Origin of the sequence: Nocardia barduliensis, from assembly GCF_013315795.1 — a bacterium.
Lineage (GTDB): Bacteria > Actinomycetota > Actinomycetes > Mycobacteriales > Mycobacteriaceae > Nocardia > Nocardia barduliensis.
On the sequence record NZ_JABLTE010000043.1, the window covers coordinates 1 to 56,977 of the forward strand.

Annotated in this window: 53 protein-coding genes and 1 tRNA gene (1 of these 54 cut by a window edge); 27 read left to right on the plus strand and 27 right to left on the minus strand. The window is 68.3% G+C overall.

Going from position 1 to position 56,977, the window contains the following annotated elements; all coding sequences use genetic code 11:
* Positions 1-295 precede the first annotated feature (295 nt).
* The 3 genes from HOV91_RS19635 to HOV91_RS19645 all read left to right on the plus strand — a co-directional run bounded on the left by HOV91_RS19635 (position 296) and on the right by HOV91_RS19645 (position 4,118).
* Positions 296-1,654, plus strand: a complete 1,359-nt coding sequence (locus HOV91_RS19635) for a S1 family peptidase (RefSeq protein WP_174186858.1) — start codon at positions 296-298, stop codon at positions 1,652-1,654.
* 175 nt (positions 1,655-1,829) lie between these two features.
* Positions 1,830-3,092 (plus strand): S1 family peptidase, encoded by a 1,263-nt coding sequence (locus tag HOV91_RS19640; protein WP_312884705.1) that lies wholly within the window; start codon positions 1,830-1,832, stop codon positions 3,090-3,092.
* A 138-nt stretch (positions 3,093-3,230) separates the two neighbouring features.
* Positions 3,231-4,118 (plus strand): NRDE family protein, encoded by an 888-nt coding sequence (locus tag HOV91_RS19645; RefSeq protein WP_174186860.1) that lies wholly within the window; start codon positions 3,231-3,233, stop codon positions 4,116-4,118.
* Positions 4,119-4,188: 70 nt separating this feature from the next.
* Here the strand turns inward: HOV91_RS19645 and HOV91_RS19650 are convergent, their stop codons facing one another.
* Positions 4,189-4,773 carry a DUF8020 domain-containing protein gene (locus tag HOV91_RS19650; protein WP_312884706.1) on the minus strand — a complete coding sequence of 195 codons (585 nt, stop codon included), beginning with the start codon at positions 4,771-4,773 and terminating at the stop codon, positions 4,189-4,191.
* Here HOV91_RS19650 and HOV91_RS39945 point away from each other — a divergent pair.
* Together HOV91_RS39945 and HOV91_RS19655 are read left to right on the plus strand one after the other, a co-directional pair.
* On the plus strand, positions 4,760-5,050 hold the full coding sequence (locus HOV91_RS39945; protein ID WP_246350447.1) for a hypothetical protein: 291 nt from the start codon (positions 4,760-4,762) through the stop codon (positions 5,048-5,050). The genes HOV91_RS19650 and HOV91_RS39945 overlap by 14 nt on opposite strands.
* A gap of 320 nt (positions 5,051-5,370) precedes the next feature.
* Entirely contained in the window at positions 5,371-8,505 is a 3,135-nt protein-coding gene (locus HOV91_RS19655) for a (Fe-S)-binding protein (RefSeq protein ID WP_174186862.1), read from the plus strand.
* A 38-nt stretch (positions 8,506-8,543) separates the two neighbouring features.
* Here the strand turns inward: HOV91_RS19655 and HOV91_RS19660 are convergent, their stop codons facing one another.
* Entirely contained in the window at positions 8,544-9,107 is a 564-nt protein-coding gene (locus HOV91_RS19660) for a YybH family protein (RefSeq protein WP_174186863.1), read from the minus strand.
* A gap of 227 nt (positions 9,108-9,334) precedes the next feature.
* Between HOV91_RS19660 and HOV91_RS39950 the strand changes: the two genes are divergently transcribed.
* Positions 9,335-9,499 carry a sigma factor gene (locus tag HOV91_RS39950; RefSeq protein WP_312884707.1) on the plus strand — a complete coding sequence of 55 codons (165 nt, stop codon included), beginning with the start codon at positions 9,335-9,337 and terminating at the stop codon, positions 9,497-9,499.
* A 111-nt stretch (positions 9,500-9,610) separates the two neighbouring features.
* Here the strand turns inward: HOV91_RS39950 and HOV91_RS19670 are convergent, their stop codons facing one another.
* The 3 genes from HOV91_RS19670 to HOV91_RS19680 form a co-directional block, all read right to left on the minus strand.
* Positions 9,611-10,759, minus strand: coding sequence for an acyl-CoA dehydrogenase family protein (locus HOV91_RS19670; RefSeq protein WP_174186864.1), 1,149 nt, complete (start codon positions 10,757-10,759; stop codon positions 9,611-9,613).
* Positions 10,759-11,988 carry an acyl-CoA dehydrogenase family protein gene (locus tag HOV91_RS19675; protein ID WP_174186865.1) on the minus strand — a complete coding sequence of 410 codons (1,230 nt, stop codon included), beginning with the start codon at positions 11,986-11,988 and terminating at the stop codon, positions 10,759-10,761. Before HOV91_RS19675 ends, HOV91_RS19670 begins: the two co-directional genes overlap by 1 nt.
* Before the next feature lie 186 nt (positions 11,989-12,174).
* Positions 12,175-12,711, minus strand: coding sequence for a YdcF family protein (locus HOV91_RS19680; RefSeq protein ID WP_312884708.1), 537 nt, complete (start codon positions 12,709-12,711; stop codon positions 12,175-12,177).
* A 144-nt stretch (positions 12,712-12,855) separates the two neighbouring features.
* Between HOV91_RS19680 and HOV91_RS19685 the strand changes: the two genes are divergently transcribed.
* The gene (locus HOV91_RS19685; RefSeq protein WP_174186867.1) at positions 12,856-14,178 is read left to right on the plus strand and encodes a UDP-glucose dehydrogenase family protein; all 1,323 of its coding nucleotides are present in this window, start codon (positions 12,856-12,858) and stop codon (positions 14,176-14,178) included.
* A 151-nt stretch (positions 14,179-14,329) separates the two neighbouring features.
* The gene (locus HOV91_RS19690; RefSeq protein WP_246350424.1) at positions 14,330-15,637 is read left to right on the plus strand and encodes a DUF7159 family protein; all 1,308 of its coding nucleotides are present in this window, start codon (positions 14,330-14,332) and stop codon (positions 15,635-15,637) included.
* A 78-nt stretch (positions 15,638-15,715) separates the two neighbouring features.
* Here the strand turns inward: HOV91_RS19690 and HOV91_RS19695 are convergent, their stop codons facing one another.
* From HOV91_RS19695 to HOV91_RS19705, 3 genes are all read right to left on the minus strand, one after another.
* Positions 15,716-16,993, minus strand: a complete 1,278-nt coding sequence (locus tag HOV91_RS19695) for a YibE/F family protein (protein ID WP_174186868.1) — start codon at positions 16,991-16,993, stop codon at positions 15,716-15,718.
* Positions 16,994-17,384: 391 nt separating this feature from the next.
* Entirely contained in the window at positions 17,385-18,638 is a 1,254-nt protein-coding gene (locus HOV91_RS19700) for a pyridoxal phosphate-dependent aminotransferase (protein ID WP_174186869.1), read from the minus strand.
* Positions 18,639-18,738: 100 nt separating this feature from the next.
* The gene (locus tag HOV91_RS19705) at positions 18,739-20,079 is read right to left on the minus strand and encodes an NsdA family TPR-like regulatory protein (protein ID WP_174186870.1); all 1,341 of its coding nucleotides are present in this window, start codon (positions 20,077-20,079) and stop codon (positions 18,739-18,741) included.
* 229 nt (positions 20,080-20,308) lie between these two features.
* On the opposite strand from HOV91_RS19705, the gene HOV91_RS19710 reads away from it, so the two are divergent.
* Positions 20,309-20,758, plus strand: a complete 450-nt coding sequence (locus HOV91_RS19710; RefSeq protein ID WP_043734071.1) for a hypothetical protein — start codon at positions 20,309-20,311, stop codon at positions 20,756-20,758.
* An 81-nt stretch (positions 20,759-20,839) separates the two neighbouring features.
* Here HOV91_RS19710 and dcd read toward each other — a convergent pair whose 3' ends face one another.
* Positions 20,840-21,439 carry a dCTP deaminase gene (gene dcd / locus HOV91_RS19715; protein ID WP_174186871.1) on the minus strand — a complete coding sequence of 200 codons (600 nt, stop codon included), beginning with the start codon at positions 21,437-21,439 and terminating at the stop codon, positions 20,840-20,842.
* 112 nt (positions 21,440-21,551) lie between these two features.
* On the opposite strand from dcd, the gene HOV91_RS19720 reads away from it, so the two are divergent.
* The 3 genes from HOV91_RS19720 to HOV91_RS19730 all read left to right on the plus strand — a co-directional run bounded on the left by HOV91_RS19720 (position 21,552) and on the right by HOV91_RS19730 (position 24,454).
* Entirely contained in the window at positions 21,552-22,325 is a 774-nt protein-coding gene (locus HOV91_RS19720) for an SDR family NAD(P)-dependent oxidoreductase (protein ID WP_174186872.1), read from the plus strand.
* Positions 22,326-22,546: 221 nt separating this feature from the next.
* Positions 22,547-23,296 carry a phosphatase PAP2 family protein gene (locus HOV91_RS19725; protein WP_174186873.1) on the plus strand — a complete coding sequence of 250 codons (750 nt, stop codon included), beginning with the start codon at positions 22,547-22,549 and terminating at the stop codon, positions 23,294-23,296.
* A gap of 162 nt (positions 23,297-23,458) precedes the next feature.
* Positions 23,459-24,454 carry an aldo/keto reductase gene (locus HOV91_RS19730; RefSeq protein WP_217440789.1) on the plus strand — a complete coding sequence of 332 codons (996 nt, stop codon included), beginning with the start codon at positions 23,459-23,461 and terminating at the stop codon, positions 24,452-24,454.
* 29 nt (positions 24,455-24,483) lie between these two features.
* On the opposite strand, the gene HOV91_RS19735 is transcribed toward HOV91_RS19730, so the two are convergent.
* Together HOV91_RS19735 and HOV91_RS19740 are read right to left on the minus strand one after the other, a co-directional pair.
* Positions 24,484-25,173 carry a hypothetical protein gene (locus tag HOV91_RS19735; protein WP_174186874.1) on the minus strand — a complete coding sequence of 230 codons (690 nt, stop codon included), beginning with the start codon at positions 25,171-25,173 and terminating at the stop codon, positions 24,484-24,486.
* Between the two features lie 107 nt (positions 25,174-25,280).
* Entirely contained in the window at positions 25,281-25,565 is a 285-nt protein-coding gene (locus HOV91_RS19740) for a hypothetical protein (RefSeq protein WP_174186875.1), read from the minus strand.
* Between the two features lie 980 nt (positions 25,566-26,545).
* Here HOV91_RS19740 and HOV91_RS19745 point away from each other — a divergent pair.
* The 3 genes from HOV91_RS19745 to HOV91_RS19755 all read left to right on the plus strand — a co-directional run bounded on the left by HOV91_RS19745 (position 26,546) and on the right by HOV91_RS19755 (position 27,807).
* Complete coding sequence (locus HOV91_RS19745) at positions 26,546-27,427, plus strand: helix-turn-helix domain-containing protein (protein ID WP_174186876.1); 882 nt, start codon at positions 26,546-26,548, stop codon at positions 27,425-27,427.
* Positions 27,424-27,630: a DUF397 domain-containing protein gene (locus HOV91_RS19750; protein ID WP_174186877.1), complete on the plus strand. Its 207-nt coding sequence runs from the start codon at positions 27,424-27,426 to the stop codon at positions 27,628-27,630. The genes HOV91_RS19745 and HOV91_RS19750 overlap by 4 nt, the downstream gene beginning before the upstream one ends.
* Before the next feature lie 103 nt (positions 27,631-27,733).
* Positions 27,734-27,807: transfer RNA gene (locus HOV91_RS19755), tRNA-Gly, on the plus strand.
* A gap of 532 nt (positions 27,808-28,339) precedes the next feature.
* Here HOV91_RS19755 and HOV91_RS19760 read toward each other — a convergent pair.
* The 5 genes from HOV91_RS19760 to HOV91_RS19780 form a co-directional block, all read right to left on the minus strand.
* The gene (locus HOV91_RS19760; RefSeq protein WP_174186878.1) at positions 28,340-28,855 is read right to left on the minus strand and encodes a flavin reductase family protein; all 516 of its coding nucleotides are present in this window, start codon (positions 28,853-28,855) and stop codon (positions 28,340-28,342) included.
* Complete coding sequence (locus HOV91_RS19765; protein WP_174186879.1) at positions 28,848-29,363, minus strand: NADPH-dependent FMN reductase; 516 nt, start codon at positions 29,361-29,363, stop codon at positions 28,848-28,850. Before HOV91_RS19765 ends, HOV91_RS19760 begins: the two co-directional genes overlap by 8 nt.
* An 11-nt stretch (positions 29,364-29,374) precedes the next feature.
* Positions 29,375-30,592 (minus strand): SfnB family sulfur acquisition oxidoreductase, encoded by a 1,218-nt coding sequence (locus tag HOV91_RS19770; RefSeq protein WP_174186880.1) that lies wholly within the window; start codon positions 30,590-30,592, stop codon positions 29,375-29,377.
* On the minus strand, positions 30,592-31,707 hold the full coding sequence (sfnG, locus tag HOV91_RS19775) for a dimethylsulfone monooxygenase SfnG (protein WP_174186881.1): 1,116 nt from the start codon (positions 31,705-31,707) through the stop codon (positions 30,592-30,594). Before sfnG ends, HOV91_RS19770 begins: the two co-directional genes overlap by 1 nt.
* A gap of 124 nt (positions 31,708-31,831) precedes the next feature.
* On the minus strand, positions 31,832-33,223 hold the full coding sequence (locus tag HOV91_RS19780; protein WP_174186882.1) for a styrene monooxygenase/indole monooxygenase family protein: 1,392 nt from the start codon (positions 33,221-33,223) through the stop codon (positions 31,832-31,834).
* 98 nt (positions 33,224-33,321) lie between these two features.
* Between HOV91_RS19780 and HOV91_RS19785 the strand changes: the two genes are divergently transcribed.
* The gene (locus HOV91_RS19785) at positions 33,322-33,804 is read left to right on the plus strand and encodes a free L-methionine (R)-S-oxide reductase MsrC (protein WP_174186883.1); all 483 of its coding nucleotides are present in this window, start codon (positions 33,322-33,324) and stop codon (positions 33,802-33,804) included.
* Positions 33,805-33,865: 61 nt separating this feature from the next.
* Here HOV91_RS19785 and HOV91_RS19790 read toward each other — a convergent pair whose 3' ends face one another.
* Positions 33,866-35,299, minus strand: a complete 1,434-nt coding sequence (locus HOV91_RS19790) for an LLM class flavin-dependent oxidoreductase (RefSeq protein ID WP_174186884.1) — start codon at positions 35,297-35,299, stop codon at positions 33,866-33,868.
* Positions 35,296-36,513: an acyl-CoA dehydrogenase family protein gene (locus HOV91_RS19795; RefSeq protein WP_174186885.1), complete on the minus strand. Its 1,218-nt coding sequence runs from the start codon at positions 36,511-36,513 to the stop codon at positions 35,296-35,298. The genes HOV91_RS19790 and HOV91_RS19795 overlap by 4 nt, the downstream gene beginning before the upstream one ends.
* Positions 36,514-36,776: 263 nt before the next feature.
* Between HOV91_RS19795 and HOV91_RS19800 the strand changes: the two genes are divergently transcribed.
* Both HOV91_RS19800 and HOV91_RS19805 read left to right on the plus strand, forming a co-directional pair.
* The gene (locus tag HOV91_RS19800; protein ID WP_174186886.1) at positions 36,777-37,985 is read left to right on the plus strand and encodes a DUF1444 domain-containing protein; all 1,209 of its coding nucleotides are present in this window, start codon (positions 36,777-36,779) and stop codon (positions 37,983-37,985) included.
* Between the two features lie 48 nt (positions 37,986-38,033).
* Positions 38,034-38,336: a DUF1905 domain-containing protein gene (locus HOV91_RS19805; RefSeq protein ID WP_174186887.1), complete on the plus strand. Its 303-nt coding sequence runs from the start codon at positions 38,034-38,036 to the stop codon at positions 38,334-38,336.
* Here HOV91_RS19805 and HOV91_RS19810 read toward each other — a convergent pair.
* From HOV91_RS19810 to HOV91_RS19825, 4 genes are all read right to left on the minus strand, one after another.
* The gene (locus HOV91_RS19810) at positions 38,320-38,844 is read right to left on the minus strand and encodes a hypothetical protein (protein ID WP_174186888.1); all 525 of its coding nucleotides are present in this window, start codon (positions 38,842-38,844) and stop codon (positions 38,320-38,322) included. The two genes, HOV91_RS19805 and HOV91_RS19810, sit on opposite strands and share 17 nt — an antisense overlap.
* Positions 38,845-39,055: 211 nt before the next feature.
* Positions 39,056-39,385, minus strand: coding sequence for a hypothetical protein (locus HOV91_RS19815; protein ID WP_217440791.1), 330 nt, complete (start codon positions 39,383-39,385; stop codon positions 39,056-39,058).
* A 143-nt stretch (positions 39,386-39,528) separates the two neighbouring features.
* Entirely contained in the window at positions 39,529-39,825 is a 297-nt protein-coding gene (locus tag HOV91_RS19820) for a hypothetical protein (RefSeq protein ID WP_174186889.1), read from the minus strand.
* A complete protein-coding gene (locus tag HOV91_RS19825) occupies positions 39,812-40,036 on the minus strand; it encodes a hypothetical protein (protein ID WP_043734104.1) in 225 nt (74 codons plus the stop codon). The genes HOV91_RS19820 and HOV91_RS19825 overlap by 14 nt, the downstream gene beginning before the upstream one ends.
* A gap of 110 nt (positions 40,037-40,146) precedes the next feature.
* On the opposite strand from HOV91_RS19825, the gene HOV91_RS19830 reads away from it, so the two are divergent.
* Positions 40,147-40,938: an alpha/beta fold hydrolase gene (locus tag HOV91_RS19830; RefSeq protein WP_174186890.1), complete on the plus strand. Its 792-nt coding sequence runs from the start codon at positions 40,147-40,149 to the stop codon at positions 40,936-40,938.
* Positions 40,939-40,951: 13 nt separating this feature from the next.
* Here the strand turns inward: HOV91_RS19830 and HOV91_RS19835 are convergent, their stop codons facing one another.
* From HOV91_RS19835 to HOV91_RS19845, 3 genes are read right to left on the minus strand one after another with little or no spacing between them, the layout of a single operon-like run.
* Positions 40,952-41,593: a TetR/AcrR family transcriptional regulator gene (locus HOV91_RS19835; RefSeq protein ID WP_312884709.1), complete on the minus strand. Its 642-nt coding sequence runs from the start codon at positions 41,591-41,593 to the stop codon at positions 40,952-40,954.
* 5 nt (positions 41,594-41,598) lie between these two features.
* A complete protein-coding gene (locus tag HOV91_RS19840; protein WP_174186891.1) occupies positions 41,599-42,363 on the minus strand; it encodes a crotonase/enoyl-CoA hydratase family protein in 765 nt (254 codons plus the stop codon).
* The gene (locus HOV91_RS19845; protein WP_174186892.1) at positions 42,360-43,889 is read right to left on the minus strand and encodes an acetyl-CoA acetyltransferase; all 1,530 of its coding nucleotides are present in this window, start codon (positions 43,887-43,889) and stop codon (positions 42,360-42,362) included. Before HOV91_RS19845 ends, HOV91_RS19840 begins: the two co-directional genes overlap by 4 nt.
* 117 nt (positions 43,890-44,006) lie before the next feature.
* Here HOV91_RS19845 and HOV91_RS19850 point away from each other — a divergent pair, with 117 nt between their 5' ends.
* The 4 genes from HOV91_RS19850 to HOV91_RS19865 all read left to right on the plus strand — a co-directional run bounded on the left by HOV91_RS19850 (position 44,007) and on the right by HOV91_RS19865 (position 48,072).
* On the plus strand, positions 44,007-44,756 hold the full coding sequence (locus tag HOV91_RS19850; protein ID WP_174186893.1) for a crotonase/enoyl-CoA hydratase family protein: 750 nt from the start codon (positions 44,007-44,009) through the stop codon (positions 44,754-44,756).
* Between the two features lie 180 nt (positions 44,757-44,936).
* Positions 44,937-46,043, plus strand: a complete 1,107-nt coding sequence (locus HOV91_RS19855; protein ID WP_174186894.1) for a glycoside hydrolase family 183 protein — start codon at positions 44,937-44,939, stop codon at positions 46,041-46,043.
* Positions 46,044-46,139: 96 nt separating this feature from the next.
* Positions 46,140-47,348: an erythromycin esterase family protein gene (locus tag HOV91_RS19860; RefSeq protein ID WP_174186895.1), complete on the plus strand. Its 1,209-nt coding sequence runs from the start codon at positions 46,140-46,142 to the stop codon at positions 47,346-47,348.
* Positions 47,349-47,397: 49 nt separating this feature from the next.
* Entirely contained in the window at positions 47,398-48,072 is a 675-nt protein-coding gene (locus tag HOV91_RS19865) for a class I SAM-dependent methyltransferase (RefSeq protein ID WP_174186896.1), read from the plus strand.
* A 9-nt stretch (positions 48,073-48,081) separates the two neighbouring features.
* On the opposite strand, the gene HOV91_RS19870 is transcribed toward HOV91_RS19865, so the two are convergent.
* The gene (locus HOV91_RS19870; RefSeq protein WP_174186897.1) at positions 48,082-48,672 is read right to left on the minus strand and encodes an alpha/beta hydrolase family protein; all 591 of its coding nucleotides are present in this window, start codon (positions 48,670-48,672) and stop codon (positions 48,082-48,084) included.
* Between the two features lie 1,075 nt (positions 48,673-49,747).
* Here HOV91_RS19870 and HOV91_RS19875 point away from each other — a divergent pair.
* From HOV91_RS19875 to HOV91_RS19885, 3 genes are all read left to right on the plus strand, one after another.
* A complete protein-coding gene (locus HOV91_RS19875; RefSeq protein ID WP_174186898.1) occupies positions 49,748-51,583 on the plus strand; it encodes an acyl-CoA dehydrogenase in 1,836 nt (611 codons plus the stop codon).
* A 189-nt stretch (positions 51,584-51,772) separates the two neighbouring features.
* A complete protein-coding gene (locus HOV91_RS19880; RefSeq protein ID WP_174186899.1) occupies positions 51,773-52,525 on the plus strand; it encodes a helix-turn-helix domain-containing protein in 753 nt (250 codons plus the stop codon).
* A 68-nt stretch (positions 52,526-52,593) separates the two neighbouring features.
* Positions 52,594-53,679 carry a glycoside hydrolase family 183 protein gene (locus HOV91_RS19885; RefSeq protein WP_174186900.1) on the plus strand — a complete coding sequence of 362 codons (1,086 nt, stop codon included), beginning with the start codon at positions 52,594-52,596 and terminating at the stop codon, positions 53,677-53,679.
* A gap of 57 nt (positions 53,680-53,736) precedes the next feature.
* Here the strand turns inward: HOV91_RS19885 and HOV91_RS39960 are convergent, their stop codons facing one another.
* A complete protein-coding gene (locus HOV91_RS39960; protein ID WP_312884710.1) occupies positions 53,737-55,470 on the minus strand; it encodes a VanW family protein in 1,734 nt (577 codons plus the stop codon).
* Between the two features lie 481 nt (positions 55,471-55,951).
* Between HOV91_RS39960 and gnd the strand changes: the two genes are divergently transcribed.
* Positions 55,952-56,977, plus strand: the 5' portion of a protein-coding gene (gene gnd / locus HOV91_RS19895; RefSeq protein WP_174186902.1) for a phosphogluconate dehydrogenase (NAD(+)-dependent, decarboxylating). 3 nt of this gene lie beyond the right edge of the window; 1,026 of the gene's 1,029 nt are visible here — the first part of the coding sequence; the start codon lies at positions 55,952-55,954; the stop codon falls past the right edge of the window.

The following is a 56,977-nucleotide window of genomic DNA, read 5'->3' on the forward strand; positions in this document are numbered from 1 at the left end:
GCCAACCACGACGACGCCGCCGACCACCACCCGTTCTTCGACGGTGCGCAGCACCACGACCACCGGGTACCCGTTCCCGCAACTACCGCAGATCCCCACCATCCCCGGAATGGGAATACCGGGTAGTCGGTGATTAGTAGCGTCCTTCCCGGGTTTGTGGCTTAGAGTGTTGGCGCTGACCGTGTTGTCGGATGAATTCCCGCACCGGTCTGTTGCTGGACGAAGACTGTGTGCCAACGGATTCTGCCCGTTGCCACGGATTTAGCTGGCACGTGCGTGCCGACGAAGGGACTTCATGCGCAAGTTGGTGGCGCGTCGCGCCGCGGTCAAGGCTGTCGCCATCGCTTCGACCGTTCTCCTGGCTCCCTTGTTCGGCACGACGACCGCCGCCGCGGTTCCCGACGCGCCCGCGCAACTCGCCGCGGACAACCTGCCACCGGAACTGGTGCAGGCCATCGCGCGGGATCTGAAGATGACCCCGACCGAATACCTCGACCGCGCCGCGCGGGCCCAGCAGCTGCGCGACTACGCGCGCGACTTCCGTTCGGAGCGGCCGGATTCCTACGCGGGCGCCTGGATCGGCGCCGACGGCAAGCCCGTCGTCGCGGTCACCTCGCTGGACGCGGCCAAGATCGCCGCGGCCGACGGTTACCAGACCAGGCTCGCCCCGGTGTCGGCCGACAGCCTGGAGGGCTCGCTGGTGCAGCTCAACCAGTGGGTCACCGGTCTGCCGCGGGAGATCTCGCAGGCGATCAACTCCGTGGCCATCGACTTCCTGAACAGCCAGCTGGTGCTCAGCGTCGCCAACACCCCCGCGGGCCACATGCTCAACCTGCCGACCCTGCTGGCGAACATCAAGGTCATCCTGTCGCCGAACGGCGGCGGCCCGGTCGAGCGCAGGCCGATGGGCGGTGACACCTACATCAGCGCTCCCGGTCCGCTCGCCGACTCGTCGCTGCGCGCGGTCGACGTGTGCTCGTTCGGGTTCAACAGCATCGACGCGTCCGGCAACGCGCTGAACATCAGTGCGGGCCACTGCGATCCGAATCTGGGCAAGGGCAACCAGGAGGCCGCCGTCTACCTGCCCAACGTCCGGGACATCCCGGCCAGCCCCGAGTTGGGCACCTTCGTGCGCGCCTCGCTGGGCGGGCAGTCCGCGCTGGACTACTCGGTGATCAAGCTGAACGAGCGCGCGGTGCGGGCGGGCATGGACCAGCCCTCGGTGCGCGGCGCCAACGGCACCACCCTGGCGATCACCGGCACCGCCGACCCGATCACCGGCGCCCCGGTGTGCAAGTCCGGCCAGTCGTCCACCTTCACCTGCGGCTTCGTCGTGGCCGATCGGGTGGAGACCCAGCTCTACACCGCCGCGGGCGAGAGCAAGACCGTGCGCGGGTTCGCCAGCTCGGCCTGCACGCTCGGCGGTGACAGCGGCGGCGCGATCGTGTCCGGCACGCTGGCGCTCGGCATCACCAGCGGTTCCAACGCCGCGGACGCGCCGAACTGCAACGAGGCCAACATCGCCCTCGCGCAGTACGGCGGCACCGCTTCGCTCGGCATCCCGATCCGGGCGATCCTGGCCGATGTCGACGCCTCCTCCGGCGGCGGGATCGGCAGCGGAATCGCCGTGCGCACCCGGTCCAACGTGGGCTGAGCGCGAACCCGAAACATGTGGCAATCCACATATCCTCGGTCGTGCGGCTATGCGGGAGTCGAGAACCACAAGTTGAGTAGGCATACCGCGCCAAACCCCATATAGTCTGCTCATGCTCCTGCCACGTATAGGTCCTCCCCGATCAGCTGCGCGACAGACCGGAATCCGAAAAACAGTGATCGCCGCCTCGGCGGCGATACTGCTGTTCGGGCCCACGGCGGCAGTGGCGACGGCGGAACCCGACCAGGCTCCCGGCCTCCCCGCCGAACTGGTCGCCGCGGTGACCCGCGATCTGAAGATCTCCCCGGCCGAGTACCTGCACCGCGCGGAGCTGGCGCAGCAGGTGGCCGCGTTCGCCACCACCGCTCAGCGGCAGTACCCGTCCGTGTTCGCCGGCTCCTGGCTGGACGACGCGGGCAAGGCGGTCGTAGCGCTGGCCCAGGGCCCCGGCGCCGACGAGGCGAAGAAGTCCGCCGAGTCGGCCGGTTTCGAGGTCCGCAACGTCGCCAAGAGCGAAGCGGCCCTGCGTGGCGAGAAGAGCGCGTTCGAGCGGTGGCTGGAGGGCCAGCCCGAGGCGGTGCGCTCGCTGGTGCGCGGCGCGGTGGTGGACACCGTGAACAACGCGATCGCGGTGCGCGTCGACCAGGCGGGCCTGCCGATGCCGAACTTCATCGACCCGGCGCGTGTCATCGTGATGGCCCCGCCGGTGGCGGGCGAGCAGGGCACCCTGCAGGCCGGTGAGATCGCCGGTGAGGCGCGCGGCCCCCTCGCGGGCGGCGACGGCTACGCCTCGGTCGCGGGACGCAGCTCGCTGCGCTGCTCGCTCGGCTTCAACGGCACCGACCGCAACGGCAACACGGTGAACATCACCGCGGGCCACTGCAACCCCGACATCCCGTCCGCGGGCAGCGGCAACGCCGCGGGCGTCTACGAGATGAACGGCGAGCGCCTCGGCGCGCAGCTCGGCGTCTTCCAGAAGTCGGTGCTCGGCGAGCAGGACTACTCGATCATCCGGGTCAACGACCAGGTCAAGGACCGCTTCGCCAACAACGGCGTGCGGGCGCCCGGCGCGGCTCCGATCGCGGTCGACGGCGTGGCGACTCCGGTCGTCGGCGCTCCGGTGTGCAAGTCCGGTGCGCGCACCGGCTTCAGTTGCGGCGTGGTCAACGCCGTCGACCAGACCGTGCAGGTCGGCGACCGGGAGCTCACTCAGAGCTTCTCGGCCAACATCTGCGCGCTGCCCGGCGACAGCGGCGGCCCGATCGTCACCGGCCGCCTGGCGCTCGGCATCTCCAGCGCGTCGTCGGTGGCGGACTACCCGATCTGCGAGATCCCGAATCTGATCGGCGCCCTGACCGGTAATGTGCCGCAGCTGTTCGCGCAGCCGGTGCACGTGGTGCTCTCCGACAACCCGGGGCTGCGCGTGCGCACCAACTGACGCAGGACCGCGAGAAGGCCGACAGCCATTGCGCTGTCGGCCTTTTCGCCGTCTCAGGGGCTTTCCACTGCCCTTACGCGGCCCCCTGCGCGGGAAACCCCGCATGCATGGCGGTACCGGTCCGGCATGCTGGTCGGCATGTGTTTGGTGTTGATCGGCTGGCGCGCGCATCCGGAGTACCGGTTGATCGTGGCGGCCAACCGGGAAGAGTTCTACACCCGGCCGACCGAGTCGATGCGCTGGTGGCCGGAGGCGCCCGGTCTGCTCGCCGGACGCGATACCGGGGCCGTCGGCCGTGCCGCGGGCGAGCCACCCGGCACCTGGCTGGGGCTGGGTACCCACCCGCACGGCGACAATCGCTTCGCCGCGGTCACGAATGTGCGCAATCCCGCCGATCAACGCGCTGACGCCCGCTCCCGTGGCGCGCTGCTGATGAACTTCCTGCGCGGGGCCTCCGATCGCGGTCCGGCAGGCGAGTTCCCCGGGCCGGAGAAGTACGTCCTCGACGTCGCCGCCGCGCCCGACGATTACAACGGCTACAACTTGGTGGTCTCCGACCTGCGCACGCTGTGGTGGCATTCCAATCGCAGCGCCGCCGAACCACGCGAGTTGACTCCGGGCTTCCACGGCCTCTCCAACGGCACGTTCGTCACGTCCGCGGGTCCGACCCTGGGCGAAGCGAATCTGACCGCGCCACAGCCCATCTGGCCCAAAGTGCGGGCCGGGGTGACGGAGCTGCGGGAGGTCGTGCGGACCGAGCCCGGCGCGGTGGACCGCTATTTCGACGTGCTGGCCGACCGCACCGAAGCCCCCGACGAGCTGTTGCCGCGGACCGGGGTTCCGCACGAGATGGAGCGGGCGCTCTCGGCGAGGTTCGTCGCGCACACCGTGCACGGCACCAGAGCCAGCACGGTGCTGGTCGTCCGCGAGGACGGGACGTTCGAGATGGTGGAGCGCTCGTTCGGCAGGCTGGGCGAGGAACTGGGCGAGGTCGTCGTGCGCGGCCTGCTGGATCTGGCCGGGTGAACGACCAGCGGCCCGCCCTCCGAGGAGAGCGGGCCGCCGATGATCTGACGAGAAGGGCCGGGCCGAAGGCTTACTTCGGCTTGTCAGCCCACTTCGTGGTGCCATCCGGCGCCTGCAGCGTGTTCAGCAGGTCCATTCCGGCGATCGCGAGAGCCGGACCGCCCACCGCGATGGTGCCGAGGATGCCACCGATACCGGCGAACGCGACGATCGTCGGGATCGCAGCGATGCACCCGACGATGGTGAGGCACTCGACGAGGCCCACCGCCGTCCCGATCAAGCCGCCGGCGATAACGCCGACAGCAGTGCCGAGGAAACCACCGACAGCGGTCGCGATGCCGAACTGGCTGGCGAACTCGTTCTGCGCGCGCTGGTTCTCGATCGGCGACGCGACCGACTTGAGAACCACCGTGTTGGCCTTCGCCTCGGTCTTCTTGTCGGCCGGGACGGCGTCCTGCTCAGGAGTCAGCTCCAAAACGGTGCTGTCTTCCTTCACGACCGGCTTCACCGGGACAACGGTGTCGGCGACCTTGAAGGCGATCGGCAACGTGAGCACCTCGTTGCCCTGCGAGTCCTTGATCTTGTAGACGTCGTCTTCCTTGACGTCCTCGGAGGACTTCGCCAGTTCGAACGTGCCCCCCTTGAGCGTCGTCACGACGGTCTTCTCCACCAGCTTGACCGAGTACCGGATGGGGTCGGCGGCCGGTTCGGCGTCGGCGTGGGCGGTCGCCGATCCGATGGTCATCGCACTGATGACCATCGCGGCCGCCGCGGTGGTTCTGCGGAATTTCATTCAGTTTCCAATCCATCATCAGGTCGTACGTAACCGCTGGTCTTCAGCACGCGAGAGCTCTATCCAGCAAATCCGGGTGGTCGGCACCGGATCCTCCCCGAGCAGTGTGAAGACGGTCGCAGTCATCAGAACGTCGTGAGCCTAATAGAACGCCGCGTTTTAAGCGAGATCCCTTATCAGCCATGGGGACTAAGCCGATCCTTACCGACTGGACGGAATGCTTGGACGTTTACGGTGGTGATCGGCCACCCACCAGCGGGATCAGTGCGAATTACTGTGAGATTGATCACAGGTAAATAGAGGGTCAAGCCCCAGCATATGGGGCTATAGCCCAAAAGCTGATCGTACGATGGACATGGTTGTTACTGGCGGGTAACTTACCTGCAGTTAGGATACGAGCGAACCGAGGCGGTAGCGGAAGCAGCCGCGCCCGGGGTGCCTCTAAAGAAAGGTCGCGACATGAATGCCCTGACAGTGACGCTGGGCACGATTGGGGCGGCGCTCAGCCTTCTGTGTTGGGCGTCGTTCATCGGCGGCGTCCGCAATATCGCGCGCGCCATCATGATCGGACAGCCCGCGCCGGACCGCTGGCGGCCCTTCTTCCCGCGCTTCAAGCAGATGCTCGTGGAGTTCCTCGCGCACACGCGCATGAACAAATTCCGCACCGTCGGCTGGGCGCACTGGCTGGTGATGATCGGCTTCCTCGGCGGCGCCATGCTGTGGTTCGAGGCATACGGGCAGACGTTCGATCCGGCGTTCCACTGGCCGCTGATCGGCGACACGGCGATCTACCACCTGTGGGACGAGATCCTGGGCATCGGCACCGTGGTCGGCATCCTCGCGCTGATCGTCCTGCGGCAGCTGAACCATCCGCGGTTGCCGGAGCGGCTGTCCCGGTTCAGCGGCTCCAAGTTCGCGCCCGCCTACGTCATCGAGGCGATCGTGCTGCTCGAGGGCCTCGGCATGATCTTCGTGAAGGCGGGCAAGATCGCCGCCTACGGCCACGCGAACCCGGCCACCGACTTCTTCACCATGCAGATCGCCAAGCTACTGCCCGCCAACACCACGATGGTCGCGCTGTTCGCCTTCGTGAAGCTCATGTCCGGCATGGCGTTCCTGTACTTCGTCGGCCGCAACGTCACCTGGGGCGTGGCCTGGCACCGCTTCTCGGCGTTCCCGAACATCTACTTCAAGCGTGAGGAAGACGGCGGCGTCGCGCTGGGCGCGGCCCGGCCGATGATGTCGAAGGGCAAGCCGGTCGACATGGAGACCGCCGACCCGGACACCGACACCTTCGGTGCGGGCCGGATCGAGGACTTCACCTGGAAGGGCTGGCTGGACTTCACCACCTGCACCGAGTGCGGTCGCTGCCAGTCGCAGTGCCCCGCCTGGAACACCGGTAAGCCGCTGTCACCGAAGCTGCTGATCATGTCGCTGCGCGACCACGGCTACGCCAAGGCCCCCTACCTGCTGGCCGGCGGCCGCAAGGACATGGGCGGCGACGAGGTCGGCTTGGTCGACGCCGAGGGCAACCCGAACGAGGCCGCGCTGGCCAAGATCGCCGAGTCCGCCAAAGCAGAGGCCGAGCGGCCGCTGGTCGGCGGCGCCGAGGTCAACGGCATCATCGATCCCGAGGTGCTGTGGAGCTGCACCACCTGTGGCGCGTGCGTCGAGCAGTGCCCGGTGGACATCGAGCACGTCGACCACATCATCGACATGCGCCGCTACCAGGTGCTGATCGAGTCGGAGTTCCCCTCCGAGCTCGCCGGCCTGTTCAAGAACCTGGAGAACAAGGGCAACCCCTGGGGCCAGAACGCCAAGGACCGGCTCAACTGGATCAACGAGCTCGATTTCCAGATCCCGGTCTTCGGTCGGGACGCCGACAGCTTCGACGGCTACGAGTACCTGTTCTGGGTCGGCTGCGCGGGCGCCTACGAGGACCGCGCCAAGAAGACCACCAAGGCGGTCGCCGAACTGCTCGCCACCGCGGGCGTGAAGTTCATGGTGCTCGGCGCGGAGGAGACCTGCACCGGTGACTCCGCTCGCCGCGCGGGCAACGAGTTCCTGTTCCAGCAGTTGGCGCAGCAGAACATCGAGCTGCTGAACTCGGTGTTCGAAGGCGTCGAGGACCGCAAGAAGAAGATCGTCGTCACCTGTGCGCACTGCTTCAACGCGTTGAACAACGAGTACCCGCAGGTCGGCGGCAGCTACGAGGTCGTGCACCACACCCAGTTGCTCAACCGGCTGGTGCGCCAGAAGCAGCTGATCCCGGTGGCCTCGGTGTCGCAGAACGTCACCTACCACGACCCCTGCTACCTGGGCAGGCACAACAAGATCTACAACGCGCCGCGTGAGCTGATGGCCGCGGCCGGCTCGAACCTGGTCGAGATGCCGCGGCACGGCGAGCGGTCCATGTGCTGTGGCGCCGGTGGCGCGCGGATGTGGATGGAAGAGCAGCTCGGCAAGCGCATCAACATCGACCGGGTGGACGAGGGATTGAGCACCCTCGCCGCGCCTTCCGGTCGCTCCGCAGGCTCCGCTCCTGGGAAGATCGCGACCGGCTGCCCGTTCTGCCGCGTGATGCTCAACGACGGCGTCACCGCGCGCCAAGAGAAGGGTGAGGGCGAAGGCGTCGAGGTCGTGGACGTCGCGCAGCTGATGCTGGACGCCATCGACCGCGTCGAGCCCGCGGTCCTGACCGAGAACCTGACCGTCATCCAGGAGCCGAAGGCGCCCGTGGCGGAACCCGAGCCGGAGCCCGAACCCGCCCCTGCCGCCGAGGCTCTCGCACCGGCCAAGGCCGCGCCGACCGGCGGCGGTCTGGCCATGAAGGGCCCGGCGAAAGCTCCCGGCGGCGGCGGTCTGGCCATGAAGGGCCCGGCCAAGGCGCCCGGTGGTCTAGGAATGAAGGGCGCGGCCAAGGCCCCCGGCGCGAAGGCTCCGGCAGCGGAACCGGCGGAAGCAGAGGCCACCTCGGCGCCCGCCGCTCCGGTCAAGGGTCTCGCCATGAAGGGTCCGGCGAAAGCTCCCGGTGGTCTGGGGATGAAGGGCGCGGCGAAGGCGCCCGGCGCCAAGGCTCCGGCCGCGGCGCCCGCCGCCGAATCCGCGGCGGAGGCTCCGGCAGCCGAAGCCCCCGCGGCCAAGCCGGTCAAGGGTCTCGGCATGAAGGGTGGCGCCAAAGCGCCCGGCGGTGGTCTCGCCATGAAGGGCGCGGCCAAGGCGCCCGGCGCCAAGGCCCCGGCCGCCGAAGAAGCACCTGCGGTCCAGGCGGCTGCGGAACCGGCTGACGCTCAGCCGACCGAGACGAAGCCGACCGAGACGAAGCCGACCGTGCCCGCCAAGGGACTGGCCATGAAGTCCGGCTTCAAGCGGCCCGGCCCGAAGGCCCCCGGCAAGGCCGCTCCGGCCGAACCGGCCGCGACGGACCCGGCTCCCGCCGCGGAGACCTCAGAGGCGCAGCCCGAAGCCGTGGCCGAGCCGGAGCAATCCAACGGCGCGAACGGCAATGGTCGGCACGATGTCGCGCCGCCCGCCGCCAAGCCGGGCGGTCTCGGCTTCAAGTCCGGTGCGAAGGCGCCGGGCCGGAAGAACTGAACACGACGATGAGAGCCCGGGTCCTCGGACCCGGGCTCTCATCGTTTTCCGAGTGCCCGGGCCGCACGCCACAGCGCACGCGGGCCGAAGCGGCTGAGCAAGTTGGTGATGACCAGCTGAAACACGACTTTGCCCCCGCCCCGTGCAGGAGCGTCCTTCTCGGACGCGAGCCAGACTTGGAAATTCGCCGGGTTGATCGGCAGAGAGATATGTTCGTGCGTGATCGACCACTCGCCGTTCGACCGTCGAAGGCACACAGTCTCGCGCACCCAGATCGACAGCTCGATCCCGCCCTTGTGCTTTCCCGAGTCCAGATGAAGCATGTTGGCGAACGCGACGTCTTCACTTGTGACGATGGTCAGATCGTGCGTTTCCAGACCGATGGGGCCGTCGTAGCCGTCGAACCACCGCAGGAAGTTGCGGCGTACTTCTTCGGTTCCCGTGAACCGGAGAGGAGCGACGGCATCGTAATAGACGATGTCGGAGGAATAGCACGCCATGAGTCGATCGATGTCCTTCGACCGCTGGGCGTCGGTGCGGCTCGCCAAGAACGCCCTGATCCGGGCTTCATTCGAAGTCGTCGTGTCTCCGTTCGAGGTCATCGTGTCTCCGTTCGAGAAGTCCGACCGCAACCGGCTCCCCGGCGGCGGTCCCTGTGTCACTAGCCCGACGACACAACCGGGACAAATGTGAGGCGGTTCGCCGCCTCACATTTCCAGGCGCTGCCTCGTCGGTCTGAGGAGCGGGATGCGACAAGGGAAGGACGCGACACCATGACCACCCGAACAAGGGGCCGCCGGACGGTCGTCTCGATCCGAGTCCGAACGCGGTGACGAGCGAGCGCCGCCAGCTGATCAATGTCGCGTACCGGCTCCTCGGTTCGGTGGCCGATGCCGAGGACGTCGTGCAGGAGACCTACGCCCGCGGCCCCGGCGACCCAGCACGCGGACATCGTCAGGGACTTCAAACAGGCATGGGAAGCGGCAACGACTGACAGGCGGCCTGCTCGCCGACCAGGCCGCCTCGGCGCGAAGCGCGATCCGCAGCGCGGTGAGCGCGGTCCCGGCACGCGGGCGCGAGCACCGGCGGTGCCGGACCGGCCGCTTCACGGCCTGGTGAGCGCCGCGTACCGGGCGAGATGCTCGTCGGTCGAGCCGAATTCGTGCTCGATCACGGTGAGCCGCTTGAAGTAGTGGCCGATGGCCAGCTCTTCGGTCATGCCCATCGCGCCGTGCAGCTGTACGGCGTTCTGCCCGATGAACCGCGCCGCCCTGGCGACGGTGACCTTCGCCGCCGACACGGCGCGCGCCCGCTCCTCGGCCGCGGAGCGCAGCGAATGGACGACCAGGTGAACGGCCGCGATGGCCTGTTCGAGTTCGATGTACATGTCGACCATGCGGTGCTGCAACACCTGGAAGCTGCCGATCGGCTGACCGAACTGCTGGCGCTGCTTGGCGTAGTCGATGGTGTCGGCGAGCACTTTCCGCATGCAGCCCACCGCCTCGGCGCAGATCGCCGCGGTCGCCTCGGCGATGGTCGGCTCGATGACGGTCCAGCCGTCGGACTCCGTGCCCACTAGCGCGTCGGCGGGCAGGCGCAGGCCGGTGAACGCGAGATCGGACGCCGTGCGGTCGTCGATGGTGCGGTAGGAATGCGCTTCGACGCCCGGCGGGGGCTCGCTCGGGTCGAATTCGACCAGGAACAGCGAGATGCCCGCCTTGTCCCGCCGTTCGCCGGAGGTTCGTGCGGTGATCAGCAGGTGGGTGGCCAGCGGAGCGCCGGTCACCACGGTTTTGGCGCCGTCGAGCACCCAGCCGTCGCCGTCGCGGCGGGCGGTGGTCGACACGTCGTACAGCGCGTGCCCGGAGGTCGGCTCGAGCGCGGCGAACGCGATGCGCGCGTCGCCGGACACGATCCGGCGCAGCACGGCGTCGGCCTGTTCGCCACCGGAACGCTCGAGCAGTCCGGCGCCGACCACGACCGTGTCGACGAACGGCTCGACCACCAGCGCCCGGCCGAGTTCCTCGGCGATCACCATGAGCTCGACCGGGCCGCCGCCGGTGCCGTCCACCCGCTCGGGCAGGGTCGCGCCGAGGATGCCGAGTTCGTCGGCGAAGCCGCGCCAGACGGCGGGCTGCCAACCGGTCTCCGATTTCGCGGCGGCGCGGCTCTTCTCCAGGTCGTAGCGGGCGCCGAGGTAGCCGGCGATCGCGGAGCGGAGCATTTCCTGCTCGTCGGTAAGCGTGAAGTCCATCAGAGCCCCAATGCTGCTTTGGCGAGGATGTTTCGCTGAATCTCGTTGCTGCCCGCGTAGATCGAGCCCGCCCGGTCGTTGAAGTACCGCAGCGGAGCGACGGCCTGCCAGTCCGCGCCACTGTGGTACCCGTCGGCGGGCGGCGTGAACTGGGCGATCGGCCCGCCCGGCAGCGTGGCGTGCGGCTGGTAGACCCGCCCGCGCGGACCCGCCGCTTCCAGCGCCAGTTCGGTGAGCTGCTGGCTCAGTTCGGTCGCGAGGATCTTGAGCATGGACGAGGCCGGTCCGGGGTTCTTGCCCTGCGCCATCGCGGAGATCGTGCGGAACTCCAGGATCTCCAGGACCTCGGTGCGAATCCGCAGGTCCGCCAGTTTCGCCGCGAACGCGCGGTCGTCGATCAGCGGATTGCCGTCCGGTCCCGGCTGCTGCGCCGCGGCGGTCGCGATGTCCTTGGCCATGACCTGCAGCCACGGGGCGGCCGCCCCGCCCCGCTCGTGCACCAGCAGGTACTTCGCCACGGTCCAGCCGTCATCGATCCGGCCGAGCACGTTGGTCTTGGGCACCCGCACGTTGTCGAAGAAGACCTGGTTCTGCACCTGCTCGCCCGAGGTCATCACCAGTGGCCGGATCTCGATGCCCGGCGCGGTCATGTCGATCAGCAGGAACGTGATGCCCTGCTGTTTCTTGCCCGTGCGCGAGGTGCGCACGAGGCAGAAGATCCAATTCGCCTCGGTGGCGTGGGTGGTCCAGATCTTGCTGCCGGTGCACACGAAGTCCTCGCCGTCGTCGACGGCGGCCATGGTGAGCGCGGCCAGGTCCGATCCGGCCTCCGGCTCGGAGTAGCCCTGACAGAAGAACACCTCGCCGGTGAGGATGCGCGGCAGATAGAACGCCTTCTGCTCCTCGGTGCCGAACGCGATGATCGCCGGCGCCACCATCTTGATGCCCATCGGCGACAGCGCGGGGGCGCAGGCCAGCGCGGATTCCCGCTGGAAGATGTAGTGCTGGGTCAGGCTCCAGTCGCATCCGCCGTGCTCGACCGGCCAGGCGGGCGCCGCCCAGCCGCGCTCGTGCAGGATCTTCTGCCACTGCATGCTCGCCTCGTGGTCGGGATACACGCTCGTCGCCAAGCGCCCGGCCCGCCGCAATTCCGGCGTCAGTTTCGCGGCGAGGAACTCACGCACCTCGTCCCGGAACGCCAGATCCCCCGCTGACCAGTCGTATTCCATCTGCCCTCCCAGAGGGTGTGCACCGTTGCTTCCATGGCGAACATCCCGCCACCACGAGACAGAATGTACGGCCGCTTCTCTCAACGAGTCAAACTGACGTCATGCGCCCGCAGATCCCTGGCCGCTTGCGACCGGAATGCCGACAGCCGGGCCCGGTTACCCCGCGGCACACATTGGGCGGACTGCTCAGCAGTCCTCGAAGAAGGCTTTCACATAGCCCACGGATTGGTAGGCGTAGTCGTAGGCCCAGCGGGGGAGGGAGAGGTCGGGTTCGGGGTCGGTGAAAAGGAGTTCTCCGTCCCAGCACTTTTGCAGGATGTAGCGGGCTCGGGAGATGTGGGGGGTGAAGGTGACGACGATGACTCGGTGCCAATTGTGGGTGCGGGCGAGGCGGGCGAGTTCTCGACCCTCGCCGCGGGTGGTGCGCGGAGACGGGTCGAAGCACAGGACCTCGAAGCTGTAGCCGCCGTGACAGATGCGGTTCAGCATGGGGCTGTTCTCATAGGGGTTGGAGAACACCACGCGGGGCGCGTAACCCTCGCGTGCCAGCCGCAGGCCCAATTGCTCACGTCCGTCGTGCGCGCCGCCCAGGACGAGGACGGCGTCCGCTCGCGCGGGCGGCTCGGTCCGCGGACGCACGTAGACCGGCCACAGCGCGATCGTGGCGACGACGACCGCCAGCCCGGCGCCGAGCGCGGTCACGGCCCACCGATGACGTCGCACCACGCCGATGCTAGCCGGGCGCCGCAAGCATTCCCCCAGGTCAGCACGAGCGCGGCGGCGATGTCGCCGCATGTACATCTGCTGTTGCCCCGACCCTTGCCTCGCTGACGTGGCGTGTCCACCGGCGAGGCTTACCAATCGATCATGCGATGCACAGTCTTCGGAACCGGGTATCTCGGGGCCACGCACGCGGCGTGCATGGCCGAACTCGGGCACGACGTCATCGGAGTGGACGTGGACCCGGGCAAGGTCGCGAAGCTGTCCGACGGAGTCGTGCCGTTCTACGAACCGGGCCTGGAGGATGTGCTGCGTCGCAACCTCGACGCGGGTCGGCTGCGGTTCACCACCTCCTACGCCGAGGCGGCCGCGCACGCGGACGTGCATTTCCTCGGCGTGGGCACCCCGCAGAAGAAGGGCGAGTACGCCGCCGATCTGAAGTACGTGCACGCGGTGGTGGATACGCTCGCCCCGCTGCTGGAACGTCCCTCGGTGATCATCGGCAAGTCCACGGTTCCGGTCGGCACGGCCGCCGCGCTCGGAACCCGCGCTCGCGCACTCAGTTCCGCCGACGTCGAGGTGGCGTGGAATCCGGAGTTCCTCCGGGAAGGCTGGGCGGTCAAGGACACCTTGCGGCCGGACCGGCTGGTGCTCGGTGTCGATAGGGAGCGCGCGGCCGCCGGGTGGGTGGAGGATCTGGTGCGCGAGATCTACGCCGATCTCATCGCCGCCGAGGTCCCGTTCCTGCTGACCGACCTGGCCACAGCGGAATTGGTGAAAGTCTCGGCCAACGCCTTTCTGGCGACCAAGATTTCGTTCATCAACGCGGTGTCGGAAGTATGCGAGGCGACCGGCGCGGATGTGACCATGCTGGCCGACGCGCTCGGCTACGACGCGCGGATCGGCCGTCGGTTCCTCAACGCGGGCCTGGGTTTCGGCGGTGGATGTCTGCCCAAGGACATCCGCGCGTTCATGGCCCGCTCCGGCGAACTCGGCGCCGACCACGCCGTCGCCTTCCTGCGCGAGGTGGACAACATCAACATGCGCCGCCGGGCCAAGGTGGTGGACATGGCCGCCCGCGCCTGCGGCGGCTCGCTGCTCGGCGCAAACGTCGCGGTGCTCGGCGCGGCGTTCAAACCGGAATCCGACGACGTGCGCGACTCTCCCGCGTTGAACGTGGCCGGCATGATCCAGCTGCACGGGGCCGTGGTGACCGTCTACGATCCCAAGGCGCTGGAGAATTCGCGCCGGGTGTTCCCCACCCTGAATTACGCGACGTCGGTCGCCGAGGCGTGCGAACGCGCCGACGTGGTGCTCGTGCTCACCGAGTGGGACGAATTCACCGCGCTGCAGCCCCGGGACCTGGACCGCGTGGTGCGCTCCCGCTCGATCATCGACGGCCGGAACTGTCTCAATCGTGCCACTTGGAGAGCAGCCGGATGGGTGTACGCGGGACTCGGCACACCGTAGAGTTGCGGGGCGAGGCGGGCTACTGCCAGACAGACGACCAGTCCTGCCTTAAGCACAGCTGATCGCCGGCGGTAGGGTCCGTCCAGCGGGTCTCCGCCGACGGACGGCGCAGGCTCGCATGTCGTGAAGTATGAAACGAGATGGGCAGCTGATGAGTTCGGTACTGGGAGTTTCGGTGGGGGCCGGCGCTGTCCGTATGGCGCGACCACACGCCGCTGACCCCCACGGGCATGTCTCCCCCCGTACCTTCGATCTGCAGACCATTCCGGTCGTCGACCAGAGCGTGGAAGAACTGGCCGCCGAAGCCATCGGAGTCACTCTCGAGGCCACGCCGGGAATCAGCGCTACCGCGATCGCATACCGCAGTGAGCAGCACGCTCGCGCCATCCGCGCGGCCCTGGCCCGCCAGCAGGTGACCAATTACGAACTCGTGCCCGAGATCGCGGCCGCACTGGAGTTCGCGCAGGCCACCGGCGATATCCGGGGTATCTCCTCCCTGGTCGTCTATGACCTCGGCAGCTCGGGCCTGACGGTGAGCGTGGTCGACACACAGACTCGTGAAGTCCGCCATAGCGAGCGCACCAGCGATATCAGCGGCGACTATCTCGACTCCTTGATTCGTGAGCAGCAGATCGCGTCGGGCCGGATCGCGCACCCCCCGAACGCTGCGGGCCTGGCCGCCCTGGACGCGCTGTGCCGGGAGGCCAAGGAACAGTTGACCACCAACACGGCGGTGGCGCTGCCAAGCGAGCAGGGGTTGGTCCTGCTGGCGCAGGAGAACTTCGAATCGCTCATCATGCTGGCCATCGAGTCGTCCGCGCGGATGGCGCGCGACGTGATCGTGCGCTCGGACCGCCCGGTGCACGGCGTGCTTGCCATCGGCGGTTGCGCCCGGATCCCGTTGGTGGCCAAAGTGCTCGAACGCTGGATGGGCGTGCCGGTCATCGTGCCGGACAGCCCGGAGACGGTGATGGCGCGCGGCGCCGCCCTGCTGGCCAGACCGGTCCGCAAAGAGGCCCCGGCCGCGAGCGCCGCGCTGGACGACGAGCTGTCACCCGCTTGGTTGTCGGCGCCCGCGCAACGCGGCAAACGCGAGATCAGCGGCGCAGTGCTGACCGTCAGCGCGCTGGCCGTGGTCGCCGCGATCGGGCTCGGCCTCGGCTACGGCCCGCAGGTGCTGGAACGAGATTCGCACACCAGCGAGAGTTCGCCGTCGTTATCGCCCACCACCACACCGCGCACGACCAGCCTGGATCCGCAGGTCGCTGGAGCGCCCGCCACGACGGAGTCGCCCGCGCACGAGTCGATCGCCGCACCGCCGCCGAACCGGCGGCCGACCACCAGCGAGCCGCCACCCACGCCCGGCCCGAACACTATTGTGGTGCCCGGCCTCCCTCCGATCGTGGTCCCCACGATCCCGCCGGAGGTCTTCCCCTTCCCTCCGCCCCCGCCACGCTGAACCCGCGAGACGCCCGCAGCGTCTCCCGGACTCGGACTTCGGCGCGGTGGCGGATTCGATTTCTGCTCGAAAACGCACTCACACCCTGGCGTGCCGGGCGCGGCGCGGGGGCGGTGTCGGGCTCGATTCCCGCGCCTTGAACGGGCGGGCAAGCAGCACCGCGATACCGGTGGTCAACGGCACCGAGAGCGCCAGCGCGATACCGCCGACCGCCGAGCGGGTGATCTCGATGGCCACCGCATCACCGGTCAGCACGTCGCGGATCGACCGCCCCGCCACGCTGAACAGCAGCAACAGCGGCAGCGCGCCACCGGCGTAGGCGAGCACCAGCGTGTAGACGGTGCTGGCGATGTGGTCGCGCCCCACGCGCATGGCGGCGGCGAAAATCTCGCGCCGCGATGCCGACTCGTCGAGGGCGGCCAGCTCGAACGCGGCCGACGCCTGGGTGATCGTGACGTCGTTGAGCACGCCGAGCGAACCGATGATGAACCCGGCCAGCAACAGGCCGGTGATGCTGACGTGCTCGATGTAGGTGGCGACGTTCGTGTTCTGTTCCTCGGAGAGCCCGGTGAGGCTCGTCATCTCGATCACCAGCCAGGACAGTGCCGCGGCGACCAGCATCGAGGTCAGCGTGCCGAGCAACGCCGAACTGGTGCGCAGGTTCACCCCGTGCGCCAGGTACAGCACCGAGTAGAGGATCAGGGAGCCCGCGACCAATGCGACCGGGATCGCGGGTTTGCCGTCCAGCAAAGCGGGCAGCATGAACATCACCAGGACCGCGAAGGCGAACACCAGGCCCAGCAGCGCGCGAACGCCACGCCAGCGCGCGACCACGATGATCACCACCACGAAGGCCAGGGCGATCAGCGTCAGCGGCAGCCCACGCGAGTAGTCCTCGAACGAGTACAGCGGCGTGCCGCTGGGATCGGTCTGGCGCACCAGCCGGAGTTCGTCGCCCGCACGCAGATCGGGTTGGCCTGGGCCGGGGGCGATCTCGAGCAGCGTGTGATTGCCTTTGTGCGGCCCGGACTCGAGCGCGATCAGGCTGCGCTGACAGGTGTAGGCATTGGAGCGCGGCGGTTCGGGCTTGTCGACGAACACCTTGCCGAGGGACGGACTGCCGCACGGCCCGATATCCTGCAGCACCACGGTGCCCGCCTCGGTCTGCACCGCCCCGCCGCCGGCGTTCTGCATCGGCAGCGGGATATCGATGTGCTGCTTGCTCGGCCACAGCACGATCGCGCCGAGGACGACGGCGACCCCGATCACGGCGAGTATCCCGATGACCACTCGCGCCGCGGTCGCGCCTATCGCGATCGGCCCCGAGTGATCGTGGTGATGGTGGTGGTCGCTCACCGCGCTCCTACCTGTCAGATGTGTTTCCGCCGGGAGCGAGCCTAAAGGATTTCATTTTCAAGACCCTCGGGACGGCTACCGAACACAGCGGAGACACGGTCAGGGCGATCCGATCGCAAGAAACGGGATTTGGAGGGGGCGGCGGAGAGCAGGGGGATGTCTCCGCCGCCCGCAGGGCAGGCGGCCCAGGGGGGTAGGCGGCCTAACCCAAGGCCGGATGTGCCCAGGGGGGGTAGGCAATCCGGCCGGGCACTCAAAGTGCCGAGGACCACTGTACACAAAAGTACTTCTTTTGCGCTAGTTGGTCGCCAAACCTGACAGATATCCGTACGCCGAGTTTGTTTCCGGGCCGGAAGCGGGGCGATTATATTGCCCGCTGGATGCCTTTCCACTACTGGCGATAGCTGGCGAGGAAGTTGCCGAAGCGCTCGATGGCGACCGCGAGATCCCGCGCCCAGGGCAGCGTGACGATCCGGAGATGGTCGTGATCCGGCCAATTGAAGCCGGTGCCCTGCACCATCAGGATCTTCTCCTGCAGCAGGAGATCCAGGATCAGCTTCGAGTCGTCGTGGATCTCGTACACGTTCGGATCCAGCTTCGGGAACGCGTACAGCGCGCCCTTCGGCTTCACACACGTCACGCCGGGGATCATGTTCAACCGCTCCCAGGCGACGTCGCGCTGTTCGAGCAGCCTGCCACCGGGCAGGATCAGATCCTCGATGCTCTGATGCCCGCCGAGTGCGACCTGAATGGCGTGCTGCGCGGGCACATTCGGACACAACCGCGACGAGGCGAGCAGGTCGATGCCCTCGAGAAAACCGGCCGCGTGCTCCTTGGGGCCGGTGATCGCCAGCCAGCCCGACCGGTAGCCCGCGACCCGGTAGGCCTTGGACAGGCCGTTGAAGGTCAGGCACAGCAGGTCGGGCGCCACGCTGGCCAGCGAGATGTGCTTGGCGTCGTCGTAGAGGATCTTGTCGTAGATCTCGTCGGCCAGCAGCAGCAGCTGATGTTTGCGCGCGAGGTCGGCGATCTGCTGGAGCACTTCGGCGGAGTACACCGCGCCGGTGGGGTTGTTCGGGTTGATCACCAGCAGCGCTTTGGTCTTGTCGGTGATCTTCGATTCGATGTCGGCGATATCGGGCTGCCAGCCGTTGGCCTCGTCACACAGGTAGTGCACGGGGGTGCCGCCCGCCAGGCTGGTCATCGCGGTCCACAGCGGGTAGTCCGGCGCCGGGATCAGCACCTCGTCGCCGTTGTCCAGCAGGGCCTGCATGGTGATGGTGATCAGCTCGGAGACGCCGTTGCCGAGGTACACGCCGTCCACGTCGAGTTCGGGAAAGCCCGGCACGAGTTCGTAGCGGGTGACGATCGCGCGCCGCGCCGACAGGATGCCCTTGGACTCGGAGTAGCCCTGGGCGTACGGGAGCGCCGCGATGATGTCGCGCATGATCACGTCCGGCGCCTCGAACCCGAACGGCGCGGGATTGCCGATATTGAGCTTGAGGATGCGGTGGCCCTCGGCCTCCAGCCGTGCCGCGTGCGCGTGTACCGGTCCACGGATCTCGTAGACGACGTTCTGCAGCTTCGTGGACTGCTCCAGAACACGCGGGGGGCGGTGCGGATGATGAGGACTCACCCGTCCCATGGTGCCATCCGTCGCAACCCGATAAATCGCCTGTCCGCGGTCACCACCGAGGTCCGTGCCCACGACGGTGGCCGCGGCGAAGCGGGATGTGACGCGTCACTCAACCAGCCGAGCCGCCCGGCGGGATGCTCTTGGCCGCGGTGGAGCCGCAGAACTCCTCGATCCGCTCGTCCAGCCTGCGGGCCTCGATCGCGTCGCGGAAGGCCGGGGCCGCGATCCGCCTGCGCACACCGGTCAGCCGCTCCTCGAGCTGCGCGATGCGCTTGTCCTCGTCGAGGCCGAGCACCGGTTGCAGCGCCTCGGCCGCGCCGTCCAGGCTGCCGTTGATCAGATGGGCGGCCGCGCAGTCCACCCTGGCCAGGGCTTCCGCGCCGTAGGAGCGCTGTTCGGAAGGCCCGCTCGAATACAGCTCGATGGCCCGCTGCGTGGCGCTGAGCGCGGGCTCGGCCTGACCCAGATGGATGTAGGTGGCGCCCGCGTAGTAGTTGGCCTTGGCGTCGTTGAACCCGAAGACGCCGCCCACCTCGTCGTGCAGGGCGTCGCTGGCGGCGATCTCGCGGGCGTCGTCGGCCGCCCGGACGCAGCGGTCGGTGTCCGCGGCGCTGCCCAGCGCCGACCAGATTCGCGCCTCGATATTGAGCAGTCGCACGTGCGCGGTGGCGGACTCGGCGAACTCCTGACCGCTCTGGGCGAGCTGGACCGCTCGGCGCGGGCGCTGCGACCAGTACTCGATCAGCGCGTGCATGCCGCGCGTCCAGGCGCGAAGTCCGTTGTGCCCGCACAATTCCGCGTAGGCCCACGCGGCGCGGATCTGCTCGCCCGCCGCGTCGTAGTGGCCGAGATCGGTGCTGGCGTTGGCGAGCAGGCCCGAGAGCGTGCCCGCCAGGAGATACAGATGACTGGTATCGGCCGGCCGCTGATGGCCTTCCAGCAGCCGGTACACCCGGCGGCGCACCCGCACCATCTCCACCATCATCGGAACGGGCGGAATGTGCACATAATCGTTCGCGATGCGGGTGACATCCGCGTCGAGCTGTTCCAGCGTGCTGGCGCCGACATTGGTGCTCTCGGCTTTGCCGGCGTGCTCGCTGGCCTCGTGGGCAGCCGCCATGATCAGATCCCTCTCCGAAATAGCCGCTAACGCAACACCTCTCATCGCACCGGCGTCTATGAGAGCTAAAAGGTCCGCGTCGCTCGAATAATGAACGCGCGCCGGGGCATCGGTACGCGCGTCGAATTCCGGCGGGACGGCTCGATCGACCAAGGGCTGATCGATCAATGCCGCGAACCGTGCCCGCACCACATCGTCGGACCTGGCCAGCGAGGTATCCAGGGCGGCTTGGTTGATCGGCCGTGGATGGACCCGGACGCCCCCGGCTTCCCACTTCGAGACCAAGCGTTCGTGTACGCCCAAATGGGCGGCGAATTCCCTGATGCTCATCCGCTTGGCATCGCGAAGGGCGCGGGCCTCTCTGCCTGACCAATGCCTGACCACGGTGTCATCCTTCCGAACGAACTCCCTCCCAGAGTACGAGCGGTTTGTGAGCGCGGCCACAACTGAATTACGGCTTCTATCAAAGGCAGCGGAAGGGCAGCGCAAGGCGGGCAGGCAGGCGGTGCCGAATCCGGCGGCGGGCCGGGAACATTGAAGCGGAAGGCAAGGAGTCGCCGTGAATGTCGAGAAACTCAGGACCGTAGACGATTGGGTGGCGTTCTATCGACACGAGTTCGGGTTGCCGGTCACCGAGCGTGGCGGTTTCGCCATGCTCCCGGTCACCGGACGCGTCTGCGTCGTCCACCTGCCGACCGCGCGGGCCGAGAAGGTCCGCGTCGCACTGGAACAACAGGGGACGAGGGGTCCCATGTTGGCCAGGCAGATCCGATGGAGTTTCCTCGCCGAGCCCGACAGCCGACCGGGACCGCAGGTGCTCGAGGTGCTCAATCGGCTGGATATCGGCCTGCCCGCCGTCGGCAGCGCCGTGATGTTGCCGACCGGTCTCGGCCGCTGGACCCGGGAAGGGTGCTTCTGGGTCAGCCCGCCGAACCGCGGTGACACGCTTCCACCGCTGTCCGTCATCCTCACTACGGCGCTCGCGGTGGGAGCGGGCGGCGGGGACTGATCACCTCCGCGATCAGCTCCCCGCTGCCGCCGACCGGGTCCGCCTCTCCCCCACAGTCGACGAGGCGGACCCGGTTTCGGCTCAGCGTGATTCGGCGGCGTCGATCACCGCGGCCGGAACCGGGAAGTTGAGGTAGGACCGCGAGGGGGTGGGTCCGCGCTGGCCCTGGTATTTCGAGCCCGCCACGGCGCTGCCGTACGGATGCTCGGCCGGGCTGGTCAGCCGGAGCAGGCACAACTGACCGATCTTCATACCGGGCCACAGCGTGATCGGCAGGTTCGCCACGTTGGACAGCTCCAGCGTGATGTGCCCGCTGAAACCGGGATCGATGAAACCCGCGGTCGAGTGGGTCAGCAAGCCCAAGCGGCCCAGGCTGGACTTGCCTTCCAACCGTCCGGCCAGGTCGTCCGGCAGCGTGCACACCTCGAGGGTGGAGCCGAGCACGAACTCGCCGGGGTGCAGCACGAACGGCTCGCCCTCGGTCGGCTCCACCAGGCTGGTGAGTTCGTCCTGCCGCTGCGCGGGATCGATGTGGGTGTAGCGGGTGTTGTTGAACACCCGGAACATCCGGTCCAGGCGCACGTCGATGCTCGACGGCTGGATCAGGTTCTCCAGCAGCGGCTCGACGCCGAGACGCCCAGCGGCGATCTCCGCGCGGATGTCACGATCGGAAAGCAGCACGCGACGAGCGTAGCGCCTGCTCGACGGGGCTCCTCAGGCGCACAGTGATACATAGAGAGCGATATCCTCGCATTCATTCGGGCGACGCCGCCCGCGACCGAAGGGATGCACCATGACCGAGGGCTCGCTGTTCGACCTGACCGGCCACGTCGCCGTCGTCACCGGAGGCAACTCCGGCATCGGTCTCGGATTCGCCCGCGGGCTCGCGAAGGCCGGGGCCGATCTGTGCGTCGTCGGCCGCAACGCCGAGCGCAACCAGGCCGCCGCCGCCGAACTGCGCGCGTTCGGCGGGCGCGTGCTCGCGCTGAGCTGCGACGTGGGCGAGGAACAGCAGGTGATCGACACCTTCGGCCGCGCGACCGCCGAACTCGGCCGCGTCGACTCCTGCTTCGTGAACGCCGGCGTCAATCAGGGTTTCATCCCGTTCGTGGAGACGGATCTCGCGGAATTCCGCCGGGTCACCTCCCTCAACCTCGACGCCGCGTTCGTGACGCTGCGCGAAGCGGCGAAGGTAATGCTCGCGCAGGGCGAGGGCGGCAGTCTGGTCGCCACCGCGAGCCTCGCCGCCCAGCAAGGCGTTCCGCGCGGGCAGTCCTACGCGGCCAGCAAGGCGGGGCTGATCGCCATGGTCAACTCGATCGCGGTGGAACTGGCCAAGCACGGCATCCGCGCGAACTCGGTGCTGCCCGGCTGGGTCGAGACGCCGATGACCGAGGGGGCCTTCGCCTGGGACCGTTTCCGCGAACGCGTCCACCCGAGAATCCCGGTTCGCCGCTGGGGCCTGCCGAGCGATTTCGAATCCGTCGCCGTCTACCTCGCCAGCCCCACCAGCGTCTACCACACCGGCGACACCCTGCTGATCGACGGCGGCTACAGCAAGTTCTGACGTCTCCGGCGCCGCCCACCGGTCCCTCGCGAGGACGGCGCCCCACACCGCCGTGTCCACCGCGGTCGAAATGTCGTCCTGGCCACCCCGCCGCCATCGGTCGGTGCGGCCGCGGCCGACTAGCCGACGAATCGCGGTGGTCGGGTCCGGGGCGGAGTCACCTCGCCGGTGTGGGAAGCGGCGCGGATCACAAGCGGGGTCCGACGTGGGAACGTGGAGGGGTGACCTCCCTACGCATCCGGAATATCGTCGGGGTGCTCACCGCGTTGCTGGTGGTGTGCGCCGCAGTTCTCACGGCGGGCGTGGTCGGCGACGGCGGCCCCGGCGGGATCGATCGCGGCATCGCCGAATGGGCCATCGCGCAGCGCAACGATGCGCTGACCCCGATCGCCGTGGTGGTCAGCGTGCTGGGCGGCACGCTCGCCATGACGGCCCTTGCCACCGCGACCTGCCTCGTGCTGTCCTGGCGGCGGCGCTGGACCTCGGCGGCGCTCGTCGCGATCACCGGGCTCGGCGGCGGACTACTGGTCCGCGGCGGCAAGCGGCTGACCGACCGCGACCGCCCGCCCGTCGAGGACCACCTGATCAGCGTGTCCAACCAGGCATATCCTTCGGGACACGGCATGGGCTCGTTCGTCGTGGTCGGCATCGTCTTGGTGGTCGCGCTCCCCAGCCTGCACGGTCCCCTGCTGCGCGCCTGGGCCGCGATCGCCGCCGCGGTGTTCGTCCTCGCGGTCGGCGTGTCGCGCGTCTACCTCGGCGTCCACTGGACCACCGACATTCTCGGCGCTTGGTGCTTCGGGGCGCTGTGGCTCATTCTCTGTCTGACGGTCTACCGCTATCTCGTGCGCGGTGGCGACTCGGTGAGCGACCGTGAGCGAGATTCCACCGACAGGGTTGGACAAAGCAGGGAACCGGAGCCGTCCGCGTCGGGCAACGTCGCTACTCCGTCCGACTACCGGCGGGCATAGCTCGCGAGATCAGCCGCGTCCTTCCGACCGGCATGACGTCATTCCGCACTGATCGGCGGTCCGGCCCGGCTTCCTCGGGCGGTCCTGGACGCAGGTCGCCCGTGTCGATACCAGCACTGCCACGGCCTGCCTACCGCCCCGGATGCGATGCAGACTGCTCGCATGATGCGATACCGACTGTTCGGCCGAACCGGTCTGCGTGTGTCCGAACTCGTGCTGGGCACCATGGCGATCGGTGACGTGGACGAATACCGGCGGATTCTGAACGTGTTCGCCGATGCCGGAGGCAACTTCGTCGACACCGCCTCGGCCTACGGTGCGAGCGAGGAAATGCTCGGCACCGTGCTCGACCGCCGCGACCGCTTCGTCATCGGCACCAAGTACACGCTCACCCGGGACGCGAGCGACCCGAATGCCTCCGGCAACCACCGCAAGAACCTGATCCGATCGCTCGAACAGAGTCTGCGACGGCTGCGCACCGACTACATCGACGTGTACTGGGTGCACGTATGGGACCGGCACACGCCGATCGAGGAGACGGTACGCGCGCTCGATGAGGTCGTACGCACGGGCAAGGTGCTCTACATCGGCATCTCCGATGCCCCGGCATGGGTTGTGGCCCAGGCCAACACACTCGCCCATTGCCGGGACCGGACACCGTTCGCCGGTTTGCAGGTGCCCTACAACCTGCTGCAACGCGATGTCGAACGCGAACTGCTGCCGATGGCCGAAGCGTTCGGGATGAGTGTGACCACCTGGGCTCCGCTGGCGCGCGGGGTTCTCTCCGGTGCGACGGGACGACGCGCCGACCCCGCCCGATTCACCGATCGGGAACGCGCCGCAGCCGCCGCAGTCGAGACCGTCGCAGCCGAACTCGGTGTGCCACCGGCCCATGTGGCGATCGCCTGGGCCAGGCATCGGTCACCCGCCGTCCTGCCGCTGGTCGGCGTCAGCACCGCGGCCCAGCTCGAACAGAATCTCGGTGCCGTCGACCTCACGTTGTCCGATGAGGCAGCGGCCGTTCTCGAGGCGGCGGTCCCCTTCGAACTCGGGTTCCCCGGCGATTTCATCGCCGAATGCGACCGGTCCCCGCAGGTCTACGGCGAGGCGGTGCGGCGAGTCGACGTCTCCTACCCGTTCAGCGGGATCGGGCGCTGACCGACGGGAACCCCGAGCCACCGAGGAACTTATCCGGAACCCAGGTCTGTACGCGCCTGCGCAGCGATCTCGTCGATGCTGGTCTCCTCCGCGTACTTGTCGATAGCCGCGAGGCCCACAGCCGCGACCCGTCGCCATTCGTCGTCGTCTATGAGCACGTCCGGCCGTTGATCGAGATGGTTCTTGACAGCCATCAAGGAAGTGTCGGCGGGTTCGAACATCAGTGCGCTCAGCTCGCGGTCCCGGCGGGCGAGGGTCGGGCCCATCTCGCTGCCCACGATTCGCACGGTAGCTTCGGCACGCATATGCGCTCGCAGTGGTTCCTCGAGCTTGCTCAGCTCCGTGGCGATGGCGGCGCGGTTGGGCGGGTGTACTTCCAACGCGGCACGAATCCGACCCAACTGGACGGCGAAGTCCATAACCGACGCGACATAGGCGACATATGCCGTGCTGCGATCCTTCCGCACGGACTGCGCAGCCGCGAAGCTTTCCTGTCGGTTCATCTCCGTGCGGCTCACATGGGTAGAAGCCCACGCCGATACCCCAGCCGAGATCACCGCCGCAGCCACCGCGGTGATCAGCGCGTATCGCCCGCTCCGCGTCGCGACCCGCAGACCGCGCTGGAGTTCCGCCAAGTCGAACGAAGAGGCCGGCGCCGAAGGTTCGGCCGGACCGGCAGGCTCATGAAGCCTCTTCGGCGCAGCGGTCTCGTCATCCATGAGCTCAAATTACGTCGCACGAGGTCTTCGAAGGGGTAGACGCGCAGGTAGCAGTGCACGGGACGGAGATGCGGGTACACACCGCTACTCTCCGACCCAGACCGGCTCTACAGGTGCGTCTTGGCTCCTTCCTTCAGGAAACGCGCGATTCCAGCCGCCGCGATCTCTTTCGCGCGCCCGATGTCGTCGGTCGTCTCGGAATATGAGCGGATCAGCCGACCTGCGTCGTCCCCGAGCGTGACCCGTAACGTGCCATCGGCTCCGATGACCCGGATGACGGCATATCCGCCGTCGAACGGCTTGGCCAACCAGTGGTCCACGGCGGGGCCGCTCAGCGCCCAACCATCGGCGGTGTCAACGTTGCGCAGCCGCGACCACCCGGAATATTCCATGTCAGCCCGCCATCGCGGTCGGTGGATGCGAAGTGCGAGGACGGTGATCGCCCGCTCTCGGCCGAGCGGGTGCGCCCGCTGCCCCCTGCGGACGCTCGGCGGTGGTCGCCCTGGAGGACCACAGACGCAGACACCGCACGCAGCAGGAATCCGAGATTTCGCGGGTGATCGGGCGGACCAGCAGCCTCGTCGCGCCGAAGTAGCACGCCATTGTGCAAACGGCGGCGGCGACGGCCGCGACAGTCGCGGCCATCACTCATCACTCCTGGTCGAGGGGCTATCGGGCATGAACCCTCCGGGCCTCCGCCTGCCGTGTACCTGGTCAGCCCATGCGCGCACGGCCGCGATCACTACCTGCCCCGAGGGTCGAAACGGGTTGCGCGGAGGGACTATCCAGTGACGGATCGCCCCAGCGGACGCAGTAGGCGATGGAAGCGCAATGCTCGCCCCGGTCCGTGCGACGTTGACATCCAGACGGAACATCTCGGCGAACAACTTCACGTCGCCCAGGTCGATATCCGGGCGTATCAAGAAGGTCCACCTGCCGGATCGCGAGTGCCCGATGATCGGCCCGACCGCGTTCCCACAGCTCTGCAAGTGAGCCTTGACCGCCTGCCCGAGCCGGGTCGGCATCGTGAGGCCCCACACGCTGCCCGCCCGAAGGATGATCCGCCCCAACTCGGGCGGATCGATGACGACGGGTAGATCGCAGGTCCGCCGGTAGTACTGACAACGGGACAGTGGGGTGTCCCCGAACGCTCCTTCGTCCATCAGTAGACCTCTGCTCCCATGAATGATGGTGGGTGCGCAGGGCCTCAAGGAGGCGATAGAACGGCCTCTCCACCCGCGCAGAACAAGGAGACCATCGCGACGGTTGGGCAGGGCTCTCAGTCTGAAAATTTCACCGATTCGGCCTAAACCTCCATTAAAGCTATCATCAGGGCGGCTAATATCTTTCAATCTGAAAGATTGGAGGAACGATGGTCCGCGAAGTCGCGCCACCCCCGTCTCTGCCGAGACGCCGGTTCGGCAATCACATCCGCGACGCCCGGCACGCAGCGAACCTGAAGCAGCCGGATGTGGCCAAGGCGATGCGATGGAGCGTTCCGACTCAATCTCGCATCGAGCGGGGCTACCTCGGCACGTTGAACGACCGAGACGTGCGGGACCTGTGTGCTGTGCTGGGCATCGAGGACGAGAACGAAGTCGCAGCCTTGATCGGCATGCTGGAAGAGGCGGCCGCGCAACCTAAGAAGTGGTGGCAGCAGCAGTACGGCGAGGTCATACAGGAACGGTTCGACGTCTACGTGGGACTGGAGTACGAGGCTCGCGCGATCGACATTTACCGCTCGGAGCTGGTGCCAGGCCTGTTCCAGACCGCCGCGTACGCACGGGCGCTGAACCACTTGTTTTTCCCGGACGAATCCGAAGAGCAGCAGGCCCGCCGGATCGAACTGAAGTTGAAGCGACAGGCAAGTCTGACCCGGAAGACCAAACCCCTCCAAGCAACCATGGTTATGGACGAAGCGATCTTGAGGAGAGTTGTCGGGAACGAACGAATCATGGGCTCCCAGCTGCATCATCTCGCCGAGATGAGTACGCGAGACAACATCGACATTCGCATACTGCCGTTCGCTGCCGGGTACCCCATTGGAACAGCAACTGGAGCGTTCTCGATACTTTCATTCGAGGTCGACCCACCTGTGGTGTACGTCGAGTCCTTCACGAGCAACATGTACCTTGAGGAAGAGGCGGAGGTCGCGAAGTATCGGACCGCCTCCACGGTAATCCGCCGCTCCGCGTTGGATGCGACAGCGAGCAGGAAGCTGCTGCGGCAGATGGTGAAGGAGTTTGCAAGGTGAGCACCGATCTACCGGGTGCACGGTGGTTCAAAAGTAGTCACAGCGGAGGTCACGGCGATTGCGTCGAGGTCGCATTCCTCGGAAGCGGCAAGATCGGTGTCCGCGACTCCAAAGACCCGACTGGTTCGGCGCTGGTGTTCACCCCCAGCGAGTGGGACGCCTTCACCGCTGGCGTCACAGACGGGAAGTTCGACCGGCCCTAGCGCCCCCAGCTGGACCATCGACCCAGTTCACCAGCATCTAGCAGGACTTTTCCCACCCCGTGCGCGGCTTCTGCTACAGTCTCGATTGGCGCATCTGCGCCCTGCCGATGTAGTTCAATGGTAGAACTTCTGCTTCCCAAGCAGACAGCGCGGGTTCGATTCCCGTCATCGGCTCCACCGAAGCCCTGGACCGGCACCCGCCGACCCAGGGCTTTCCGTTTTCAGCCCAACCATCCAGCTGCGGTCGTCCTCGAAGCTCCGGAGTGGATCGACAGCTGAAGACGAGTCTCGAGACCGAACATGGCATTCTCCCTCCACCGAGCGAGGGCACTACAACCATCGCGTCGCGGGCGACGATATCGACACGCACCGACAGATCGCCTTCGGCCGACAAGGCCCTCGACGTTGTCTCCGCAAGCCGAGAGCTGCTGATAGACAACGTTTTCGGGAACCACTGGTGCGGGTGGCGCGGAGACTGAAGAGGAAGCCGCGCAATCAGCCGAGCAACCGGACGGCTGTGCGGATCGCCGCTTCGAAGCTGCTGCGGTTGCGTGGATGGTTGATGCCGGGCGGAGAAGGCGAGGCTCCGTGCACCAAGGCCGCGGCGCATGTGCGGAATAAGTTCTCCGCTCCCGCGTCATCCGACAGCGCTACGCGGGTCACCCTACGCGCTATCGATCCGGTCGTCGGGCGGATCGGACCCGCGACCTCAGGCCGCCCCGTTCGCCGGTTCGGCGTGCAGCCGACGGAACTTGCTGCCGTGGAAGACGAGCGGGTCGACGTCGGTGCGGGTGGCGATGCGGTGGATGCGCAGGATGACCACGGCGTGGTCGCCCGCTGGTACGTGGGCCTCCTGGACGCCCTCGATCCAGGCGGTGGCGCCGTCGATGAACACGGCGTCGCCCGAGCCGCGGTGCAGCTGGATATCGCGGAAGCGGTCACCGTCGCGGGTGCCGAGGGAGCGGGCGGCGGCTTGCTGGTCGGTGCCGAGCAGGCTCAGGCCGAGATGGCTCGCGGCGGCGAGCTTGGGCCAGGTGGCCGAGGAGTTCTGCACGCAGAACGAAACCAGCGGCGGGTCGAGCGAGACGGGAACGAAGGTGCTCACCGCCAGACCGTGTGGGATTCCGTCGATTTCGGCGCAGACCGCGACGACACCGCTGGGGAAGTTGGCGAACGCGCGACGCAGACCGGCTCCGTCGGCGGGGAATTCGAACAGGTCATGCATGATTCGCAGCCTTCGAGCTGTGGGCCAGTGCCTGGGCGACCGAACGCCACCGACCACTGTACCGGTCGATGACGCCGTCTTCGGCGAATGTGCGATCGGACAGGTAGAGCCCGGGCAACGCCGCGGTGGCCCCGATCTCGACGAGCACGGGCTTGAGCAGCAGGTCGGGCGCCAGCGCGTGGGCCGGTCCGGCGCCGAGCATCACCGGCACCGCGAGCACGCCCTCGAGTCCTGTTCCCCCGTCGAATTGTTCGAGGAACAGCTTCAGCAGACCGGTGTAGGTCGCCTTGAAGGTGGGGCTGGCGAAGACTACGAGTTCCGAGGCCGCCACAGTGCGCACCGCCTCTGCAACGGCCGGGTCACCCCAGCCGAGCAGGCCAGGACCCAACTCGACCAAGTCGATCACGGTGGGCTCCACCTCCGGCCGCAGCCCCTTCGCGAGCAAGGTGGCCGCCGTGAGCGTGCGCGAGGCCGGTTTGGGATTGCCGACGACGACTGTGACCGTCATTTCGTCTCCTTTCAGATCACGCCGTGCAGCGGCGGCGCGGCGTCGTGCAGCAGTGCCCGGCCGATGTGCTGGTATTTCCAGCGCACCGGATCGTGCAGGGTGTGCGTGCGCGCGTTGCGCCAGAAGTGGTGCAGGTTCAGATCCGCCGCCACGCTGCGCGTTCCGGCGACCTCGAACAGCGCGGCGGACACGTCGTTGGCCGCGCGGTCGGCGAGCACTTTGGCGGTCGCCACGGCCAGCGAAGCTCGGGCGACGCGATCGGCGCTCGTATCCGTCCTGGTGGCCTCGTCCACCGCCCATCCGGCCGAGGAGAGGGTGGCCTCCGCGGCGGTGACCGCGACCGACAACTCACCGAAGCGCTGGATCAACAAAGGGTCGTCCACCGCGTTCGCTACCCCGGCCTCGAACCACGGACGACTTTTCGTGCGCACGAACTCCGTGGCCGCACCCAGCGCGCCCCGGGCGATGCCGGTGTCGATGGCGGCGTGCAGCAACTGCGCGAACGCGCCGTAGCCGGTGGGCGCGCGCACCGCGCCGGAGCGGGGAATCACCTGGTCGCGGTCCACCAGTACCTCGTCGAAGGACACTGTTCCGCTGCCGGTGGTGCGCTGGCCGAGCCCGTTCCAGTCGTCCACCACGCGCACGCCGGGCGTGCTCGCGGGCAGGTAGGCGATGTATTCCCCGGGCTCGAGGCCACTGCGGCCCTCCGGATCGTCCAGCCGGGTCAGCACGGCGAACAGGTCGGCGAACAGCGATCCGGTGCAGTAGTACTTCACGCCGTCGATGCGGAATCGGTCGCCGACCGGTCGCAACGTGGTGGATATTTCGGCGATGGTGGCTCCGCCGCGCTCGGACTGCGCGTTGGCGATGCGCCCACCGTCGAGCACCCGCCCGAAGTACCGCTGGCGCTGCCGCGCCGTACCCGCGAGCCGAAGCAGGTTCACGTACACGAAGTGGCTGTGTGGAATCTGCGCGATGTTGGGGTCGGCCGTGGCGAGGATTCGCGTCACTTCCGCGACCGCGCTCGGCGGCAGATCCGCGCCGCCGTAGGCCGCGGGCACGGTGATCGCGAGCAGACCGCTGGCCGCCAGCCGATCGACCTCCGCGTACGGCAGCGCTCGATCCCGGTCGCGCTCGGCGGCCCCCGGCGCGAATTCCGCCGCGAGCCGCTGCGCGACCGCGAACGCCTGTGCCGCGGAGAGGATGCGATCGGCGGCGACCGCGGTCATCAGTGCACCGCCGAGACAGGCCGCCGCGCGGCTTCCAGCTCGCGCACCAGCGGGAGCACCTTCGCGCCGAAGTACTCGATCTCCTCCTGGAAGTGCAGGAAGCCGCCGAGGATCAGGTCGACGCCGAGCTGCTTGTAGGCGACGATCCGCTCGGCCACCTGCTCCGGCGTGCCGATCAGCTGGGTGCGGAAACCGTCGTTGTACTGCACCAGGTCTTCGAAGGTGGAGTCAGCCCACATGCCCTTGCGGTCCTGGGTGGACGCGCCCGCCTGCTGCACCGCGTCGCGGAAGCCCTCCACTGCGGGCTTGTTCGCCTTTTCGATGATCTCGCGCAGGGTGTCGCGGGCTTCGGTCTCGGTGTCGCGGGCGATGATGAAGCCGTTGAGCCCGAACTTCACCTCACGGTCGTGCGCGCGGGCTACGGCGCGCAGGTCGTCGAGCTGCTCGGTGACGCCGTCGAAGTCCTTGCCGTTGGAGAAGTACCAGTCGGCGTAGCGCCCGCCGTTGCGCCGGGCGGCGGTCGAGTTACCGCCTTGGAAGAGCTCGGGATTCGGGCGCTCGGGCGTGTTCAGCGGCTTCGGCTTCAGGGTGAAGTCCCGGATGCGGTAGAAGTCGCCGCCGTAGTTCACGTTGTCCTCGGTCCAGATCTTGCGGATCACTTCGAGGAACTCCGCGCTGCGCCGGTAGCGCTCGTCGTGCTCGAGCCACGGCTCGCCGAGCGCGGTGAATTCGCCTGCGAACCAGCCGGAGACGACGTTGATGGCGAACCGGCCGTTGGACAAGTGATCGGCGGTGGCGCCGAACTTGGCCAGCACCGCCGGGTGCCACAGCCCCGGATGCACGGCCGCGATGACCTTCAGCCGTTCGGTCGCGCCGAGCAGGGCGAGACTGAACGAGGTCGATTCGTGCTGGTACTCGGCGCCGTAGGAGGCGGTGTAGCGCACCTGGGACAGCGCGTAGTCGAAGCCGTTGTTCTCCGCGGTCTGCGCGAGCTTCTTGTTGTACTCGAAATCCCAGCCGGTGCGCTGTTCGATGTCGCTGGTGACCAGTCCCCCGCTGACGTTGGGCACCCAGTAGGCGAACCGGATCTGCTCGGCGATCTGCTCCGTGGTCATAGCTGCTCCATGGTTTTCGGGGGGAAGCCGTCGGATCGGAGGCCGGACGCCACGCGTCCGGCGCTCCTTCCACTCCAGCACCGGCCCCCGGACGGGACGAGGTTTTGAATCTGTGCGATTCGGATCAGGCGTCGGCGAGCGCGGCCGAGTAGTTCGACCTGCTGAACGTGCCCGCGGGCGCGAACCGGCCCAGCAGCGCCGCGGCGTCCTCGCCGGTGACCCGCGTGATGAATTCGTTGGCCGCTTCCGGCGAGTCGATCGGCAGGAACGGCTGCGGACGATGCAGCAGCCCCACCAGCGCCGAGGCGAACGCCGGGTCGACCGCCGCCGCGGCGAAGAAGGCGTTGCCGATCTCGGCCAGCTCGGGATCGCTGAGGAACAGCCTGGTCACCTTGTTGGCCGCGTCGGCGCGCGCGGCCAGGAACGCCGCGTACTGCCGCGCGATCCACGCCTCGTCGAACGGTCCCTCGTGCACGGCGGCCGCCGCGACCAGCCGCTGCGCCTGGATCAGGCCGCTCTGCGCCCCCTGCCCGGCGATCGGGTCGTAGGCGATGGCGGTGTCGCCGAGCGCGGCGACCACGTGCCCGCCCGCGGTGCGCCCGGCACCGGACCGCACGACCGGCCGCACCGCGCCATTCAGCCACGAGTGCGGGTCTTCGGGGATGGTCTTCGTGGCCAGCACCTCCGGCAGATCCCAGTCGATGTAGTCGCGATAGAGGTCCTGCACGATCCGGTGCGCCGACTCGGCGGAGTCCGCCGCGGCGAAACGCTTCTCCCAGTCGCTGCCAGGACGCGCCCAACCGAGGAACGCCCAGCTCGGCCCCGCGTCCTTGTGCAGGTACGGACCCCACCACCCTTCGCCCTGGTCGGCGAGGATGGAGAAACCGCTGTGCGCGCCGCCCGCGACGCTGCGATGGGCGAAGACGTTCTCGTCGTGGCCGATTCCGGTCACGGTGACGGTGAGCAGTGAACGCTGCGGCGCGTCGTACGGGGTGCGCTGCGCGTCGACGGGGAACAGGTCCGACAGGCCACCGCGACCGGTCGCGACCAAGGTGAGGTCGTTGGCGGCGGCGATGCCGTCGAGTGTCTCCGGCGTCACCTGTTCGACCACGAACCGGCCGCCGCGCTCCTGGAACGCGGTGAGCCGCTCGTCGGCCTTGAGCCGGGTGTCCACCGCGACGCCGGCGAATCCGTCGAAGTGACCGTCGAATTGGATCAATTCGGCGCGGTCGGGCCCCGGTCCGGCGATACGCACGCTCAAGCCGGTGTGCCGGGGCGCTCGCGCGGTGTAGCTGTCCAATCCGAGCGCGGCCTCGGCCTGCTGTGTCTCACCGAATTCCAGCGCGGTGCCGGTCGCGGGAACGTCGTCCCGTAAGGCGCGCTGTTCTCGCTCGCTGTAGAGGGTGACGTCGAAACCGGCGTCGAGAAGTCCCAGCGCCGCAGTGACGCCGGTCTGTCCGGCGCCGATAACCGCGGCCGAACGAGTGGAACGGGATACGGATTGCTGCGATGTCATGCAGGGATGATGCGATGGCCGCAGGGCGCGCGCAGAGTGTTGCGATCACCGAGAATCAATGGGCAGACAGCGAATTCGCAGCGCGTACCATTCGGGCCATGTCGTTTGTCGTCGCCGAACCGACCGGAGACCGCACCGAGCAATACCGCCGGCTCGCCGCGCAGGCCGAGGCGCTGGTGGCGGGCGAGACCGACCGCATCGCCAACGCCGCCAATCTCGCCGCGCTGGTCTTCCACGCGCTGCCCGAAGTGAACTGGGTCGGTTTCTATTTCTACGACGGACGGGAACTGGTCGTCGGCCCCTTCCAGGGCAAACCGGCGTGTGTGCGCATCGCGCTCGGAAAAGGCGTCTGCGGCACCGCCGCGCAAACCGGGAAGACTCAGCTCGTGCCGGATGTGCACGCGTTCGACGGCCATATCGCCTGTGATGCCGATACCCGTTCGGAAATCGTCGTGCCGCTGGTCCGGGACGGCGCGCTCGTCGGGGTATTCGACCTCGACAGTCCGCGGCCCGGCCGCTTCGACGACGTCGACCGTGCGGGCCTGGAATCAATAGCCCAAATATTTCTCGCCGCGCACTGATTCACCGGGCACGAAACCGGACGGCGCCGGGCGAAGCCGGCTCCGTCGCCGTCCGGCAAGGCTACGGGTGCGCCGCGGACGTCGCTCCGGGCCGCGAAACCGCGTCCGGCAAGGCGGTCGATCCGGGACCTCCCAGCCGATAGCGCGCGCCGCGATGCTCCGGAGGCAACCGGTCACCCGCGCCGAACAGCGCATTGCGCAGCGTGCCCGGCGTGTATTCCTCGGTGTACGCGCCTCGGGCGGTCAATACCGGAACGACGTGCCGGACAACGTCTTCGAATGTCCCCGGGGTGATCGCGTAGGCCAGGTTGAAGCCGTCCAGATCGGTGTCGGCGGCCCAGTCCTGGAGCAGATCGGCAACTGTCTCGCCGGAGCCGACGAAGACCGGGCCCATGCCGCCGATGCCTGCCCACTTACCGATATCGCGGACGGTCCACTCCCGCCCGTCGTCGTCGAATTCCTGGAACGCCGCCACCGCCGACCGGATCGCGTTGCTCTCCACCTGGCCGATCGGGTCGTCGAGGTCGTAGCGGGACAGATCGATGCCCATCCAGCCGGACATGAACACCAGTCCGCCCTCGACACTGGCGTAGGACAGGTATTCCTCGTGCTTGCGCCGCGCCGCCTCGTCGGTCGCGTCGGTGACGATCGTCGCGAGCGCGTAGACGCGCGCCGCGTCGCGGGCCCGGCCCGCCGCCTCGAGTGCGTCCCTGATCCGGGAAACGGTCTGTGCCAGCACTCGTTTCGACGGCCCGGCGATGAAGATGGCCTCGGCGTTCTCGGCCGCGAACCGCACGCCGCGCGGCGATGCCCCCGCCTGGTAGATGACCGGCGTGCGTTGCGGCGACGGCTCGGAGAGATGGATGCCCGGCACGGTGTAGTGCGTGCCGCGATGACCGATGTGGTGCACCTTGGCCGGGTCCACGTAGACGCCCGCCGCCGCGTCGCGGACCACCGCGTCGTCCTCCCACGAGCCTTCCCACAGCTTGTACAGCACCTCGAGGTACTCGTCGGCCCGGTCGTAGCGCTCGTCGTGGTCGAGCTGGTCGGCCGCGCCGAAATTGCGCGCGGCCGAGGGCAGGTATCCGGTCACCACGTTCCAGCCGAGCCTGCCATCGGTGAGGTGGTCGAGCGTCGACAGCCGACGCGCGAACGGGTACGGGTGCTCGAATCCGGTGCCGGTGGTGATGCCGAAGCCGAGCTGCTCGGTCACCGCGGCCATGGCGGAGACCAGCAGCAACGGGTCGGCCACCGGGATCTGCGCGCCCTGGCGCAGCGCGGCGACGTCGTTGCCGCCGTAGACGTCATAGGTGCCGAGGACGTCGGCGATGAAGATGCCGTCGAAGCGGCCGCGTTCCAGCAGCTTCGCCAGCTCGGTCCAGTAGCCCAGCTCCTTGTAGCGGTGCGACCGGTCGTCGGGATGCCGCCACAGCCCGGGTGACTGATGGGCGACACAGTTCATGTCGAAGGCGTTGAACCGGATGCGGCGGGTCACTGCGCGGCTCCCCCGGTGCGTTCGCCCGCGCTCCACGCGAACGGCAGGTCGGCGCCGTTGAGCAGGTGATCGCCGATGGCCCGCGCCTTCTGGATCGCTGGGTTGTGCACCGAGATGGTGCGGGCGTTGCGCCAGTGCCGGTCCAGCCGCAGCCGCTCCGAGACCACCGAAGCGCCACCCACTTCGAACAGCAGCGAGGTGGCGGGCAGCACCAGGTCGATGACTGCGAGCTGAGCCCGAGCCGCGGCGAGTTCGGCCGCCACCACGGCGCTGTCGTCCGTCGTGCCGCCGGCCAGCACCTCGTCGAGCACGTCGGCGACGGCGAGCACACTGGCTTCGGCGGCGAACGCGGCCGCCGAGAGCCGCCCGATCACCTGCTGCACCAATGGGTCGTGCCGGGGCAGATCGGCTGCGGAGTGGGTGTAGCCGCGAGTGCGCGCCGCGACCCATTCCCGGACGTCGCTCTCGGCGCGCTTGGCGATGCCCGCCAGCACGGAGAGCTGGACCAGTTGCAGGTAAGAGGTCGCGTAGGTCGGGCCGGGCGCACCGTAGCCGGGACCGAGGATTCGATCCTCGGTCACCACCACGTCGGTGAATTCCGTGGTGCCGCTGGCCGTCAGCCGCTGGCCGAAGCCGTCCCAGTCGTCGTGCTGACGCACCCCCTCGGCCTTCGCGTCCACCAGTACTCCCACGCGCTCGCCGTCGCGGTCGGCGGCGGCCAGGATGTAGTCCGCGTACAGCGACCCCGTGCTGTAGTACTTCACGCCGTTGAGCAGCCACCGGCCGCCGTCCTCGGTCAGCGTGGTGCGATAGCGGTCCACCGCGCCGACGCCAGGTTCGGTGATCGCGTTGCCCACCAGCGTGCCCTCGGCCACCGCGCGCAGCCAGCGCTCCCGCTCCGGCCCCCGCTGCGCCAGCAACTGGTCCTCGACGAACGAGAAGTGCACCCGCAGCGCCTGCGGCAGATTCGACTCGGCCGCGCCGAGTTCGATGAGCAGCCGGAACAGCTGCCGCACGGTGACGCCGTAACCGCCGAACTCGACCGGAACCCGCAGCGCGCCGAACTTCGCCGCGCGGAGCAGGCCGACCTCGTCGTACGGCAGGGTGCGATCGATTTCACGCGCTACGGCGCCCTGGGCGATCCGGTCGAAGATCGGGCCGAAGATCGCGTCCAATTCGGCGTCGGTAGTGGATTTCGCCTCGGTGGTCGTCATCAGCCCACGATCGCCTACCCCGGCCGAGGGCTCACGGGTTGCGCGCAGCGCGATCGAAATGCGGACCCCGGGCATCCGGTCGAGCCGCAACGGCGCGGCTCCGCGAGACTCGCTAGGAGACCGGCGATGTGGTTTTCACAGGTGGGAAAGGGGGATGCCGGACGGTGGTGCTGGGACGTTAGCGTGGAAATTTCCGGCCCCGACGGGGATGGTGATCCTCCTTCGGGACGGGTCAGCGGATGCGGCGCGAAGGCAAGGTGTGGATGTCGATACCCGATGAGCGGACTGCGCGACGGCAGTTCGCGTTGCAGGTCTATCAGGAAATGATGAAGGCCGGCGCCACCCGCGTCACCTACGACCCGGACGAGTTCGTCATCCGATACGACGGCGACATGGTGCTCAATCTGGGCAACATCTTCCATCAGGTGCGGGATCTCGCTGCCGAGGAACGACGACCTGAGGTGGAGCGGTTCGTCACCACGATGCTCGCTCCGGCTCCGGCACTGTCGAGCTGGGACGAGGTCCGTCCGCTGTTGCGGCCCGTTCTGCGGCCGTGCACGTATTTGCTCGAAGATTCCGTCCCCCGGTTGCGGCGGCCTGCTTTTCCGTTCATCGATGAGATGGTGGCGATCGACGAGCCGGGCCGGATCCGGCTCCCGGCAGAAGAGCAGCTGGTCGAATGGGGCGTCGACGCCGAGGAGGTATTCGACGCCGCGCGGCGGAATCTCGCGGAAACGGTCGTCACCACCGAGTTCGACGAGGATGCCATCGTCCGCGTCATGGTCGACGACTCGAGCTATCTCCCGTCGTGGCTGCTGGTCCCCGGCTGGCTGGCGGCGTGCACCAGCGGCTACCGGCACCGGCCGGTGGCGTTCATTCCGGATCAAACGTCGTTGATCGTCGCTCCGGGCGATCCGGAACTGCTCGAGCATCTGTATCGGACCGTGGAGCAGGAAGTCCGTGAAGCCGACCGCCCCCTCTCACCGCAGGGCTACACAGTCGACGACAACGGGGTGGTGGTCCCACTGGATCGGGCGATCACCGAACCGTTGCCGCCCCCTGTCGACCGAGCCCGTGTGCTGCTGGCCTGCACGAACTACGGAACGCAGCGTGAGTGGCTGGAGCAGGAATACGACCTCGGCGGGGACTACGAGGATGACGAGTCCGCGTCTCTCTTCTTCGCCGACATCATGGTGCGGCAACAGGAGGAGGATGATCCGCCGCAGATGCTGACGGTGTGGGGCGAAGGGGTGCACGCGTCGCTGCCCGAGACGGATTACATCGTTTTCGTCCGTGCGGACATGGAGCAGACGCTCATGGTTCCGTTCCGGACCGCGGTGGAGATCACCGGCATCACGCCGATCTCCGGGCTTCGCCCGACTCGATACCGTGCGGTCGACTGGCCCGACCACTCCGCATGGTCCCGCCTCTCGGAGGCGGCTGTGACGCTCGAACCGGCAAACCGGAACTGAGGGCCGGGGTGCCGCCGCGATGTCGGTGCCCGGCGCTACAGTCGCGGCGTGGCTGGTTCGCGGTACTCGTTCACGGCGGAAGTGTGGGAACACCAAGGGGACGCCGCCTGGCATTTCGTCTCGCTGCCCGAGGACGTGGCCGACGAGATCGAGCAGCGGTACGCGCATCGTTCGGGCGGGTTCGGGGCGGTGCGGGTGCACGTGGTCGTCGGGGCCAGCCGGTGGTCCACTTCGCTGTTCCCGGATAAGTCGCGGGCGACCTACGTGCTGCCGGTCAAGAAGGCGGTGCGGGTCGCGGAGGGGTTGGAGGCGGGATCGGCCGCGCGAATCGAGATCACCGTCGCACTGTGAGGCGCGAACCCGAGCTCCGCTTGACCGCCACCACCACTAGCACGAGCACACCGAGCACCACGCCACCGAAACCCAGCGCGAGCGCACCGAGCAGCGTGCCGACGAACGACGAACCGAGGCCATGGCCGATGGCGACCGTCACCTCGGAGCTACCGGCCGTGGTCACGCGGTAGGCGCCCGGCTCGGCGGCCTGGAAGGAGAACCCGGCCCGGCCCTCGTGCGCGCCGAAGGAATAGGTGACGCTCGCGTCATACTTCTGCAAGTCGACGTGCTTGCCGCCCGGGTCGAGCACCCGCAGGTTGACCGTGCCGGAGGTACCGTGCGACGACGCCCCCGGGTACTCGAAGTACACGGTGTACCCGCCGGACTCCGTCAGGTTCACTACACCGGAGCCGGGCACCGCGACCCGCTGGAAGTCATCGATCCGGCCCGAGGTCTGCAGGAAACCGAAGGCCCCGAGCAGAATCCCGCCGATGATTCCGAGGGCGATCAGCGCACCGCCCAGCACGAACCAGCGGGCGGAAGGCTAATCGGTTGCGGTGTCGGCGATCCCACCGGGTTCGGCGACGTCGGGAAAGGCGGCTGTGACACGGTCGAATCCTCGGCTTCCGGTCGACTCCCGCGTCGACGTAGCGACAGCGTACGGTCTGCTCCGCCGCGCCGCTACGCGAATCGTGGGGTCCCGGCCGAGCCGTTGTTCCCGACGGCCGCCTACACCGTCAGCGCGTCTGAGCCGCCGACATGCACTCGCTGGCGATGCGACCGCTGGCCGAGCGCGCCTTGTCCGCGTCTTCCTTGCTCATCCCCAGCGTCTCCTGGTTGGGAGCCTTGGTGTCGTACTCGTCGCTGATCATGATCCGCAGTCCGGCCTGCGAGATCCCCTGGTCGACGAACACCTTCGCGGCGCAGTCGGCCAGTTGTTTGTTCTTGAGGCCCTTGTCCTGCAGCGACTTGGCGAGATCGGCCTGCGTCACCGTGGGCGCCGCCGTGTCCTTGTCGCTGCCGCATGCCGCGAGCACCGGCAGCGCGATCAGCGCCGCGGCGATCATGCAGATCCGCACCTGACTCCTCTTCCTCGACTGACCACCGGCGGTGGCGTGGCCACCATAATGCCGTGCGGGCGGCCAGCGGTAGTCGTCGCGGCACCTTGCCACGGGACAGGTAGCGAGACAACGAGTTACGCGAATCGAGTTCAGAGGTCCATCGCGGCGCGCAAGGCGGTGTCGAGCCGCTCCAGGGTGTCGGTGTCCACCACGTCCACCCGCTCGGCCAGCCACCCGCGGAAGATGCGCCCGATGTTCCCGGCGTGCACCCAGCCGTGATCCTGCACCGGGACCGCGAGAATGTCGCGCGGATCGTCCTCGATGACCTCGGCCGCGATCAGCCAGGGGCGGGGCGATTCGTTGATGCCGTCGCTACTGATGAGCACGACCGTTCGGCGACGCGGCGAACCATGCGGGTTGTAGATCCACAGTTCACCCCGACGCACGCATCGCCTCCTCGGCGGCCGCCATTTCGGCCGCGTCGGCGGCGGCTTCGGCGGTCACATCCGACACCGGACCGACGCCGGTGCGCACGGCTTCCCGTCGCGCGGCCTTCGATATCCAGGCCGACGGCGACATTCCCGCGCGAGCCGCCGCCTGCTCGGCGTAGGACCAGGCGGCTTCGTCCAGCGAAAGGGTGACCTTACGCGTTGCCATACCAATTATCGTACCGAGGTGATCACCCGCGGCGCCAGCCCTGGGCGGATCGGATTCCGACACCCCCGTGATCCCAACTGACGACAGGTGACTGCTGTTAGGGTTGGCGCATGACGACGTTGCACCATCACCGCGTCGGAGCGGGTGAGCCGCTCGTGCTGGTCCACGGGGTCGGGAGCCGGTGGCAGGTGTGGGAGCCGATCATCGACACCCTGGCGGCGTCGTACGAGGTGTTCGCGGTGGACCTGCCCGGCTTCGGTGGATCGACGCACCCGCTGGCGCACACCACCGTCCCCAACCTCACCGACGCGCTCGCCGAATTCCTCGCCGCCCAAGGGATCGACCGGCCGCACCTGGCGGGCAATTCGATGGGCGGGCTGATCACGCTCGAACTCGGCGCCCGCGGGCTGGCCCGCTCCGTCACCGCCTACTCGCCGATCGGATTCTGGGACACCGCGGGCCGGATCTGGTGCCAGCAGTCGCTGGGCAAGTCACGAGCGCTCGCGCGCGTGCTGCGGCCCGCGCTGCCGTCCGTCCTGGGTACCGCCGCAGGGCGCACCGCGTTCCTCTCGCTGATCTTCGGCAAGCCGTGGGCATTGGACGGCAAGGTCGCGCTGGACACCGCCATCGGCGCGGTGGAGTCGGCCGGATTCGAGGAAGCGCTCGCCTCGTTCACCGACGTCCGGCTGCCGGAAATCCGCGCTCTGGCCGACATTCCGGTGACGATCGCCTGGGGCAGCCGCGACATCCTGCTGACCTATGCCACCCAGAGCCGTAAGGCGCGCAGCGCGCTGCCACACGCCGAGCACGTCACGCTGCACGGCAGCGGGCACACGCCGTTCTTCGACGATCCGGCCGGCTGCGCCCAGGTCCTGCTCGAGACGATCAACCGCACGCGGTAGGCGTCCGCCCGGTTCAGGGCGCGGGCGGATCGAGCAGCGTGTCCGCGGCCGCCGTGCCGAGCAGGACACGGACGGCGTTGCCCCAGCGGTGCCGCAGGATCTGGTTGCGGCTCGCGTCCCCGGTGAGCAGCACCCGCAGGGCGAGGCCGGTCATGATCTCGATGGTGAACTCGGTGATCGTCGGAACCCGCGGGTCGTCCGGGAATTCGCGGCGGAAGCTGTCGCGGATGCTGATGTGCATCAGCTCGAACAGGCGAACTTCCAGCGGCAGGAACGCCGCACGCAGTTCCGGGTCGGTGCGCGCGCCGACCCACATCTCCAGCGCCGCCCAGAACGACGGCCCGCTGAGCATCCGCATGGTCAGCTCGACGGCCGTCTCCAGCCGGTCCGCCTGATCGGGAATTGCCTCGAATTCGCTGGTGAGCTGGTCGAAACGGCGCTGCGCCACATGCTCGACGGCACCGGCCAGCAGATCGGCCCTGGTCGGGAAGTAGTGCTGCAACGTTCCGCGCGGCACGCCTGCCCGCTTCTGCACCTCGAGCGTGGTCGTGCCCGCGTAACCGACTTCGACCAGGCTGTCCACCGCCGCGTCCAGCAGCCGCGTGCGCATGCGCTCCCTGCGCTGCGCCTGCGGCTGCCGGACCGGTCGCGACACGCCCCTCAGCGTCCCTGCCACCGGGGCTCGCGCTTCTGCGCGAACGCCAGCGCGCCCTCGGCGGCGTCCTTGGACAGCAGCGCGGGCAGGGCGATCTCACCCTGCTTCACGAACGCCTCCGCGACCGGCCAATCCGGCGACTCGTCGATGATGCGCTTGCTCGCGGCCACCGCGAGCGGTGCGGCGGCGGCGATCTCGGCAGCGAGTTCGAGCGCCACCGACAACGCCGCGCCCGGCTCGGTGACCCGGTTGACCAAACCCAGCTGGTAGAGCCGCTCGGCGCCGATACGCCCGCCGGTGAGCGCCAGTTCGGCGGCCGTGCTGCGCGGCAGCCGCTGGGTCAGCCGAAGCACGCCACCGCCCGCGGCCACCAGACCGCGCTTGACCTCGGGAATGCCGAACTGCGCGTCGCGGGCGGCGACGATGAGGTCGCCCGCCAGCGCCAGTTCGAAACCACCGGCCAGCGCGAAACCCTCGACCGCGGAGATCATCGGCTTGGCCGGGGGCCGGGCCGAGATGCCGAGCGGACCGCGGCGCTGCGTCATCGGCATCTCGCCTTTCGACGCCGCGACGAGATCCATACCGGCGCTGAAGGTTCCGCCCGCGCCGGTGAGCACGAGCACGCGCGCGGCGTCGTCGGCTTCGAACTCGTCGACGGCGGCCTCGATGGCCTGCGCGGCGGCCAGGTTGATCGCGTTGCGCGCCTCGGGACGGTTGACCGTCAAGACGGTGATCGCGTCGCGCCGCTCGACAAGAACGAGGTCATTCATCGGGCGCTCCTCTCGGTGAGCAGGGTGAACGAGTCCGCGGCGAGTTCGGCGTCCGCGCCGAGCGGATCGCCCGCGGTGAACGCCGCGAGGGTGCCGGCATCCGACGCCCGGACCAGTATGCGGGTCCCCTCCGGTGTCAGTGCGCTCACCACAACGGCTTCCGGCTCGTCGGCACGCTCCGGCGCAGGGCCCTTGCGGTAGGCGACGGTGTAGGCCTCGACCGTGGCGGGGCCGGTGTAGCCGGGCGCCGGTTCGCGCCGCGCCCGCGGCACTTCCGCTTCGATCGCACGGAACAGTCGCGCGGGCGGTCTGGCCGAGTACACGCCGACGCCGTGCTTGGTGCTGTACCAGCCGAGCGCCGTCGCCAGGCCGTAGGCGCCGGGGTCGGCGCGGAGCATGGCGGACAGCGTCGCGATCGAATGGGTCGTGTAGTTGTTGCCCGGCCCACCGGCGAAGGTGAGACCGCCGGTGACCGACAGCGGCCGCGCCGGGTCGTCGATCGGCAGACCGAGTTCCTCGGCGGCGATCTGCACCGCGACCGGGAAGCAGGAGTAGAGGTCGATGTGGGCGACATCGTCTATCGCGATCCCCGCCGCACCGAGCGCCGCTCTGCCCGCCGCCGCGATGGCGGGCGAGCGGGACATGTCGGCGCGCTCGGAGACGAACCACTCGTCGGTCGCGGTGGCGCCGCCGTGCGGGAACACCCACCGGTCGCGCGGCACGCCCGCGGCGTCGGCGGCCGCCGCGCTGCACAGGATGAGACCGGCGCCCAGATCGACGCTCAGGTTCGCGACCATCAGCTTCGGATACGGCGTCGACACCATTCGATTGGCGGGCGCGGGCGTCACGAGGTCGGCGGCACTGTGCACGGCGGGCTGCCACGCATACGGATTGCGCGCCGCGATCTGCGACAGCCTCGCCCACAGTCCGCCGATCCGCTCGCGGTGCGCTGCCTCGCTCGACCCGAGCCTGCGGCGCAACGCAGTCTCCATGAGCGCGTAGAAGTACACCGGGCCCCACAAGCCCGCGGCGGTCTCCATGTCCGAGTTCGGCCCGCGATCGGAGCCGACGACCTCGTCGGGGGCCGCGTCCTCCGGCTGCTCCGGCCAGTCCACCGCGGTGCCGGTGCGGGCAGCGGCGTTCCCGGAGTACACCGCTTCGGCTCCGGTGAGCAGGGCGACGTCCACACGTCCGTCGGCGATGGCCTGCGCGACGGTGTTGAGCAGCCGCTGCGGTGCGTCGCCGCCGAAGCGCACCGACTGCACGGTCCGTTTCGGGGTGGCGCCCAGTTCGGCGGCGACGAGCGCACCCAAGTCGCCGTAGGGACGGCTGACCGGGGCTACGGCGGCGATCATGTCGGCCGAGCGCAGCAGACGGTCACCGACCCCGCTGTCGGCGCCCGCGCGGCGCAGGGACTCGGCGGCGAGGTGCACCGGGCCGGGTAGACCCGGCTCGTCCGGTCGGTGTACGACCTGCCCGGCGCCGACGAGCACCGGCGTCCTCGGGTCCATTCCGGCTGGCAGCATGCGTCCTCCGCTCCATAACCGTCAACATTGACGGTAACTTGCGTTCGATTAGAGCAGAGCCCGAGCACTCGGGCAACAGCGCGCACCCGCTAACTGACTCGCGAGTAAGATATGCGGATGGGCACCAACATCGCATTGCGGTTCGACGAGCACCGCGCGTACGTCACGCTCGACCGGCCGGACAAGCACAACGGCCTGACCATCGACATGCTTAGCGGACTGGTTGCCAGCGCGCGCACCATAGCCCGGCGGGGCAACGTGCGCGCGGTCATTCTCTCCGGTAACGGACCCAGTTTCAGCAGCGGTTTGGACATCGCGGCGGCAACCAGCGATCCATTGGCGATCGTGCGGAACTTCGTACCGCGGCCCTGGCGCGGCACCAATGTCTTCCAAGAGGCGTGCTGGGCTTGGCGCCGCCTGCCCGTGCCGGTGATCGCCGCGGTACACGGACGCTGCTACGGCGGCGGACTCCAGCTCGCGCTCGCCGCGGACTTTCGTTTCGCCACCCCCGGCGCCGAGTTCTCCGTCATGGAGGCCAAGCACGGCCTGGTCCCGGACATGACCGGCGCGGCAACGCTGTCCAGGTTGGTCGGCATCGACAAAGCCCTGCTGCTCACGATGACCGCGGACACCGTGGACGCGGCCTACGCCGCGAAGATCGGCTTGGTCACCGAGCTGACGGCAGACCCGCTCGCCGAGGCCGAGAAACTCGCCGACCACATCGCGACCCGGTCGCCGCAGGCCGTCGCCGCCGCCAAGCGACTGTTCGACAAGTCGTGGCAGGCATCCGCTCGGCGAACCTTCGCCGTCGAACGCGCGACCCAACTCCCCTTGATCCTCCGGAAGGCGATCGGCCACTCCCGTTAGATAGCTGTAAATTAGCTATTGTGTGACAGAAGGCCCACATCGACCGGTTCCGCTGCTAGCATTTGCACGATTCGCCAGCCAGTCGACTAGTGGTGCACGGCACACTGCGAAGGGTCTGTGTATCGCGTGAGGTCCGTGGTTCGCACCGCTCTCGGGAAGAAACCGGAGGGCTCACAGACAGTGATCAAGACCGCATCCTTCCTACTTTCGGCGCTGGCGGGTGTCACGGCCTTGCTCTGCACCGCGACCACGCCCGCCATCGCCAACCCGAACGCCATCAATCCGATTCCAGTGCTCAACGGCTCCACCGGATTACCGAATCTGCTCGGCCGCACCAAAGCGGTGTTCCAGGTGACCGGCATGGCCAGCCCGAACAACACCCAGACCTATAACGTCCTCGGCACCGATCTCGGCATCATGTGGGACAACGGGCGCGGCGAAATGCTCACCGCGTTCGGCGATACCGCGGGCGTCGGCTTCCCGAATCTGCTCGCGGGCAGCATGTGGTCCTGGCGCAGCAATATCCTGCTGCGCAGCCACACCAAGGATCCCGCCGAGGGCATCTATTTCGACAGCGTGGTGCGCGACGTGTTCGGTCAGGCGCGCGACCTCATCCCCAGCCCGAAGATCCCGTTCCTGGAGATCAGCCGGATACCCACCGCGGGCATCGCGGTCGACGGTGTGCAGTACATGAGTTTGATGTCGGTGAAGACCTGGGACGACGTCGGTCAGTGGAGCACCAACTTCTCCGGTCTCGCCGTCTCCGGGGACAACGGCGAGACCTGGGCCGAACTGCCCGAAACCCGGCGCACGAACGAGGGCGGCAACGCCAACTTCCAGATGAACGCGTTTCTCGCCGACGGCGGATACGTCTACGAATACGGCACCCGGTCCGGACGCGATCACACCGCGCACGTGGCCCGGGTGCGCGCCCAGGACATCGCGAATCTCGCCGAATACGAATATTGGGACGGCCGCGCCTGGCGCAAGAACGACGTGAATGCCGCCGCTCCGATCATGTGGGGCGTCGGCGAACTTTCGGTGATGTACAACGCGTATCTCGGGCAATACATTTCGCTCACCACCGACCGGTTCAATTCCGTGGTGATGCGGCGGGCGTCCTCCCCGGTCGGCCCGTGGAGCGATCCGGAAGTCCTGATCGACACCAGGGAATTGCCCACCGCCTACGCGCCCTCGATCTTTCCGTACCAGACCGGGCGCGATCTGTACTTCCTCACGACGGTGCACAGCCAGTACAACGTCTTGCTGATGCGCACGACGTTGTAACCCCGGGACCGGCGATCCGACGCGGCGCTTGACCTCAACAAAGGTTCATGTATGAGGCTGGCCCGCGTTGGATCGTTCACGTTTCCGGGAGGCACCATGCTCGACACCACCACCGACGTCCGCGCCTGGCTGCGCGACAACGCCGTCGCGATCGACAGCTCCGATCCGGACGCCGCTGGCCCGGATCTCGACACCTTGATCGCGCGGCTCGGCGCCGCAACGGTGGTGGGGCTGGGCGAATCGACGCGGTTCTCCCGCCAGACCTTCGGTGTGCGGGAACGGATCTTCCGCGGACTGGTCGAACGGCACGGCTTCCGCGCCTTGGCGATTCAGGACAGCGCGCGATCCGGTGAACGCTGGGACCGGTTCGTCACCGAGGGTGAAAGTGATCCGGAGACGGTGCTCGCTGGATCCTGGCGACCATGGCGCACCGAGGAATCGGTGGCCGCGTTGCATTGGATCCGCGCGTACAACCTGGCACATCCGCAAGACCCGGTGCGGATCTTCGGCATCGAACCGCCCCGAGCCGAGCCGAGCGACTACGACGCCGTGCTGGACTACGCGCGACGGGCGGCGCCCGACCGGTCCGCCGCGATCGAGGCGCACCTCGCGCCGATCCGTACCGCGCACCAAATCGACGAGCACGTCCAGCGCCACCAGGGCATCCATCCCGGTCGCCCGTTCGCCGAGCACGCCGAAGACGCCCTCGCCCTGCTCACGGAATTGCCGGACACGAAGGAGCGCGCCACAGCGCTCGCCCACGCCCGACTGATCCTCGACTTCCACCGGCACAGCGTCGCGAGCCAGGGGTTCGCCCGGGACGAACGGCCTTCCGCCGAGACCGTGCTGGAATGGCACCGCTCGACCGGCGCGAAGATCGCCTACTGGGACGGGTTGGCGCACACCACCAATCTTCCGATCGTCTTCGGCGCGGCCGAATTCCACGGCGCCGGAAGTCATCTGCGCGCTGGACTCGGTAACCGATACCTGTCCGTCGGCATCGGCTTCCACCACGGCGACCTCGGTGCGGCCGTGGCGCCCGACCCGCAGCCGGACCTGGTCGACGCCACACTGGGTGAGGTCGACCTGCCCGCGTACTACCTGGACCTGCACGCCGCGGCGCCGGAGCCGGTGCGCGGCTGGCTGACCGGCCCCGCGAAGCTGCGCACCATCAGCGGCGTCTACGACCCGGCCGCGGACGCCGAAGCGAATATCCGGCTCGCATCGCTCGCCGACGCGTTCGACGTGCTGATCCACGTGCGCTCGACCACGCCGGTGCACTGGCTGTCGCAGGTATCGGCCTAACTCGAGCAACGCCGGGGAGCGCGGGCCACGCGATCAATAGACTCGAGACATGGATGCGGCCGACTGGGACGAGCGCTACGCGCAAACGGAATTGGTCTGGGGCGCACCGCCGAACAACACCGTGGTCGAGCACGTCTACGGGTTGGAACGCCGTGCGCCGCTGCAAGCCGCCACACCCGAGGGCGATACGCCGGAGTTCCCCCGCGCCCTCGACTTGGCCTGCGGCGAAGGACGCAACACCCTCTGGCTGGCCACGCACGGCTGGCAGGTGCACGCCGTCGACTACTCCCAGGTGGGCATCGACAAAGGCCGTACCGTGGCCTCGCGCTTGTCCCGCTCGGTCCGCAACCGCATCACCTGGCAGTGCGCCGACGTCACCGACCTCGACGAGGCCGGGATCACCGGACCGTTCGAACTCGTCTTGATGGTGTTCCTGCACCTGCCCGCCGAGCAGCGCCGCGCTCTGGTCCGCACGGCGGCGGGCTTGCTCGCTCCGGAAGGCACCCTGCTGGTGCTCGGCCACGACACCACCAACATCACCGATGGCTGCGGCGGGCCACAGGACCCGGCCATCCTGTTCACCCCCGACGACATCGCCGCCGACCTCGGCCCCCTGGCCGCGGCGAGCCGGATCCGCGTGCGCATCGCCGACCGCGTCTACCGTCCGACGGAAACCGGCGACGCCATCGACGCCCTCGTCATCGCCACCCGGCCCGCCGAATAGCGTCGAAACTCAGGACCAGCGCTCCAGCCACGGGGTGACCGTCTCGGCGATCAGATCGAAGCCCGCGCGGAAGGCATGCGGCTGGCCGGGGATGACACGAACCTCGGCGGCGTCGGCGGGATCGGGAATGCCGAACGGATCGTTGGCCCCGTTGACCACCACCACTTCGATGTCACCGGGAGCGAGCAGTTCGTCCCGCCGCGACTTCTCCGGCTTGCCCGGCGGATGCAGGGGGAACGACAACGCGAGCACGCCACGCGCCCGCGCCGCCACCGCCGTCCTACAGGCGACCCGCGCCCCATTGCTGCGCCCACCCTGGATCAGCGGAATGCGCTTGCGGCCGCGCAACCGAGCAACCACCTCGAGCCAAGCCTCGTCCTGCTTGACCGCCGAACCCGGCGCGCGCCGCCCCGCAACCCGATACGGCTGCACCACCCGCGCGACCGCCCCACCCAGCCGCAACGCCGCGTCACGCACCGCGAGCAGGTCCTTCGCCTCCACCCCGCCCCCAGCGCCATGCGTGAGAAGCAGGAGGAACGCGGGCCTGCGCGGCTGCTCGAGTTCGACCTCAGCCGGCCCAGCACTCGTCTCGATGCGCATTGTGTTTATTTTCCAGCGCCTGCGGCGCTGGGTGTTCGCGGCCCCCTTGTGGCTCGCGTCCGAGTGACCGCCGCTGGCGACTTCGTCGCGGACGCGGCGGTCACTCGGACGCGAGCCGGGCCGCGAACGGCGCATGCTCGGTCTCGCTTCGCTCGAAAGCGGGAGTTGAGCTGGTGTGGTGCGTCGGGTGATGAACGCACGATGTCGGTGTTCGCCAGACCAGGCGTCGCGAGGAAGGGACCGCCGCTGGCGACTTCGTCGCGGACGCGGCGGCTCGCTCGGACGCCAGCCGGGCCGCGAACGGGCAATGCTCGGTCTCGCTTCGCTCGAAACCGGGAGTTGAGCTGATTTGGTGCGTCGGGTGGTGAACGCACGATGTCGGTCGTCGCCAGGGCAGGCATTGGGAGGAAGGGACCGCGCGCCGCCGGAAATCAGGCGGACACCGCCTCGACGTGCGGACTTACGGATTTGCAGCTGAACGGCACCATATCGGCTCGACCTCAGGTTTCGAGCGGAGCGAGCCCGTTCGCGGCCCGGCTCGGGGACACCCAGCCACGTACACGGCGGGCGCGCGAGCGGGCGCGCTGGAAAACCCACGCGGCCCGGCTCACGTCCGAGTGACCGCGCACGCGACGAAGCCGCCGAGAAAAGCCGCCCGTTCGCCGGATATCGGACAACGCCGAGCGCCCGGCCCCAGGCATGTCATCCCCACGCGCCCAGCACACCCCAACACCAGGTTTCGAGCGAAGCGAGACCGAGCATCCGCCGTTCGCGGCCCGGCTCGCGTTTGCGCGGCCGCCGCGCAAGCGACGAAGGAGCAAGCGGCGGCCGCGCAAACGCGAGCCATACAGGGGCCGCGAACCCGCCGCGCGAAGGCGCGGCCAATCAAACACTGTAAAACGCGTCACATTGCCTGCTCAGCTCTTTGCGCTTTCATTACCGGCCGGTAATATGGCACATAAGTTACCCGCGAGTAGCATGCGGAAAACCGGCACGACTACCCCGGTGGAGCGAACAACGGGCGGGAACGGCAACCAACCGACCGCACCAACTCAACGGAGAGTGAGTACTGACAATGGGTCACTACAAGAGCAACGTCCGCGACCTGGAGTTCAACCTCTTCGAGGTTCTCGGCCTCGGGTCGATCCTGGACAGCGGCGCCTACGGAGATCTCGACACGGACACCGTGAAGGAGATGCTCAACGAGGTGCGCCGCCTGGCCGAAGGTCCGCTCGGCGAGTCGTTCGCCGACGCCGACCGTAACCCGCCGGTCTTCGATCCCGAGACCCACACGGTCACTCTGCCCGAGTCCTTCAAGAAGAGCTACCGCACCCTCCAGGACGGCGGCTGGGACAAGCTGGGCATCGAAGAGGAGCTGGGCGGTCTGCCGATTCCCCGCGCGGCCTACTGGGCCATCGCCGAACTGATCCTGGGCGCGCAGCCGGCCGCCTTCATGTACGCCGCGGGCCCCGGCTTCGCGAACATCTTCTACAACAACGCCACCGAAGAGCAGAAGGGCTGGGCGAAGATCGCCGCCGAGCAGGGCTGGGGCGCCACCATGGTGCTCACCGAGCCCGACGCCGGTTCCGACGTGGGCGCCGGACGCACCAAGGCGATCAAGCAGGAAGACGGCACCTGGCACATCGAGGGCGTCAAGCGGTTCATCACCTCCGCCGACTCCGACGACCTGTTCCCGAATATCATGCACCTGGTGCTGGCCCGCCCCGAGGGCGCGGGACCGGGCACCAAGGGCCTGTCGCTGTTCTTCGTGCCGAAGTTCCACTTCGACCACGAGACCGGCGAGCTGGGCGAGCGCAACGGCGTCTTCGTCACCAACGTCGAGCACAAGATGGGCCTGAAGGTCTCGGCCACCTGTGAGGTCACCTTCGGCGGCCACGGCATCCCGGCCAAGGGCTGGCTGGTCGGCGAGGTGCACAACGGCATCGCGCAGATGTTCGACGTCATCGAGCACGCTCGCATGATGGTGGGCACCAAGGCCATCGCCACCCTGTCGACCGGTTACCTGAACGCCCGCGACTACGCCAAGGAGCGGGTCCAGGGCGCCGACCTGACCCAGATGACCGACAAGGCCGCGCCCCGCGTCACCATCACCCACCACCCGGACGTGCGCCGCTCGCTGGCCACCCAGAAGGCGTACGCGGAGGGCCTGCGCGCGGTGTACCTCTACACCGCCGCCCACCAGAACGAGGATGTGGCGCAGCTGGTCTCCGGCGCCGACCCCGACCTGGCCGCCCGGGTCAACGACCTGCTGCTGCCGATCGTCAAGGGTGTCGGCTCGGAGCGGGCCTACCAGTACCTGACCGAGTCGCTGCAAACCCTCGGTGGTTCCGGCTTCCTGCAGGACTACCCGATCGAGCAGTACATCCGCGACGCGAAGATCGACTCGCTCTACGAGGGCACCACCGCCATCCAGGCCCAGGACTTCTTCTTCCGCAAGATCGCCCGCGACCGCGGCGTGGCGCTGGCCCACGTGGCCGGTCAGGTGCAGAAGTTCATCGACGCCGAGGCGGGCAACGGCCGCCTGAAGGCCGAGCGCAAGCTGCTGGCCACCGCGCTGGAGGACGTGCAGGCCATGGCCGCCACGCTCACCGGCCACCTGATGGGCGCCCAGGAGCAGCCGAGCGAGCTGTACAAGGTCGGCCTGGGTTCGGTGCGCTTCCTGCTCTCCGTCGGTGACCTGCTGATCGGCTGGCAACTGCTGCGCCAGGCCGAGGTCGCCATCGCGGCGCTGGACAACGGCGCGACCGGCGCCGACGAGGCGTTCTACAACGGCAAGATCGCCGTCGCGCAGTTCTTCGCGCGCAACATCCTGCCGGAGCTGACCGCCACCCGCGCGGTGCTGTCCAACCTGGACAACGACATCATGGAGCTGGACGAAGCCGCGTTCTGACGCTCGCACAACCGATTCCAGCGGCCCGGAGATCTTCTCCGGGCCGCTGTCGTCTAGATTTGTCGATTCGTGACGTTCGATCGCCGCTCGACGCCCATCCTCTCCGGTAGATTGCGTGCTCCCAGGGGGCAGCAGGAACCTCCCCCTTCACACAGTTCGACACGAGAATTGTCGGCAGGGGTGCCCGAGGTGACGCGCAACGCAACTGGCATCGGCGCTTATCTGCGCGAACGACGCCTCGCCGCGGGGCTGACGTCCGCCCATCTGGCCCAGCGCGCCGATCTCACCGAGGCGATCCTGGACCAGGTCGAGACGGGCGCGACGGCGCCGAATCACGCACTGCTGCAGCAATTGTTCGACGCGCTCGAAGTGCCGATCTGGTACCGCAGGCACATCGTCGTGCTGACCATGCCGAGCTTCTGCGCTCCCGCCTACGGACCCGGCCCCACCGCGCCGACGCCCGACGACCTCGCCGATCTGCACAGCCTGCCCGACCCGGCCTGCTTCCAGCGGATGCCGACGCAGGATCTGGTGGAGGCCAATTCCGCCTACGAACGCGTCTTTCCCGGCGCGGTCGCCCGGGGGAACGTGCTGGAGTGGATGTTCCTCGACGCGGCGGCGCGGCGGGTGATGGTGGACTGGGCCGTCGAGGCGCACCTGCTCGTCGACGCCTTCCGCATCCTGTCTCCGCTGGCTCCGCGCGAGCGCGTCGAGGAGATCGCCGAACGCTGCCGCCGCTCCCCCGATTGGGATCGCATGTGGACCACCGAAGTACGCACGGCGGACATCCCACGCGGCAGGTTGCAGGTGCGTGACCTCGCCACCCGCCGTATCCGTTCGATGAGCATGCGCGTCTACAGTCCCGAGCTCCCGGAACGCCCGTGGTGGCTCTACCGGCTGGTGACGATTCCTGGAACGCGGGCAGCGCGCGCATCGATGTAGGCGACAGCGCGGCGGGAAGCGGGCAGAATGATCCCGCAGACTGCGTCCCAGGAGAAGGGAATTGCCGGATGACCCGATCGCTGTCCGCCCTCGCCCGAACCAGCGCGCTCGCCGCGGTCCTCGCGCTGGCCGCGGCCGCGCCCGCGGGCGCCGACCCGAACAACGTCATCCCGATTCCCGCGCTCAACGGCATTCACGGCCTGCCCGAACTGCCCGGACCGACCAAAGCGGTGTTCCAGGTGACCGGCATGGACAGCCCGAATCGCACGCAAAGCGTCAACGTGCTCGGCACCGATCTCGGCATCATGTGGGACGACGGCAACGGCCGGATGATCACCGCCTTCGGCGACAGCGCCGGTATCGGCATCCCGAACCTGCTCGCGGGCAGCATCTGGGCCTGGACCAGCAACGTGCTGTTCCGCAGTTCCGCACACGACCCGGCCGAGGGCATCATCTTCGACGACGTGGTGCCGAACCCGTTGCCGAGCCCCAAGATCCCCGGCATCGAGATCAGCCTCATTCCCACGGCGGGCATCTCGGTGGGCGGCGTGCAGTACATGAGCATGATGTCGGTCCGCGAGTGGGGCGATCACGGCAAGTGGCACACCAACTTCTCCACCCTGGCCTCCTCCGGTGACGGCGGCACCACGTGGTCGCAGCTGACCCACACTCGTCGCGCCAACATCGACGGCCACGAGAACTTCCAGCAGAACGCCTTCCTGAAGGCAGGCGGCTACATCTATCGCTACGGCACGCCCGCGGGCCGGAACAACCCCGGATTCGTCTCCCGGGCGAAGGAAGCCGATATCGCGAATATCGACGCCTACGAGTACTGGGACGGCAAGGAGTGGAAGCCCACCGACGCCAAGACCGCGGCACCGATCGTCGGCGGCGTCGCCGAGCTCTCGGTCATGTGGAACGACTACCTGGGCCAGTACGTCATGCTGACCACCGACCCTGCCAACAGCGTCGTCCTGCGCACCGCGGCCGCCCCCGAGGGACCGTGGAGCGAACCCCGCGTGCTCATCGACGCCCGCTCCCTCCCCACCGCCTACGCGCCGATGATCTACCCCTACCAAACCGGCCGGGATCTCTACTTCCTGGTCACCCAGCACACCCAGTACAACGTGCTGCTGATGAAAACGCCCTTGTGAACTCGCTCGACAGGTGAGGCCCGTCGGGGTCTCACGCCACGGAGCGGGGCTGTTTCCTCACTCGCACTTCACCACCGGGATCGGGTCGTATTTCACCGTGCGGGTCTTGCGGGAGACTTCACGGCCGGTCTTGCGGTCGGTGATGACGCGGGTGTCGGAGATGGTGAAGCCGGGGGCGCCTTCGGAGGCGATGCAGTCCTTGCCCTTGGGCAGGGTGATGGTGTTGGGCTCGGTCGGTTTGGTCTTCTCGCCGGTGATGGACTCGACGTCGACGGTCTTGGTGCCCCACAGGCGCACGGTGATCTCGGAGTCCGAGGCGAAGGTCTCGATGTAGATGCCGGTCCGGCTGTCGTTGCGGAATTTCAGATCGATCGCCCCGTCGAAGACGGTGGCTTCCCGAGCGGCGGGGTAGCGGGAGATGTAGTAGCTGTGCTCGGTGTGCCCCGCGTCCTCGAGACCGGCGAAATACGCCGCGTTGTAGAGCGTGGTGGCGAACTGGCTGATGCCGCCGCCGACGGCGGTGCTGGGACGGCCGTGGTCGATGATGCCGGACTCGACATAGCCCTCGGCGGTGCCGCGCGGGCCGGTGAACTCGTTCAGCGAGAACGTCTCTCCCGGCTTCACGATCGCGCCGTTGACCTTCCTGGCCACGGTGCGGATGTTGACGCCGGAAGGGCCGCTGAAACCGCCGGTGGTGAACGATCCGACGGTCTCGATCACCCCGAGTCCCTGCGCGGCCTCGGTGGTCAGTTTCGGCTCGATCCGCTCGTAGACCACCTGCGCGGTCCGCTCGGCCGGGGCGACCAGCAGCGCGGTGAACTGTTCGAAGGTCTTCGGCCAGTTGATCTTGTCGCCGACCACGGCTGGGACGACCGACGGCTTGCCCCCGGACACCGCGAACGTCGCGTCCTTCGGCTCGACTTCCGTGGTGGCCAGTTGCGGCGCGAGCAGGCCGATCGCGGCCTCCTGGTTCACCGCCACGGCCAGACCACCCTGCCCGTCCGGCGTGAAAGTCAGGACGGAGGCGATCTGCTCGGGATCGAGCCTGGCCGCGGCACCCTTGCCCGCGAAGGAGATCGGCGCCCGCACGGCGGGCTGGGCGATCTCGCGCAACGCTTTGTCCACGGCCTCCGGACGCACCTGCAGCGGCGCGGGAACGACGGGAAGATCCACTGTCGTGCCGGTGATCCACCGGTCGGCCAGCTCCGTGCGCGCGGCGGCGGCGTCGAGTACCCGGCCCGGGACGGGCGCGACCGCTACGGGTCTGGCCTTGTCGAAGGTGACGGTGCCGTCGACCGAGGCTCGGTCGTGCACCCGCAGCTCGGTCAGCTGACGATCCAGCGCCTGCTCATCGATCGCGCTGACGATCGCCACGTCGCGCGTGGTGAAGACGGAGGCGAGCCGGGTGAACGGGTTGAGCGGCTGGGAGCCGATCCGCGACCAGGTGTCGTCCCAGTCCACCGACAGCCCGGCGGCACTGGGCACGATGCTGGTCTGCACGTCGCCGATGCGCAGCGGCAGCTCCCGGTTCGCCCTGGGGTCGAGTTCGGCGCGCAGGCGGGCGTCGGCGGCCGCGGTGTCCATGCCGCCCACGTCGACACCCGCGACGACGGTGCCGCGCGGCACCTCACCCGAGGAAAGCGCCAAGTCCACCACGTATCCGAGGCCGACGACCGCCAGCACCGCGCCGACCCCGATGGCGGCCCGGCGCACGACGGCGCTGTCCAGGCGCTTCGGCGGCGGGGTGGAGATCGGGCGACGCGCGGGCGCACGGCGGGGTGCGGGCGGCACGGGCCTGCGGCGACTAGTTTGCAAGGGCTGGGTGGGCTGCGCGTCACCGCTCCATGCGACCGACCGGTCCGCTTCCTGGGGTCGCTCCGCCCCGAGGAGCTGGCGCCATCCGACTTCGCCACCAGGCTGTGGGCCGCGTCCTCCGGTGCTCGGCTGGCTCGTCACGAACCCGTCCTCCCCGTTCGATTGAGTTGTGGACCCGCACGATGCGAGTCCCCACCAACGATAGTGGTCCCTACCGACAGCGGTCGGCACAGCTCGGGCGTAGAGCAAATCCCGCGCAAAGAACCGGGTACACCACACAAAGAGGCCCGCGCAGTTGCCGGGTCGGGGGTCTGGCAACTGCGCGGAGCCGACCTGTTTATCGGGCTGTCGCGAGCCGCGTTACACGCGCGCGGCCAACCGTGACCGATCCCACGCGGGAGAATCGGGAGAGACCACCCCGCCGCAAGACTTCGCATACACGAGGGAGATGGATGGCATGCAGCTGGGAATGATCGGCCTCGGCCGGATGGGCGCCAACATCGTGCGCCGCATCGTCAGGGACGGGCACACCGCCATCGGATACGAACGTCGCGCTTCCAACATCGACGAGCTCAGCGCGGAGCTCGGGGACGGCTTTCGGGGCACCACCGACCTCGCCGAGTTCGTGGGCATGCTGGAGACGCCGCGCGTGGTGTGGGTGATGATCCCGGCCGGCGCGACCGGGGCGGCGATCGAGCAGGTCGCCGAACTGCTCGAGCCCGGCGACATCGTGATCGACGGCGGCAACAGCCGCTACCACGAGGATCTCGCGCGCGCCGAGCGACTGAAGCCCAGCGGCATCCACTACGTGGACATCGGCACCTCGGGCGGGGTGTTCGGCCTGACCCGCGGCTTCTGCCTGATGATCGGCGGCGAGACCGAGCCGGTGAAGTACCTGGACCCGCTGCTCAAGTCGATCGCGCCGGGTCTGGCCGCTGCGGAGCGGACACCGGGACGCACCGGCGAACCGTCCACCGCCGAACTGGGCTATCTGCACTGCGGGCCGGTGGGCGCGGGCCACTTCGTGAAGATGGTCCACAACGGCATCGAATACGGGGCGATGGCCGCCTACGCCGAAGGGCTGAACATCCTGCACCGGGCCAACTACGGAGCCGAGCACGCGGGCGAGTTCTCCGCCGAGGAGACACCGTTGGAGCACCCCGAGTACTACCAGTACGACCTCGACCTGCCCGAGATCACCGAGGTGTGGCGCCGGGGTTCGGTGGTGGCCTCCTGGCTGCTCGACCTCACCGCGGCGGCTCTGCACGCCGACCCGAACCTGGATTCCTACAGCGGCCGGGTGTCCGACTCCGGCGAGGGCCGCTGGACGATCGATGCCGCCATCGACACGGGCGTGCCCGTACCCGTGCTGGCGTCCGCCCTGTTCGCGCGGTTCTCCTCCCGCGGCGATTCCCTATACGCGGACAAACTTCTCTCGGCAATGCGCAAAGCGTTCGGCGGGCATCTGGAACTGCCGGAGAAA

Coding starts and splice junctions, on each gene's coding strand:
- HOV91_RS19865 (WP_174186896.1), top strand. CDS start 47,398: ATGGATGCGGCCGACTGGGACGAGCGCTACGCGCAAACGGAATTGGTC.
- HOV91_RS19740 (WP_174186875.1), bottom strand. CDS start 25,565: ATGGAATATTCCGGGTGGTCGCGGCTGCGCAACGTTGACACCGCCGAT.
- HOV91_RS19675 (WP_174186865.1), bottom strand. CDS start 11,988: ATGGAATACGACTGGTCAGCGGGGGATCTGGCGTTCCGGGACGAGGTG.
- HOV91_RS19780 (WP_174186882.1), bottom strand. CDS start 33,223: ATGACATCGCAGCAATCCGTATCCCGTTCCACTCGTTCGGCCGCGGTT.
- HOV91_RS19875 (WP_174186898.1), top strand. CDS start 49,748: ATGGGTCACTACAAGAGCAACGTCCGCGACCTGGAGTTCAACCTCTTC.
- HOV91_RS19690 (WP_246350424.1), top strand. CDS start 14,330: ATGAGTTCGGTACTGGGAGTTTCGGTGGGGGCCGGCGCTGTCCGTATG.
- HOV91_RS19655 (WP_174186862.1), top strand. CDS start 5,371: ATGAATGCCCTGACAGTGACGCTGGGCACGATTGGGGCGGCGCTCAGC.
- HOV91_RS19870 (WP_174186897.1), bottom strand. CDS start 48,672: ATGCGCATCGAGACGAGTGCTGGGCCGGCTGAGGTCGAACTCGAGCAG.
- sfnG (WP_174186881.1), bottom strand. CDS start 31,707: ATGACCACGGAGCAGATCGCCGAGCAGATCCGGTTCGCCTACTGGGTG.
- HOV91_RS19705 (WP_174186870.1), bottom strand. CDS start 20,079: ATGAGCATCAGGGAATTCGCCGCCCATTTGGGCGTACACGAACGCTTG.
- HOV91_RS19860 (WP_174186895.1), top strand. CDS start 46,140: ATGCTCGACACCACCACCGACGTCCGCGCCTGGCTGCGCGACAACGCC.
- HOV91_RS19720 (WP_174186872.1), top strand. CDS start 21,552: ATGACCGAGGGCTCGCTGTTCGACCTGACCGGCCACGTCGCCGTCGTC.
- HOV91_RS19765 (WP_174186879.1), bottom strand. CDS start 29,363: ATGACGGTCACAGTCGTCGTCGGCAATCCCAAACCGGCCTCGCGCACG.
- HOV91_RS19730 (WP_217440789.1), top strand. CDS start 23,459: ATGATGCGATACCGACTGTTCGGCCGAACCGGTCTGCGTGTGTCCGAA.
- HOV91_RS19800 (WP_174186886.1), top strand. CDS start 36,777: ATGTCGATACCCGATGAGCGGACTGCGCGACGGCAGTTCGCGTTGCAG.
- HOV91_RS19700 (WP_174186869.1), bottom strand. CDS start 18,638: ATGGGACGGGTGAGTCCTCATCATCCGCACCGCCCCCCGCGTGTTCTG.
- HOV91_RS19735 (WP_174186874.1), bottom strand. CDS start 25,173: ATGGATGACGAGACCGCTGCGCCGAAGAGGCTTCATGAGCCTGCCGGT.
- HOV91_RS19840 (WP_174186891.1), bottom strand. CDS start 42,363: ATGAATGACCTCGTTCTTGTCGAGCGGCGCGACGCGATCACCGTCTTG.
- HOV91_RS19635 (WP_174186858.1), top strand. CDS start 296: ATGCGCAAGTTGGTGGCGCGTCGCGCCGCGGTCAAGGCTGTCGCCATC.
- HOV91_RS19685 (WP_174186867.1), top strand. CDS start 12,856: ATGCGATGCACAGTCTTCGGAACCGGGTATCTCGGGGCCACGCACGCG.
- HOV91_RS19825 (WP_043734104.1), bottom strand. CDS start 40,036: ATGGCAACGCGTAAGGTCACCCTTTCGCTGGACGAAGCCGCCTGGTCC.
- HOV91_RS19670 (WP_174186864.1), bottom strand. CDS start 10,759: ATGGACTTCACGCTTACCGACGAGCAGGAAATGCTCCGCTCCGCGATC.
- HOV91_RS19645 (WP_174186860.1), top strand. CDS start 3,231: ATGTGTTTGGTGTTGATCGGCTGGCGCGCGCATCCGGAGTACCGGTTG.
- HOV91_RS19785 (WP_174186883.1), top strand. CDS start 33,322: ATGTCGTTTGTCGTCGCCGAACCGACCGGAGACCGCACCGAGCAATAC.
- HOV91_RS19760 (WP_174186878.1), bottom strand. CDS start 28,855: ATGCATGACCTGTTCGAATTCCCCGCCGACGGAGCCGGTCTGCGTCGC.
- HOV91_RS19830 (WP_174186890.1), top strand. CDS start 40,147: ATGACGACGTTGCACCATCACCGCGTCGGAGCGGGTGAGCCGCTCGTG.
- HOV91_RS19815 (WP_217440791.1), bottom strand. CDS start 39,385: ATGATCGCCGCGGCGCTGATCGCGCTGCCGGTGCTCGCGGCATGCGGC.
- HOV91_RS19795 (WP_174186885.1), bottom strand. CDS start 36,513: ATGACGACCACCGAGGCGAAATCCACTACCGACGCCGAATTGGACGCG.
- HOV91_RS19660 (WP_174186863.1), bottom strand. CDS start 9,107: ATGACCTCGAACGGAGACACGACGACTTCGAATGAAGCCCGGATCAGG.
- HOV91_RS19885 (WP_174186900.1), top strand. CDS start 52,594: ATGACCCGATCGCTGTCCGCCCTCGCCCGAACCAGCGCGCTCGCCGCG.
- HOV91_RS19745 (WP_174186876.1), top strand. CDS start 26,546: ATGGTCCGCGAAGTCGCGCCACCCCCGTCTCTGCCGAGACGCCGGTTC.
- HOV91_RS19850 (WP_174186893.1), top strand. CDS start 44,007: ATGGGCACCAACATCGCATTGCGGTTCGACGAGCACCGCGCGTACGTC.
- HOV91_RS19845 (WP_174186892.1), bottom strand. CDS start 43,889: ATGCTGCCAGCCGGAATGGACCCGAGGACGCCGGTGCTCGTCGGCGCC.
- HOV91_RS19770 (WP_174186880.1), bottom strand. CDS start 30,592: ATGACCGCGGTCGCCGCCGATCGCATCCTCTCCGCGGCACAGGCGTTC.